Origin of the sequence: Streptomyces sp. NPDC090032, assembly GCF_044748025.1 — a bacterium.
In the GTDB taxonomy this organism is placed as follows: domain Bacteria; phylum Actinomycetota; class Actinomycetes; order Streptomycetales; family Streptomycetaceae; genus Streptomyces.
This window is the reverse complement of the sequence record NZ_JBIVFF010000003.1, coordinates 1-57,671: the sequence shown is the minus strand read 5'-3', so window position 1 is coordinate 57,671 and position 57,671 is coordinate 1. Positions and strand designations below refer to the sequence as shown.

Sequence of the window (57,671 nt, the reverse complement as noted above, 5' to 3'; positions counted from 1 at the left end):
TTCGGTGAGGGTCCTGGCCTGCTGCTGGTAGCGCGTCAGCTCGGCGTGCGCGTCGGTCAGCACACCGGCGATGCTCCGGGCCTCCAGGTGAAGGTCCGTGAACTCCTTGGCCGTCTTGCGTACGAAGTCCTTGGTCACCGTCGCATTGACGCCCTGCCAGTGGGCCGTGTCCGACTTCTTGACCAGGCCGTCGCGGACGTCCGTCATGAGCTTCGACAGTTCGCCGGCCATCGTCGTCCAGTCGGACGCCGCGGTGCCGAGCTTCCCGAGGTCCATGCCCATGAGATCCGAGTAGGAGAGGTGCCCCATGAAGACCGCCCCCTACTTGAAGTAGTCGTTGAGCGCGGACACCGGAAGGGGCCCGGTACGGCCTCGGACATCGGCGGCGATCAGAGCATCGTCATTGGCGTGCATCTTCTTGCTGTAGTCCAGGTGGTTCGAAATGTGCCCGCACGCCTGGAGAACGGACTTCACCTGCGAGGTCCACATCTCCACCGTCGTCTCCAGCTCGGAGCCCAGCGTGAAGTGGTGACTCTTCAGCGCGGCGGCCGCGCGCATCGTGGACCCGGCCCCGTCCTTGTCCGCCCCGACACCCGCGATATCGGCCTTCTTGGCAAGCTCGCCGTGCAGGACGAACGCCTCGTGCCCCACGGCACCGAGGTCGTCCTGCCGGACCACGAGGTCCCCGTCACCGCCCGCGCTGCCCGCCTCGTTCAGCTGCGTCCGAGCGGCCTGCCGCTGAGTAGCGGCGCCCTTGCTCTGCTCCCACTCGTCCCAGGCCATCTGCATCCCCCGTTGCGCCGTCGATCGTTCCGGGCGCACCGGTCACAGCGCACCCCCGACCTGCGCCAACTTACCAAGCCTTTACCAAGTGCCCCGGAGGTCAAGGGAGTTCGTTACGAACCGGGGACGCCCCGGCAGTCCTCACGCCGAAGGTCTCCTGCCGTCGTAGCTCAGGAACTTGCGCCACTTCAGGGCGAGGAGCAGGACCGCCACCACGCACGCCGCGCCACCGCCGGTGATCGCCACCGCGGGGGACGCGAGGTCCGCCGTCGAGCCCGCGACGAAGTCACCGAGGCGGGGGCCGCCCGCGACGACCACGATGAAGACGCCCTGAAGGCGGCCCCGCATCTCGTCGGGGGCCGCGACCTGGAGCATCGTGCCGCGGAACACCATGGAGACCGTGTCCGCGCAGCCGGCGAGCGCGAGGAAGAAGAGGCCTAGCCAGAGATTTCGGGTGAGGCCGAAGACAGCGATCGCGAGGCCCCACCCGCACACGGCGAGGACGATCGCCAGGCCGTGCCGGTGCACGCGGCCGAGCCAGCCCGAGAACACCCCGCCCAGCAGCGCACCCACCGCGGGAGCGGCGACGAGCAGGCCGGTCGTCCGGGCGTCCCCGCCGTACCAGAGCAGCGCGACGGCCGGGTACAGCGCCCTCGGATACGCGAGGACCATCGCGCACATGTCCGTGAAGAAGGTCATCCGGAGGTTGGGGCGCCCGGCCAGGAACCGCAGGCCGTCCACGACGGAAGCCCGCTTGCGCCGCTCCCCCTGAGGCGCGTCCGGCAGCATCGCCGGCAGCCGCCACATCGCGTACAGCGCCGCCGAGAAGGTGACCGTGTCGATCAGGTACGCCGTCTGGTAGCCCCACAGGCCGACCACGACGCCGCCCAGCATGGGGCCGACGAGCGTGCCGGCCGTGGTGGTCATGGAGTTGAGCGCGTTCGCGGCGGGCAGCTGCTCCGGCGGCAGCAGGCGCGGGATCATCGACGTGCGTGCCGGGGAGTTGAGCGCCGCGCACATCGCCTGGAGGGCCACGACCGCGTAGAGCAGCCACACGCGGTGGTAGCCGGCGAGCGCCGCGACAGCCAGGGCCACGGACAGCGCGCACGAGCCGGACGCGCTGTACAAGCCGAGCTTGCGCCGGTCCATCGTGTCCGCGATGGCACCCCCGTAGAGGCCGAAGACGACCAGCGGCACCAGCGAGAACAGGCCGACCAGACCCACGGAGAAGCTGGAGTGCGTGATGTCGTACACCTGGAGGGACACCGCGAGCGCGGTCATCGCCTGGCCCGTCCAGGACACCGTGTTGCCGATCCACAGGCGCCGGTAGTCGACGGAGATACGCAACGGGGTGAGATCGGCGAGAATCCGCCGGCGACCACCCGGCACGGGGTCCGTCACCTGGGCGGGAGCGGATATCGCAGGGGTCTCGGAGGCGTCTGCCTGGTCCGGCGAGGACGGGGTGCTGGTCACACGGGATGCTAACAACGCCCGGCAAGACCACCCGTCCGGCGGAACCCCGCCCGGCTCATTCCAGCGCGCGCCCGGCGCCGCCCCGCCGCAGGATTTGTAGGAGGGCCGTCATTTGCCGCCCGTCACGGTCCGCGCTCTCGGGAGGATCTGCCATGACCGTCAGTCTGGAGCAGTTGCGCCGCTGCCATCTCGCCGTCGACCTGGGGGCCGCGCGGACCCGGGTGTTCGTGAAGGGTGTGGGCCTCGTCGTCGACGAGCCGAGCGCCGCCGCCGTCAACACCCGCACCGGCGCCCTGATCGCGGTCGGCGAGCTCGCCGAGAAGATGACGGGCCGCACCCCCGACTACATCCGCGTCATGCGGCCCGTCTCCGGCGGCACGGTCGTCGACATCGACATGGCCCAGCGCATGCTGCGCCACCTCCTCGGCGAGAAGCTCCGCCGCGCGCTGCGCCGCAAGCCCCGGCTGCGCGCCGCCGCCTGCACTCCGCACGACGCCGACCCGCTCGCGCAGCGCGCCGCCGTCGAGACGATGGTCGGGCTCGGTGCGCGCCGCGTCGAGCTTGTCGACACCCTCATCGCCGCGGCGGTCGGCTGCGGCCTGCCCGTCGAGCGCCCCGAAGCCTCGATGATCATCGTGTGCGGTGCGGCCACGACGCAGATCGCCGTCCTGTCCCTGGGCTCGATCGTGACCGCCGAGCGCATCCCGGTCGGCGGCGACGCCATCGACCACGCGGTGGTCCAGCACCTGCGCCAGCACCACGAACTGATGCTCCCGTCCCAGTCCGTACGTCCCCTGCAGATCGCCCTCAGCGGCAACGGCCTCACCCCGCACGGCCCGGAGTCGACGGAGATCCACGGCCGGGACGTGGCGACGGGCCTGGCCCGCTCGGTGCAGGTCGACACGGCTGCCGTGCGGCATGCGATCCACACCCCGCTGACCGCCGTCCTCGACGGCATCGGCAGGGTCCTGCGGGACTGCCCGCCCGACCTGGTGGCCGACGTCGCCGACCGCGGCATCATGATGGTCGGCGGCAGCGCGCTGCTGCCCGGCTTCGACCAGATGCTGCGCGACGCCACGGGCGTGCCGGTCCACATCGCCGAACGTCCGGACGTGTGCGCGGTCCTCGGTCTCGGAGCGATGCTGGAAGGGAAGATCCAGCCGCTCACCCTCAGCCCGCTGGCCGGCTGAACCGGGCGGCAGGGTTCGACGAGGCGCGGCGACGTCCTTCGGTATCGGGTGTCGCGGCGCCGAGCCACGACGTTCATCGTGCCGCGTGGTGGTGAGCCCGCCCTCCCCGTCACTTCACCCATGTCTCGTCTTCGAGACGAGCGCTGTGCACCGTCACGCCGGCCTGAGAGCGGAGTTCGACGAGGTCGGCATCACTGCGGGCGATCCCGGCGACGTGCCCATGGATTGCCGCTCGCCGACCCCCGGTGGGGGTGGGCGGTGCACGGCTGTCGGCGTGGACTCCATACGGCGAACGGTGCTATGGGCCGGCCCGTCCCGCGCGCGTGGGCTCCGGTGGGAACGTTGCGCTGTTCGCGTGTCCGCACACATCAGCACTGAGGCGAGGCCGCGCCGCGACCGGTGCCGGGGAACGGCCTCGCCGGCCACTCTCAGCTCGGCCGAGGGGCCAGACGGAGCACGTCGAGGGGCCCGGTCCAGGAGCTACGGGCCTTCGCGCTCGACGTGCGGAAGTCAGTGATCGAGCCAGGAAAGGGCAGCCACTCGGTCGCCCCCGTACAACTCGTCGTTCAAGCCCGGACACACCGTCATGTCATGAACGGCTGAATCGTCACAGTCGCCCCGCCAGACCGGACAGCTTCGAGAGAAACGACTGAGACGTTGCCGAGAGGCGGTTTTCGTCACGCCTTCCCGAGTCCGGACCACGTGAGGTCTCGAATGGCAACGCGGGCTGCCAATGCTGTTCGAAGCGCCCCGCCGAACCCTGCTCGCAGAACTCGGGCTGAAACGAGGACGGGCGACGAGCGAACTCTGTCGAAGCGTGACTCGGTGACGCCAGGTGATTCGCCACGAGGTAGATGAGCGTGGCGACCGAGTCCTGATCCACGACCACCGTACGACCACTGCCCACCGGCGCCGCGGGTGCCGCGGGTGCCGATCTCCTTGGATGCGTTCTCGGCGCGATCGGAACGGTCTGCTCACGCCGCCCGAACTCGCCGGCCAGCGGAAGACCGGCTGCGCTCACCCTTGAGGGAATGGGACGAATGCCGAGGGAGTCCCTGTGCTCTTCGATGTAGTCGAACTGTTGGTAGAAGCCAGACAGTTGAGACCTGTTCGTCTCGAACCCCTCGACGATCTGCTCTTTGCCGCGCACGAGTTCGCGATGCATTTCCCCGTAAGCGCTGCCCAGCTTGATGGAGTCCTCGCCGCGATCAGTCAGGCCGCTCGCGTAGGGGGCGGCGATGGCCAGCGCGGCCAGGCCCGACATCCCGGAGATGAGAACCTGCGCCGTGAGCATCGAGGACTCGGCGAGCAAAGGCCAGGCCAGAAGGCCGGTGAGGAGGCTGACGCCCCCAGCGGCGACGCCGTAGAGGCGCTCCTTGCGCACCAGGCGGACGGCTTCGCGCGGCATCCTTCTTGCCCAGTATTCGGAGCTGTCGATGGTCTCTTCAAGCCTCTGCGAGACTGCTGCGGTGGCCGGAGTCTTCGATTCCCTGAGCGAGCGGTGCGGCATGTTCATGCATCCCTCAAATCCAAAGAGGCGGATTCGGTGTCACGGATCGACGGAGCAGAGCGGTCCGCGGCCTGGTGAGCGCTCAGCCCGTGCACGGTCGGCCGTCCCACCCACTGGAATGCGCCATATGGCCGACGACAGCGGATGCGACTTCGACAGCTGATTTTCCGAAGGATTGAACGTAAGCGCGGGCGCGCAGGATCGCCCGCGCTTACGGCCGCCTGAGGAATCCGTTCCTTTCCGTCGAGCGAGTCGACACGGAACGGTGCGAAGCCCTTCAGGCGGCCGGACCCTGTGAGGCATCCCCATTCGGAAGCAACGGTTCGAGGCCCTCCGTCTGACCTCGATCGAGCCCGAAGAACTGGACATACATCGGCGCGCCTTCGACGATGCGCGACATGCCCATGGGAGCGCCCGAGATCACCTTCATACCGGCACGGACGTGAGGTGATCCGTGCAAGCATTAAGCCATCTCGGGCGTGGCGTGCCCGACTGGGATAAGCTTTTGTTGATTGCCCCGGCCCGATTCCGACGGGCCGGGGCCTCAACTATTCCTGCCGCAGTTGTTACCAGCTACCCTTGCCGCCGCCGTAGCCGCCGCCACGGTGGTCCTCGACGACACGGAAGCTGCCGACGACGCCGTTCTTGACGAAGACGCCACCACGGACGCGGTGGGGGTAGACGCTGTTGCTGGTGCTCCACGGGCCGACCGTGGCAATGGGAGACCCATTGTCGCAGGTCGCGCCGCGGAAGACCTCAACAGTCTTGCGGCTGTCGTTGCGGACGTTGAAGCTGTTCGATCCCAGACCGCTGACCACGGTGATGCAGCCGTCAGACTCGGACGAGTAGGACCGCTCGTTGAAGTGGATACGACCCTCGTGCCGGTAGCCGCCGCCGCCGTGGCCGTAGTCGTTGTCTTCCTTCTCCTTGCCCTGGCCAGAGTCGCCACCGAGGGGCGCCGCCGCCTGACGAACAGCCGGAGCAGCCGGGGCGGCCTCCGTGCCAGCAGCAGCGGCGTAGTTGATGCCGGTGGCGGCGAGGGCTGCAGCGCCTGCAATAGCGGCGGTGACAGCAATGGAGCGCTTGCTCATGTCAGTTTCTTCCTTCTCGGAGAGATCGGCCGGACAGCCGCTCTGTGAAGGAAGATACATAAATCAACCCAGACATCGCTTATCGGACATGCTGAAAATGCGAGAAATCGGCCGTCCGGGTGTACGTCCACGGAGGCACCCCGCCGGCCACGGCATCCTCATCGAGGCTCAATTACCCAGTCACACACGGAAGTTGATGCCTCATGAGCTCCGCCCGGGGGCTCGCTGACAACTCCTCAAATTTCTGATGGCGTGTCGCGGATTCGGTGTGGCGCGCCTTCGCTCGTGTCGCTCGCCGGTTGGGTCGGGTCTCGTCGACGCCGCCGTCGCCGCCCGAGATCCTCAGATCGCGTGCGTAGCGCCGACCGCCCCGCCCGGCGGGGCGGTCCAGGAAGGGCAGCCGGTTCAAGCCGTGGCGAACCAGGACGCAGGGGCTGCCGGGCCGGTCGCAGTGGCCGCTTGCGCCCTCGACTCGCCGGCGGGCCCGTTTGCAGGCGGTGGGGCGCGAGACGCCCAAGACATCGCCTACGGGGTACGCGCCACGCCGCAGATCCCCGAGGCAGCCCGGCAGGCCGACGTCGCCCCCCTTCGCCCGCGGCGCACGACAGTCAGACGGCGCACGACAGTCAGGTGGCGTTTGGGCCGTTGGAGCACAGAGGCGGCCGGACTCCGACCCTCTCGGCGTGATCACCCTGACCGGGCGGGGCGAGGGCGGTGGCGCCGACGCGGCGTGAAGTGGGTACGCGCTCACTGCGCCGCGAACGATCTGGAGCCGCTCCGGGTCGAGGGCTTCGCTAGGCGCCGCCGACCGGCCTGCCATCCACGCCGGGCAAGGGCAACACGCCGAGCCTCGAACAGGCGCCTGAAGGCGTCCCAGGGCTCCCTTGCCCCCGGATCCGGCGCAGCGTCCCCCTGCGCGTCCACCCCGCGTCCACCGGATCCTGGTAAACGGGTGACAGAAGGCCCGTCGCCGTTTAGGTGACGGGCCATCAGGTTACGTAACGGCAGGTCGTATCGTTTCCTCACCGACCTGCTTGGGTGGGGCGGGTGGGACTCGAACCCACGGCCGACGGATTATGAGTCCGCTGCTCTAACCGGCTGAGCTACCGCCCCGTTACGGCGTGGCGCGTACAGATGTACGCGCCGTCTGCCGCAGCATAGCCGCTCATACGATCTCCTGCTCCGGATGGTCGGCCTTGCTCGACGTAGAGGACTTCGCGCGCCCTCGGACGGTTCCACCTGGTGCGGAAGACGACACGAAAAGACCCCCGGGGGTTCCCCGGGGGTCTTGTCCGTCAGCTCTCCCGACTGGACTCGAACCAGTAACCTGCCGATTAACAGTCGGCTGCTCTGCCAATTGAGCTACAGGAGATCGAGCTCCCCCGACTGGACTCGAACCAGTAACCTGCCGATTAACAGTCGGCTGCTCTGCCAATTGAGCTACAGGGGAATGTCTCGTTGCACCGAACGCATCTACCTGGGGACTTGCCAGGGGGCGTGCGCTCGCTGCGACACATACATTAGCGCAAGCAGGGGGGTGCTCCGCCAATCGGTTCCCCCGGTGATCACAAGGGAAGGGTGACAGCCATGCGCTACAGGCTCACATTCGTCGCCGGTCTGGCCCTGGGATACGTGCTCGGGACCCGGGCCGGACGGGAGCGGTACGAGCAGCTGAGGAAGTCCGCCCGCACGTTCGCGCAGAACCCTGCCGTCCGGAACACGGCGGAGTCGGCGGCCCAGCAGACCCGCCAGTTCGCGGGCAAGGCCCTGCACTCGGTGAGCGAGAAGGTCGAGAGCCGGGTCCCCGACTCGGTGGCGGGCCGGGTGCGCTCGCTGCGGGAGCGCGGCCAGGGCGGCGACGACCTCGCGGACGACTGGGGCACCAGCAACACCTGAGCGCCACGGCCCTGGCCGGAGCGGCTCTTCGGCCAGGGCCCGGCCCGCGGGACGGGGCCGCCGCGGAGTGCGGCAGAATTCAGTCATGGGGATAGTCGCTGGGCTGGACAGTTCGCCCGATTTCACTCGGATCGTGGTCTGTGACGCGGACTCCGGTGCCGTGCTCAAGCAGGGCTATGCCCCGCACCCGCTCGAATCCGTCGAGGGCGGCGGCCGGCCCGCCGATGTCGATCCACAGGCGTGGCTCCTCTCGCTCGGCGAGGCCGCGGGCGGCGGGCTGCTCGAAGGCGTGCAGGCCATCGGGGTCTCCGCGCAGCAGAACGCGCTGGTGCCGCTGGACGCGCAGGGCAACACCGTGCGGCCCGCGATGCCCGGGGGCGACAAGCGGACGCAGGTCTCGGCCGCGGATCTCGTCGACCGCCTCGGCGGGCGTGAGGCGTGGGCGCAGGCCGTCGGGTTCGTGCCGCAGGCCGCGCATCCGGTGACGAAGCTGCGGTGGCTGGCGAAGCACGAGCCGGAGGCCGCGCAGCGGGTGGCGCTCGTACTGCAGGCCCACGACTGGCTGGTGTGGCAGCTCCTCGGCCGGCCCTCACGGCGGACCACCGACCGGGGCGGGGCCTCGGGCACCGGCTACTGGTCGGCGGCGAGCGGCTCGTACCGTCCCGACCTGGTCGAGCTGGCGCTCGGGCACCAGGCGATGCTGCCGGAGGTGCTCGGCCCCGGGGACGCGGCGGGCACCACTCCGGAGGGGCTGATCATCTCGGCCGGTACGGGCGAGACGATGGCCGCGGCGTTCGGGCTCGGGGTGCGGCAGGGCGACGCCGTGGTGTCGCTCGGCGCCTCGGGGTCGGTCATGACGGTGCATCACGAGGCGCTCGTCGATCCGTCCGGGACGATCACCTCGCTCGCCGACGCGACCGGGATGCATCTGCCCGTCGTCCATACGCTCAATGCGGTGCGGACCCTGCGGGGCACGGCCGACATGCTCGGCCTCTCCGGGATCGAGGAGCTGTCCGACCTGGCGATGAAGTCGACTCCCGGGTCCCACGGCCTGGTCATGCTGCCGTATCTGGAGGGCGAGAAGACGCCGAATCTGCCGCACACCGCCGGCACGCTGAGCGGGCTGCGGCGGGAGTCGATGAAGCCGGAGCATCTCGCGCGGGCCGCGTTCGAGGGCATGCTGTGCGGGCTCGCGGACGCCATGGACGTACTGCGGGCGCGTGGGGTCGAGGTGCGGCGGATCTTCCTGCTGGGGGCGGCGGCCGAGCTTCCGGCGGTGCAGGCCGCGGCGCCGATGCTGTTCGGGACGCAGGTCGTGGTGCCGCAGCCCGCGGACTACGCGGCGCTCGGCGCGGCGCGGCAGGCGGCGTGGGCGCTGAGCGGGCGGCTGCCGCAGTGGCAGGGCGCCGCCGCGCAGGTGCTGGAGCCGGGTGACGAACTGCCCGTCGGGCAGGCGGTGCGGCAGCAGTTCACCGCCGTGCGGGAGCAGACCCACCCCGGAGCCTTCGATTCCGCGGGCGCGTGACCGTTTCGCCCCGTTCCGCATGGGTTACTTGGTGTGCTCTTGGCTAAATCGCTTGAGGTAACGCGGGTGGAGTGTCGGACGATGGGGGTCGTGCACCACTGACCCCCCTCATGACGGCCGACATCGAGAGACCGAGCGTGCTCATACGACTCCTTCGGACCTACCTCAGTCCGTACAAGAAACCCATCGGCGTGTTGGTGCTGCTGCAGTTCCTGCAGACCTGCGCCGCGCTCTATCTGCCCACCCTCAACGCGGACATCATTGACAACGGTGTCGTGAAGGGGGACACGGGCTACATCCTGACTTTCGGCGCCATCATGGTCGCGGTCACCGTGGTCCAGATGGTCTGCAACATCGGCGCGGTGTACTACGGCGCCCGCACCGCGTCCGCGCTCGGGCGGGACGTCCGGGCCTCCGTGTTCGACCGCGTGCAGTCCTTCTCGGCGCGCGAGATGGGCCAGTTCGGGGCGCCGTCCCTGATCACCCGCACGACGAACGACGTGCAGCAGATCCAGATGCTCACGCTCATGACGTTCACGCTGATGGTGTCGGCGCCGATCATGTGCGTCGGCGGCATCGTCATGGCGCTGGGCCAGGACGTGCCGCTGTCGGGCGTGCTGCTCGCCGTGGTCCCGGTCCTCGGGATCAGCGTCAGCCTGATCGTGCGGCGCCTGCGCCCGCTGTTCCGCACCATGCAGGTGCGGCTCGACACGGTGAACCGGGTGCTGCGCGAGCAGATCACCGGCAACCGCGTCATCCGCGCCTTCGTGCGCGACGACTACGAGAAGGCGCGCTTCCGCGAGGCAAACGCCGATCTGACCGAGGTCTCCCTCGGCACCGGCAAGCTCCTCGCGCTGATGTTCCCGATCGTCATGACCGTGGTGAACGTCTCGTCGATCGCCGTCGTCTGGTTCGGCGCGCACCGCATCGACAGCGGCGGCATGCAGATCGGCGCGCTCACCGCGTTCCTCGCCTATCTGATGCAGATCGTGATGAGCGTCATGATGGCCACCTTCATGTTCATGATGGTGCCGCGCGCCGAGGTCTGCGCCGAGCGCATCCAGGAGGTCCTGGCCACCGAGTCCAGCGTCGTGCCGCCGTCCGCGCCGGTGCGGGAGCTGCGCGACCACGGCCACCTCGAGATCCGGGACGCGGGCTTCCGCTATCCGGGGGCCGAGGAGCCCGTGCTCAAGGCCATCCAGGTCACCGCACACCCCGGCGAGACGACCGCCGTCATCGGCTCGACCGGCAGCGGCAAGTCCACCCTCCTCGGCCTGGTGCCGCGGCTGTTCGACGCGACCGACGGCGAGGTCCTGGTGAACGGCGTCGACGTGCGCACCATCGAGCCCGCGCTGCTCGCCAGGACCGTCGGGCTCGTGCCGCAGAAGCCGTACCTCTTCGCGGGGACGGTCGCGACGAATCTGCGGTACGGCAATCCGGACGCGAGCGACGAGGAGCTGTGGCACGCCCTGGAAGTGGCGCAGGCCAAGGACTTCGTGAAGAAGCTGGAGAGCGGGCTCGACTCCCCGATCTCGCAGGGCGGCACCAACGTGTCCGGCGGTCAGCGCCAGCGGCTCGCGATCGCGCGGACCCTGGTGCAGCGGCCCGAGATCTATCTCTTCGACGACTCGTTCTCCGCGCTCGACTACGCGACGGACGCCGCGCTGCGGGCCGCGCTGGGTCACGAGACCGCCGAGGCGACCGTGGTGATCGTGGCCCAGCGGGTCTCCACCATCCGCGACGCGGACCGCATCGTGGTCCTCGACGAGGGCCATGTCGTGGGCACGGGCACCCATCACGAGCTGATGGCCGGCAATGAGACGTACCGGGAGATCGTTCTCTCCCAGCTGACGGAAGCGGAGGCGGCCTGATGGCGGGGCCAGGCGGGCGGATGATGGCCGGGGGTCCCGACCAGCGTTCGATGGACTTCAAGGGCTCGGGCAAGCGGCTCATCAGACAGTTCAAGCCCGAGAAGACGACGATGTACGCGATGATCGCGTGCGCCGTCCTGAGTGTGGGCCTGTCGGTGCTGGGCCCGAAGATCCTGGGCCGGGCGACCGACCTGGTCTTCGCGGGCATCATCGGGCGTCAGATGCCCGCCGGAAGCAGCAAGGCGCAGGCCATCGAGGGGATGCGGGCCAAGGGTGACTCCGGGGTCGCCGACATGCTCTCCGGGATCGACTTCACGCCCGGCCAGGGCATCGACTTCGGGGCCGTGGGCTCCGTGCTCGGGCTCGCCCTCTGTACGTTCCTGGGGGCCGGGCTGCTGATGGCCGTGACGACGCGGCTGTCCAACCGGGCGCTCAACAGGACCGTCTTCCGGATGCGCGAGGACATCCAGGCGAAGCTGTCGCGCCTTCCGCTGTCGTACTTCGACAAGCGGCAGCGCGGTGAGGTCCTCAGCCGCGCCACGAACGACATCGACAACATCGGGCAGACGCTCCAGCAGACGATGGGGCAGCTCATCAACTCGCTGCTCACGATCATCGGCGTGCTGGTGATGATGTTCTGGATCTCGCCGCTGCTCGCGCTGGTGGCGCTGGTGACGGTGCCGCTGTCGTTCCTGATCGCGACGCGCGTCGGCAAGCGCTCGCAGCCTCAGTTCGTGCAGCAGTGGAAGACCACCGGCAAGCTGAACGCGCACATCGAGGAGATGTACACCGGCCACAACCTGGTGAAGGTGTTCGGGCGTCAGAAGGAGTCGGCGCAGGCGTTCGCCGAGCAGAACGACGCGCTGTACGAGGCCGGGTTCAAGGCGCAGTTCAACAGCGGGATGATGCAGCCGCTGATGTTCTTCGTGTCGAACCTGAACTATGTGCTCGTCGCCGTCGTGGGTGGCCTGCGGGTCGCCTCGGGTTCGCTGTCGATCGGTGACGTGCAGGCGTTCATCCAGTACTCGCGCCAGTTCTCCATGCCGCTGACGCAGGTCGCCTCGATGGCGAACCTGGTGCAGTCCGGCGTCGCGTCGGCCGAGCGGATCTTCGAACTGCTCGACGCGGACGAGCAGGAGGCCGACCCGGTGCCGGGCGAGAAGCCGGATCTGCTGCGCGGGCTCGTCGAGTTCGAGAACGTGTCGTTCCGCTACGAGCAGGACAAGCCCCTCATCGAGGACCTGTCGCTCGCGGTGGAACCGGGTCACACCGTCGCCATCGTCGGCCCGACGGGCGCCGGCAAGACGACGCTGGTCAATCTGCTGCTGCGCTTCTACGAGGTCACCGGCGGGCGCATCACCCTCGACGGGGTCGACGTGGCGAAGATGTCGCGCGACGAACTCCGTTCCGGCATCGGCATGGTGCTTCAGGACACGTGGCTGTTCGGCGGCACGATCGCGGACAACATCGCGTACGGCGCGGCGAAGGACATCACCCGGGAGCAGATAGAGGAGGCGGCGCGGGCCGCTCACGCGGACCGGTTCATCCGGACGCTGCCCGAGGGCTACGACACCGTGATCGACGACGAGGGGTCTGGGGTCAGCGCCGGTGAGAAGCAGCTCATCACCATCGCGCGCGCGTTCCTGTCGGACCCGGTGATACTCGTCCTCGACGAGGCGACGAGCTCGGTCGACACCCGTACCGAGGTGCTCATCCAGAAGGCGATGGCGCGGCTCGCGCACGGCCGGACCAGCTTCGTCATCGCTCACCGGCTGTCCACGATCCGCGACGCCGACACCATCCTGGTGATGGAGAACGGGGACATCGTGGAGCAGGGCACCCACGATGCGTTGCGCGCCGCGGGCGGGGCGTACGAGCGGTTGTACGAGGCTCAGTTCGCGCAGGCTGTGGCTGAGGTGGAGTAGGCGCGCCATCGGGGTTCGCGGGGGCTGTGCGTGCGGGTTGTTCGTAGCTTGGCGCGCAGTTCCCCGCGCCCCTTAGGGGGCGCTGCCCCGCGTCAGTCCAGATAGCCCCTCAGTTGGTCCGCGAACGCGTGGTCCCTGAGTTTGTTCAGGGTTTTGGATTCGATCTGGCGGATGCGTTCGCGGGTCACCCCGAAGATGCGGCCGATCTCCTCCAGCGTGCGGGGGCGGCCGTCCGCGAGGCCGTAGCGGAGCTGGACCACCTTGCGTTCGCGTTCGCCGAGGGTGGAGAGGACCGCCTCCAGGTGTTCGCGCAGGAGGAGGAACGCCGCCGATTCGACGGGGGACGTCGCGTCGCCGTCCTCGATGAGGTCGCCGAGCGCGACGTCGTCCTCCTCACCGACGGGCGCGTGCAGCGACACCGGTTCCTGGGCCAGGCGCAGCACTTCGCTGACCCGCTCGGGCGGCAGTTCCAGGTGGGCGGCGACCTCTTCGGGGGTGGGTTCGTAGCCGCGTTCCTGGAGCATGCGGCGCTGGACGCGCACGACCCGGTTGATCAGCTCGACGACGTGCACCGGGACCCGGATCGTGCGGGCCTGGTCGGCCAGGGCCCGTGACATGGCCTGCCGGATCCACCAGGTCGCGTACGTCGAGAACTTGTAGCCGCGGGCGTAGTCGAACTTCTCGACCGCCCTGATGAGGCCGAGGTTGCCCTCCTGGACGAGGTCCAGCATGGTCAGGCCACGGCCCACGTAGCGCTTGGCGACCGAGACGACCAGGCGGAGGTTGGCCTCGATGAGGCGGCGCTTGGCCATCCGGCCCATGACGACGAGTTTGTCGAGGTCGATGGCGAGCTGGGAGTCCGGGTCGGTGGTGCCCGTCAGTTTCTCCTCGGCGAAGAGTCCGGCCTCGACCTTGCGGGCCAGGTCGACCTCCTCCGCGGCCGTGAGCAGCGGGATCCGGCCGATCTCGCGCAGGTACTGGCGGAAGAGGTCCGACGAGGGCCCGCCGGTGTCGGTGCGGCCGCGCGCGGGCGGGGGCTCGGGAGTCTCGGCGTCCACGGTGTCGAGGAGGAGGGCGACGGGCGGACGGGGTCCGGCTTCCCGCGGGTCCGACTCCCCCTCCGCCTCCGCCTCTTGCTCCCGCTCCCGCTCCTGCTCCCGCAGTTCGGCGGGATCCTCGGGTGGGTCGGAGTCCGGGTGGTTCTCCGGCCCCCTCTGCTGGGGGACGGCCGGGAGAGCCTCCGCGTCCGCGTCCGGCGCGGGGGCGCCCTGGGCGCTCTGACGCGCGGCACCGGTCTGGCTGAGGGTCTGGGTCTGCACGGGGGCGACCTCCAAGGTGATCGCTGCTGAGGCGTGCGGCAGGGGTACACCGGGATCGGCGACGGCGGCCACACCGCTGTCCGTCCCGTACGCGATAGGCGGAACCGCGGGGGTGTCGGACCCGTTGTCGGGGTTCCGGCCGCGCTCCGAGGACTCAGGCACCGGACCCAGTGTGCTGTACGACACAACGCCGCCACGAGGGGCGTGCGGTGACTTTCTGAGTCCGGTGCGTGACCGCCCGGTTACCGTGCACGACGCCTGCCCCTTGGCGGACGGCACGAAACCGGCCGCGGGCGAACCTCGTAGCGGGACCGCGGGCAGGCGGGAGCTCGGGTGTTCGGGTGTTCGGGAGCTCGACGAAGGCCCTGAGGGTCAGAGCGCCTGCGCGCCGAGGTCCTGCAGTGCCCTGTCGTAGCGCTGGAGCACCATCAGCTCCTCCTGGACGGCGGACAGACGCGCCGGGTCGCCGTGCGTGCCCAGGCGGGTCAGGGAGCCCTGGACGTCGCGGATGCGCCGGTCGACGGCGCGGCGGCGCACGGCGACGAGCTGCTGGCCCGCGTACACCTCGTCGACGGATCTGCGCAGGATCGCCTCGACGGCGAGCTCGGTGACCATGGCGCGCACAGCGTCGTCGGGGGCCACCTCCCGGACCCGGACGAGATACGCCTGCGGGTCCTGGGTGCCGAGGTCGGCGCCGCCCGCCTCGATGATCGCCTCGCGCACGGCGGCGTACGGGGCGGCGGTGAACTCGTCCACGCCGTACGCGTCGAAGGCCGGGGAGACCAACTCGGGCCGCTGCAGGGCGAGTTTGAGCAGCTCGCGCTCGGTGGCGTACACGGGGTTGCGCAGGGTGAGGGCGGGGCCCGCGGCGGACGCGCGCGTCGCCACGGCCTCGTAGGACTGCTGCGGGCGGGCCGGGGCGGGGCCGCGGCCGCCGCGGTCGCGGGCCCAGCGGGCGAGCTGGGAGACGCGCTTGACGACGAACTGGGTGTCGAGGATGCCGAGCATGCCGGCGAGCTGGACGGCCACCTCGTGCTGCGCTCCGCTGTTCTTGATGCGGGCGACGACCGGGGCGGCCTCGTCCAGGGCGGCGGCGCGGCCGGCGGGAGTCTCCAGGTCGTAGCGGGAGACGATGTGGCGCAGGGCGAACTCGAAGAGCGGGGTGCGGGGTTCGACGAGGTCGGCGACCGCCCCGTCGCCCTTGGCGAGGCGCAGGTCGCAGGGGTCCATGCCGTCGGGGGCGACGGCGATGTACGTCTCGGCGGCGAACTTCTGGTCGTCCTCGAAGGCGCGCAGGGCGGCCTTCTGGCCCGCCGAGTCGCCGTCGAAGGTGAAGATCACGCGGGCGCTGCCGTTGTCCATGAGGAGGCGGCGCAGGATCTTGATGTGGTCGCCGCCGAAGGCGGTGCCGCAGGTCGCGATGGCGGTGGTGATGCCGGCGAGATGGCAGGCCATCACGTCCGTGTACCCCTCGACGACGACCGCGCGGCTCGACTTGGCGATCTCCTTCTTCGCGAGGTCGATGCCGTAGAGGACCTGGGACTTCTTGTAGATCGGCGTCTCTGGCGTGTTCAGGTACTTCGGGCCGTTGTCGTCGTCGCGCAGGCGGCGGGCGCCGAAGCCGACGACCTCGCCGCCGATGTCGCGGATCGGCCACATGAGGCGGCCGCGGAAGCGGTCGATGGGGCCGCGGCGGCCCTCCTGGGAGATCCCGGAGGTGATGAGCTCCTTGTCGGTGAAGCCCTTGCCGCGCAGGAAGCGCGTGAGGTGGTCCCAGCCGGCCGGGCTGTAGCCGACACCGAAGTGCGCGGCGGCGGCCTGGTCGAAGCCGCGCTCGGCGAGGAACTTGCGGCCGATCTCCGCCTCGGCGCTCTCCAGCTGGTCCACGTAGAACTGGGCGGCCACCTTGTGCGCCTCGACCAGGCGGATGCGCTCACCGCGCTGGTGCGAGGGGTTGTAGCCGCCCTCCTCGTACCGCAGGGTGATGCCCGCCTGGCCGGCGAGGCGCTCGACGACCTCGGAGAAGGAGAGGTGGTCGACCTTCATCACGAACGTGATGGTGTCGCCGCCCTCCTGGCAGCCGAAGCAGTGGAAGAGGCCCTTGCTCGGGCTGACCTGGAAGGACGGCGACTTCTCGTCGTGGAAGGGGCACAGGCCCTTCAGGTTCCCGCCGCCCGCGTTGCGCAGTTGCAGGTACTCGGACACCACGGCGTCGATCGGGACCGCGTCCCGGACCGCCTTCACGTCCTCGTCATTGATCCTGCCTGCCACGCAAGAATTCTACGGTGACCCGCCGACACTCACGTCACCCGTCCTCCCCCTCGAGCAGCGCCGTCAGCGGGACGGACGGATCCGACAGGCGGTCCGCCCCGGGCCTGACACCGGAGCGGATGAGGGCCTGGATGGTCTCCGTGACGTCCCACACGTTCACGTTCATCCCGGCGAGCACCCGCCCGCCCTTGAGCCAGAACGCGATGAACTGCCGTTTGCCCGCGTCCCCGCGGATGACCACTTGGTCGTACGAGCCGGGGGGCGCCCAGCCCGAGTATTCGAGGCCGACGTCGTACTGGTCGGAGAAGAAGTACGGCACGCGGTCGTACGTCACCTCCTGCCCCAGCATGGCGCGGGCGGCAGCCGGGCCGCCGTTGAGCGCGTTGGCCCAGTGCTCGACGCGCAGCCGGGTCCCGAACAGGGGGTGCTGCACGGCGGCCACGTCACCGGCCGCGTAGATGTCCGGGTCGGAGGTGCGCAGCGAGGCGTCGACGGCGATGCCGCCGCCGTGTGCCCGGTCGGCGAGTGCGATCCCGGCGGACTCGGCCAGCGAGGTGCGGGGGGCGGCGCCGATGGCGGCGAGCACGTCGTGGGCCGGGTGCTCCTCGCCGTCGTCGGTCAGGGCGGCGAGGACCATGCCGTCCTGGCCCGTGATGCCGGTGAGACGGGTCCCGAAGTGGAAGCGGACGCCGTGTTCGGCGTGCAGGTCGGCGAAGATCTGGCCGATTTCGGGGCCGAGGACCGCGTGCAGCGGGGTCGCCTCGGGCTCGACGACGGTGACCTCGGCGCCGTACTCGCGGGCCGCCGCGGCGACCTCCAGACCGATCCAGCCCGCGCCGGCGATCACGAGGTGGCCGTTGTCCCGGCCCAGGGAGGCGAGGACGCCCTTGAGGCGCTCCGCGTGGGCGAGGCGGCGCAGGTGGTGCACGCCGGCCAGCTCGGTGCCCGGGATGTCCATGCGGCGCGGCTCGGCGCCGGTGACCAGGAGCAGCTTGTCGTAGTGGACGACCGTGCCGTCGCCGAGCCGGACGTTCTTCACCTCCGGGTCGACCGCGACGACGGTCTGGCCGAGGTGCAGCTCGATGTCGTTCTGTGCGTACCAGGCCGGTTCGTGGACGAAGACGCTGTCCCGTTCCTCCTTGCCCTGGAGATAGCCCTTGGACAGGGGTGGGCGTTCGTACGGATGATCCCTCTCGTCCCCGATGAGGATCACTCTGCCGTTGAAGCCCTCGGAGCGCAGCGTCTCGGCCGCTTTCGCTCCGGCGAGCCCGCCTCCGACAATGACGAACGTCTGATCCGCGTCGACCACGTGATGCCTCCTCTTTGCCATGGCGCCATATGCGAGCGTCCCGCACGGAGCGTGATGCGGGAAGGGGGCATGGTCCGAACAGGGCATCTTTTCGTCACGCCCAGTGGTCGACGGCCGGTTTCGCGACCAGGACGGCGACCGTGCGCAGGAGCGCGACGCGCACGAACCCCGCTCCGCGGCGCCGCGCGGTGCGCGCCCCGAGGGCCCCGCCGGCCGAAGAGGAGAGCCCTCATGGACGGGGCCCTGTGAGCCGCGCGTGCAGCTCGCGGGCCGAGGCGTCGGTGAGGGAGGAGATCTGGTCGACGATCACGCGCTTGCGGGCGCGGTCGTCGCCCGCCGTGTCGAACAGGGCGCGGAACTGCGGGTCGAGACCGTCGGGCGCGCGCCGGGTGAGTGCCTCGGCGAGCTCCGCCACGACGATGCGCTGGTCGGCGCGGAGCCGCTCCTGCTGCGGGCGCTGCATCACGTACCGGTCGGCGACCGCCTTGAGGACCGCGCACTCGTGGCGGGCCGCGCGCGGCACCACCAGCTCGGCCTCGTAGCGGGTGAGGCGGCCCGAGCCGTACCGGGCGCGGGTGGCGCCCTCCGCGGCGAGGCAGAAGCGGCCGATGAGCTGGCTCGTCGCGTCCTTGAGGCGGGCCTGAGCGACGGCCGTGCCGTCGTAGCCGTGCGGCCACCACTCCTGGTCGAGGAGGCGGTCGAGCGCCGCCGCGAGCTCTTCGGGGTCCGTGTCCGCCGGGACGTACCGGCCGATCGCGACCTCGTAGATGTCACGGCGCTCGGGCTCGGCGTGCAGCATGTTCGGGTCGAGGTGGCCGGCGTGCAGGCCGTCCTCCAGGTCGTGCACCGAGTACGCGACGTCGTCCGCCCAGTCCATGACCTGCGCCTCGAAGCAGGTGCGTCGCTCGGGTGACTCCTTGCGGATCCAGTCGAAGACCGGGCGGTCGTCCTCGTACACGCCGAACTTGGGCGAGGCGGGGTCGGTGGGGTGGCCGCCGCGGGGCCACGGATACTTCGTCGCGGCGTCGAGCGCGGCGCGCGTGAGGTTCAGGCCTACGCTGACCAGCTCGCCCGCATCGGCGCTGTCGGTGCTGTCGGTGCTGTGGACGAAGCGCTTGGGTTCGATGCGGGTGAGCAGGCGCAGCGACTGCGCGTTCCCCTCGAAGCCGCCGCAGTCCTGCGCCACCTCGTTCAGCGCCTGTTCGCCGTTGTGCCCGAAGGGCGGGTGGCCCATGTCGTGCGAGAGGCAGGCCGTCTCGACGAGGTCCGGGTCGCAGCCGAGCGCCGCGCCGAGCTCCCGGCCCACCTGCGCGCATTCCAGGGAGTGCGTCAGGCGGGTGCGGGGGCTGGCGTCCCAGGCGCGATTCATGGTGCCGGGCGTGACCACCTGGGTCTTGCCCGCGAGGCGGCGCAGCGCCGAGGAGTGCAGGACACGGGCGCGGTCGCGCTGGAAGGCGGTGCGGCCGGGGCGTTTGTCCGGCTCGGGGGCCCAGCGCTCCACCGCCGCGGCGTCGTAGCCGGACAGGTCGACGGTGTGGGACGGGGTGGTGGGGGTGGACGGGGCCGAATTCGCTGCGGGTGTCTCGTGCGTGCCTTCCATGGACTGACAGTAAAGGCACGCGGTGACAAACGGTCAGGCCGGCGTGAGCTGCCGCTGTACGGGGGCGGGTCGCGCCGGGGACGCGAGCGTCGTGTCGTAGCGGTGGAGCAAAAGGCGCACCATCGCCGTGTGCGCGCCGAGCGGGGCCGCTGCTATCCAAGGGGCGGCCTGCGCGCACTGGGTGGCGAAGCGGCCCGGCGCCGTGAAGTAGGCGGCGACGGCGGCTCGGTGCCGTCCTCTGGCGGCGAGCGCACGCAGCGCGGCCGGGACGGCGGGCGTGGCGGCACTCGCGTAGGCGGGCACGACCGGGACGCCGAGACGGTCGGCGAGGAGCGCGGCGGTGCGGGCCGTGTCGACGGCCGAGTCGGGGTCGCGGGAGCCGGCCGCCGCGAGGACTATGCCGCTGGTCCTGCGCGTACGGGCGTCTGGCCGCGGGTCCCAGCCGGCCTCTACCAGGCGGGCGTACAGCGTTTCCACGAGGAGGGGGTGGGGGCCCAGCGGCGGGGCGACGCGGGCTGTTAGGTGCGGAGCCGTGGCCAGGGCTGCCGGGATGTCCTGCTTCACGTGGAAGCCGCGGGACAGGAGCAGCGGGGCGAGGACGGCGCGGCCGGGGGCGAGGCCCGCGAGGGTGTCGGTCAGCAGCGGTTCGTTCAGCTCGATGTGGCCGAGGTGGACCGGAAGCCCCGGGCGTTCCTCGCGCACCTTGTCGAGCAGGGCGTGGACCGTGGCGAGCGCCCTCGGGTCGCGGCTGCCGTGTGCCACGACGACCAGGGCGGGCGGGGCGGGTGGGGTCTGCCGGGGTGTGCGGCGGCTGCCGTCGAGCCGTACGTGGCTGAGCTGCGTGCCGAGTTGGCTGGTGATCCTGGTCAGGAGTTGCGCCGTGCTGTCGAGGTGGGCGGTGCCGGTGGGCTCGTCGCGCTGATGTTTCGACGCCGTCATGAACTGATCCTGTCCGGGGGAGGTTGCGGCGCCGTTGCGGGGCGGTGACGGGTCGCTTCCCCGGGGCTCACCAGGTGTTCGGGTGGGTGTGAGGTTGGCCGTTGGCCGTGGGTGGTGGCCATGGGTGTGGCCAGGGTGGTGGGTGAGGGGCTTGTTGGGCGGACCCGCCGGTTGCTGCGCGAACCGGTCGGCCGGAAACGTGCGTCCAGTCGTGCGACGACGTTTTCCAGCAGGGGTGGTCAGTGGTGCGGATCCGGTTGCCGCGTACGCGGCGGGGGTGGCGGCAGTTCGTACAGGGCGCTGTGGCCGTGTGTGTGCTGGCGCTGTTGCCCGCGACCTGGATGTTCGTCGTGACCGGGGACCGGCTGCGTACGGTCGGCGATGCGCCGCGCACCGATGTCGCCGTGGTGTTCGGGGCCGGGCTCTGGGCGGGCGAGCCGTCGCCGTATCTCGCTCACCGGCTCGACGCGGCGGCCCAGCTCTACCGTGACGGGCGGATCCGGGTGGTCCTCGTGACCGGCGACAACAGCCGCCAGGACTATGACGAGCCCGACGCGATGCGGGCCTATCTGACCCGGCACGGGGTGCCGGACAAGGCGGTCGTCAGCGACTACGCCGGGTTCGACACCTGGGACTCGTGTGTGCGGGCCAAGAAGATCTTCGGGGTCGACCGGGCCGTGCTGATCAGCCAGGGGTTCCACATCCGGCGCGCGGTCGCCCTGTGCGAGGCGGCGGGCGTCTCGTCGTACGGCGTCGGCGTCGACGACCGGCACGACGTGACCTGGTACTACGGCGGGGCCCGTGAGGTGTTCGCGGCGGGGAAGGCGCTGGCCGATTCCGTGTTCCGGCCCGATCCCCGGTTTCTCGGGGAACGGGAGTCCGGGGTTCGGGAGGCTCTGAAGGCTCGCGCTCTGGAGGCTCGGGGGGCTCGGGAGGTCGGGCGTCGCTGATGCGGCGGGTGGGCTGATGCGCCGGGTGTGCCGTGGGCCGGGGCCGCGGGGGTGTGTCCGTCCTCGCCATCGCGGCGCCTCCGCCCCTGTGTCCCTTGACCGGCGCTTGCACCTCCGTGCGGCGGGCGGACACCCCCCCCCCGTCCCCTCGCGACCTCTCGCGGCTGATGCGCCGTTGTACTCACCGTCCCGCCGGTGCCGCTGAGAGGGCGTCGTGCCCGTCGTGTAATCGGGCGCGGGCCGGCGTGTAACAGCGTGCGCGCAGTGTGGGCCCATGCGCACTGTTACGCCCACTCACTGCCCCTACTGCTCCCTTCAGTGCGGGATGAATCTCGTCCCGACCGCCTCTGGCGCTGTCGAGGTCTCGGAGCGTGCCGGGTTTCCTGTCAATCGTGGTGCCCTGTGCGGGAAGGGGCGTACGGCCGCTGCCGTTCTGGAGCCGGGGGTGCGGTTGAGTGGACCGCTGGTGCGCAAAGGGGGCGCGCTCGAGGCCGCTTCTTGGGATGAGGCGCTTGATCGTGTCGCCGAGGGGCTCTCCCGTACGCGTACTGCTCATGGCCCCGACGCCTGCGGGGTCTTCGGCGGGGGCGGGCTCACCAACGAGAAGGCGTACGGGCTCGGGAAGTTCGCCCGGGTCGTGCTCGGGACCTCGCAGATCGACTACAACGGGCGGTTCTGCATGTCCTCCGCCGCGGCGGGGCAGCTCGCCGCGTTCGGGCTCGACCGGGGGCTGCCGTTCCCCCTGGAGGACATTCCGCGTACGGGATGTGTGGTTCTGGTGGGATCGAACATGGCCGAGACCATGCCGCCCGCTGTCCGCTATCTGAACGAACTGCGCGAGAACGGCGGCACGTTGGTCGTCATCGACCCCCGCCGCACGCGCACCGCCGAGCTCGCCGACCTCCATCTCGCGCCCCGGCCCGGGACCGATCTCGCCCTGGCTCTCGGGATGCTGCATCTCGTGGTGACCGAGGGGCGGGTCGACGAGGAGTTCGTGCGGGCGCGGACGAGCGGCTGGCAGGACGCGCGGGCCGCCGTGATGGCGCACTGGCCCGAGTACGTGGAGCGGGTGAGCGGGGTCTCCGTGCCTCAACTGCGCGAGGCCGTGCGGATGTTCTGCGAGCCCGAGGCCGCCATGGTGCTCACCGCGCGGGGTCCCGAGCAGCAGTCCAAGGGCACCGACACCGTGGGCGCCTGGATCAACCTGTGCCTCGCGACCGGGCGCGCCGGGCGGCCTCTTTCCGGGTACGGGTGCCTGACCGGGCAGGGCAACGGGCAGGGCGGGCGCGAGCACGGGCAGAAGGCCGACCAGCTGCCCGGGTACCGGAAGCTGACCGACCCGGCGGCGCGTGCGCATGTGGCCGGCGTGTGGGGCGTCGACCCCGACTCCCTTCCGGGGCCGGGCCGTTCCGCGTACGAGCTGCTCGACGCCCTGGGGCGTGACGTACGGGCGCTGCTGGTCATGGGGTCGAATCCGGTGGTGTCCGCACCTCGTGCCGCTCATGTGGAGGGGCGGTTGCGGTCGCTCGACTTTCTGGCCGTGGCCGATGTGGTGCTTTCCGAGACCGCCGCTCTGGCCGATGTGGTCCTTCCCGTTACCCAGTGGGCCGAGGAGACGGGGACCGTGACCAGTCTGGAGGGACGTGTGCTGCTGCGGCGTCGGGCGCTCTCGCCTCCGGACGGGGTGCGCAGCGATCTGGAGGTGCTCCGTGAGCTGGCCGGGCGGCTGGGGGTGGAGAAGGGGTTCCCGGCCGATCCGGAGGAGGTTTTCGAGGAGTTGCGGCTGGCTTCGGAAGGCGGGTCCGCCGACTATGCGGGGATCTCCTATCGGCGGCTCGTCGAGGAGGACGGGGTGTTCTGGCCCTGTCCCGGAGAGGAGCATCCGGGGACGCCCCGGCTCTTTCTGGAACGGTTCGCCACCGAGGACGGGCGGGCCCGGTTCGTCGCCGTCGCGCACCGGGCCGCCGCCGAGGAGCCGGACGCCGAGTTCTCGGTCCATCTGACGACGGGCCGCGTCGTGTCGCAGTACCAGTCGGGTGCGCAGACCCGGCGCGTGGCCGAGCTGAACGCCGCCGCGCCCGGCCCCTTCGTGGAGCTGCACCCGCGGCTCGCCGCGCTGATCGGGGTGTCGGAGGGCGAGCCGGTCGCCGTCGTCTCCCGGCGCGGGCGGGCCGAGGCACCCGCCCGGATCACCTCGGGCATCCGGCCCGACACGGTATTCATGCCGTTCCACTGGCCCGGCGCCGGGCGCGCCAATAACCTGACCAACCCCGCGCTCGATCCGACGTCCCGAATGCCGGAGTTCAAGGTGTGCGCGGTACGCGTCGAGGCCGCCGGCACCGGTGCCGGTGCCGGTGCCGGTGACCGCCGGGGCGGCGCGCTCCACGTTTGAAACATGGCGGGCGGGCGGTTAGCTTGGGTCATAGCTTGAAAGTTCAAGCGTATCGATTCCGAGTCAGGAGAAACCCCACGTGACCTCCCTCGCGAACCAGCTCAGCCCGCTCCGCGCGCCCGGCTCCCCCACCCCCGCCGCGCCCACCCACGCCTATGACCTCGGCCTTCTCGTACTGCGCCTCGGCCTTGGCCTGACCATGGCCGCGCACGGCGCGCAGAAGCTCTTCGGCTGGTTCGGCGGAGGCGGGATCGACGGCACCGGCCAGTTCTTCGCCGCGTCCGGCTACCCGTCGCCGAAGGCGTTCGCCGTGGTCGCCGGGCTCAGCGAGACCCTCGGCGGGCTCGGCCTCGTGCTCGGCCTGCTCACCCCGCTGGCCGCCGCGGCCGTGGCCGGCACGCTGGTGAACGCCATCGCCGTGAAGTGGGGCGGCGGCTTCTTCGCACCGCAGGGCATCGAGTACGAGCTCCTGATCGCACTCGGCGCGGTGGCTCTCGCACTGACCGGCCCCGGCCGGATCGCCGTCGACCGCCTCCTGCCGGGCCTGCGGTCCCACCGCCTCGGCTACGGCGTCGGCGCCGTCGCACTCGGCGTGGTCGTGGCCGGGATCACGCTGCTGTTGCGCAAGTGAGTTGCGCAGGCGAGTTCCGTACGTGAGTACGTGAGTTGGGTACGTGAGTCGGGTTGAGTTCAGTTGAGTTGATCGGCTGGTGAGTTCGTCAGTCGGTGGCGGCCCGGGCGCTCAGGCGCTCGGGCCGTTCTCGCGTTTCCGGCATCCGCGATCTGCACGTGAACACCTATTCACAGCTCTACCACAGAGGCGCTATGGACATGACATGTCATGGACCCTTAAACCTGAGGCGACATCAGTGTGACCCCGCTCAGCGCGCCCGCGCGCCGTCACTAGGAGCCCGATGAGACCTGCCCGGACCACATCGCGACTCACCACCGCCGGCATAGCCACGGCGGCCGCCACCCTGCTGGCCGCCGCCCTCGCCCCCACCGCGGGCGCCGACTCCGGCGACCGCACCCCGCCGACCCGGGCCGACGCCGTCCGTCACGCGACGGCCGCGCTCACCGCCGAGGCCGCCCGCCTCGGGATCACCGGCGCGCAGGGCGCCTCCGTGCGGGACGTCGTCGTCGACTCCGACGGCACCCAGCACGTGCGCTACAACCGCACCTACCGTCAACTGCCTGTTCTCGGCGGTGACTTCGTCGTCCATCTGAACCGCGACGGCGGCTACCGCTCCGCGAACCGCGCGGTCCGCGGCGACCTCGCCGTGCCGAGCGTGACGCCGGATCTCCCCGCCCCGAAGGCCGCCGACATCGCCGCCACAGCCCTGCGCGCCGCCAACCCGGGCGAGCTGCTGCGCAAGGTCGTCGCCAAGCCCGCGCTCGTCGTGGACGCGCTGCACGGCGCGCCGAAGCTGGCGTGGCGCACGGACACCGCGGGCAAGGACTCGCTCGGCAACCCGGTCGCCCGCGTGGTCCTCACCGACGCCACCACCGGCAAGCAGATCGACGCCTGGGACAGCATCGAGACCGCGACCGGCGACGGGAAGTCCCTGTACTCGGGCACGGTACCGCTGGAGACGACCCAGTCCGGGTCGGCGTACCAGCTCAAGGACGCGACGCGGGGCGGCACCTACTCGGGTGACGCGCAGAACAAGACCGACGGCTGCATCCTGACCATCTGCTGGAGCCGGGCTCCCGCGGTGGTGTTCACCGACGCCGACAACCACTGGGGCACCGGCGCGAACGCCGACCGCTCGTCGGCCGCCGTGGACGCCCAGTACGGGACCGACACGACGTGGGACTACTACAAGAACGTCCACGGCCGTAACGGCATCGGCGGCGACGGCAAGGGCTCGTACAACCGCGTCCACTACGGCAGCAACTACAACAACGCCTTCTGGGACGACACCTGCTTCTGCATGACGTACGGCGACGGTGACGGGGCGACGTTCGGGCCGCTCGTGGCGCTCGACGTCGCCGGGCACGAGATGTCGCACGGTGTGACGTCGAAGACGGCCGGGCTCACGTACTCCGGCGAGTCCGGTGGCCTGAACGAGGCCACCTCCGACATCTTCGGCACGCTGGTCGAGTTCTACGCGAACAACGCTTCCGACCCGGGCGACTGGCTCATCGGCGAGAAGATCGTGAAGCCCGGCTTCGGCCAGGCGGCGCTGCGCTTCATGGACCAGCCCAGCAAGGACGGGAACTCCGCCGACTGCTGGAGCTCGTCGGTCGGCAACCTCGACGTGCACTACTCGTCCGGGGTCGCCAACCACTTCGCGTACCTGCTCGCCGAGGGCAGCGGGCCGAAGGTCATCGGCGGCGTCCAGCACAACGGCAAGACGTGCAACGGGTCGACGCTGAGCGGCATCGGCAAGGACAAGCTCGGCAAGATCTGGTACCGGGCCCTGACCGTCTACATGACGTCCTCGACGAACTACGCGGGCGCCCGCACGGCGACGCTGAGCGCGGCGAAGGACCTGTACGGGGCCGGCAGCGCGGAGTACGCCGCCGTGGCCGCGACCTGGTCGGCCGTGTCCGTGGGCTGACATCGCGCATGGACGAGGACCCCCGCAGTCGTCGGCTGCGGGGGTCTTCGGCTGTCCGGCCTCAACTGCCGTACGGGCGCACCTCCTTCGCGTCCCGCAGGGCCTTCGACCACCACGCCAGCTGGTCGAGCATCGACTTCACCGCGGCGGCCGGGGCCTCGGGGTCGCGGTGGGCGCCGGATTCGTCGAAGTGGCTGCCCGCGTTGGTGAAGGAGACGGTGTCCCTGACCGTGACGGCGTGCAGCTCGGCGAAGACGGTGCGCAGGTGCTCGACCGCGCGCAGGCCGCCGGAGATGCCGCCGTACGAGACGAAACCGACGGGCTTGGCCTGCCATTCGGCGTGGTGCCAGTCGATGACGTTCTTGAGGGACGCCGGGTAGGAGTGGTTGTACTCGGGCGTGAGGACGATGAAGGCGTCGGCCGCGGCCAGCTTCGGGGTGACCTTGGCCAGCTCGGCCCGCACCTCGGCGGACGGGTCGTAGGAGAGGGCGGTGGGCAGGTCGGTGGCGGCGACGTCGATCACGTCGACGGCGAAGTCCGGCCGCTCCCCGAGCAGGGACATGAGCCAGTCGGCGACGACGGGGCCGAAGCGGCCCTCGCGGTTGCTGCCGATGACGACGGCGGCCCGGACGGGGGCCTCGGTGGGGACGGAAACGGGGGCTGCGGCCTGTACGGCTGTGGCGTTCATGACGCCACTGTGATACCTGAAGCTTGGTTGAGGTCAAGCGGGCGCCGCGCGGGCCCGGTCACCCGTTCACCGGCGCCCGCCGCCTCTTCGGGCACTTTTCTTCGACACGTCGATGACCTGCTGGAATGCATCTGCCGGGGCGTCAGGTGACGCCCTTTCACCGGTTTTCTGGTGGTGCATCAGGAGGCGTGCCGGGGCGATTGCCCTTTACCTCGGTAGGGCAGGGGCGTGACCGACGCAGCGGCACTTGAGGGTGCCGCGGGCCGTGCCCCCTCGGAGGAGCACGACACGATGCGCACACCCCGCCTGCTGACCGCTGCCGCGCTCACCGCGGCCGCCGTGGCACTGACCGCCGCGCCCGTGTACGCCGGTAAGGGCGGCTCGGGCGGCCTTCAGATGTACCCGTCGAACGCGGCGCCGGGCGCCGCCGTCACCGTCAACACCACCGCGTGCGGCACGGCCCGCGCCGCCGCCGGAGACGCGAGCGCGGTCGGCGCGGGCGTCTTCACGCTCGCCCCGGGCACGGAGGCGAAGGACGCCGTGGGGCGGTTCCAGGTGCCGCCGTCGGCGCAGCCCGGCACGTACGAGATCGTCGCGAAGTGCTCCGGGGGCGGGCAGGTGACGGGCGATCTGATGGTCACGCTCGCCACCTCCCAGCAAGAGGTCCAGCCCAAGGGCCATGTGAAGACGGGGGTCGGCGGCGCACTCGGCACCGACCCGACGATGACCGCGGCGGGTGTGGCAGCGCTTGCCGTCGCCGCCGCGGGCGGTACCTGGCTCCTGCATCGCCGGGCGAGAGGCGAAGGGTTCTGACGGGCGCCGGACGGACGACCTCCGCTGTCCCTCCGGCCCCCTGGTACCGCCTGTCCCCTCCTCCCCCGGCCGCACACCCCCCTCGCGCGGCCGGGGGAGGAAGGCGACCCCCACCCACTTCGATCTGGAGAAGCCGATGCCTCAGGCGCGCCGCCGCACAGTCTCCAACGGGCTCATAGCCGCGCTCACCGCTCTCGCCCTGTGTCTGGGCACCTGGCTGCTGCTCCAGGGCGCCGAGATACACGGACCGCCGCAGCCGTCCACGGCGCAGGCCGGGTCCGAGCTCCCCGGCACCGGCCGCGAGCCGCCCGGCGCGGCCCCCCTCTCCCCCTCGCCCCCCGACCGCATCCGCATCCCCGAGATCCGGGTGAACGCACCACTGACGGGGCTCGGCCTGACCCCGCAGGGCAGCCTGGACGTGCCGCCGCCGAAGGAGAAGAACCTGGCCGGCTGGTACGAGGCCGGGACCGCGCCCGGCGTACGCGGCACGGCGATCGTGGCCGGACACGTCGACAACGCCGAGGGACCCGCCGTCTTCTACGACCTGGGCGCGCTGGCCAAGGGCCACACCATCGAGGTCGACCGCCGCGACGGCTCCGTCGCCGTGTTCACCGTCGACGCCGTCGAGGTCTACGACGCCAACGCCTTTCCCGACAAGAAGGTGTACGGCGCGGCGGACCGCCCCGAGCTGCGTGTCATAACGTGCGGTGGCGGCTACTCGAAGAAGACCGGTTACCGGGGCAACGTCGTGGTGTTCGCCCATCTGACGGGCAGCCGCTGAGCCCTCACACTCCCCCCTCGCGCTCGCTGAGCGCAGCGTTCCCCGCGGGAAACGGGAGGGATGCGGCCGGGTAACACCGGCCCCGCAGGCTGCCGTGCATGACCTTTGTGACGGACCCCGGACGCGTGGTGGTGATCGGCACCGGCCTCGCCGGCACCCGGCTCGCCCGGCACCTGGGCGCTGCCGCCGTACTCATCGGCGAGGAGGCGCACGCCCCGTACAACAGGGTGCTGCTCGCCGAGGTCCTCGCGGGCAGCTACGGCGCCGATGTCATCGCGCTGCCCCGCCACACCGGAACCCACCTGCGGACCCGCGCCGTCCGCATCGACCGCGACGAGCGGGTGGTGCGCTGCGAGGACGGCTCCCGCGTCCCGTACGACACCCTCGTGCTCGCCACCGGATCGAACCCGGTCCTCCCTCCTCTGCGCGGACTGTTCGCGCCGGGCGCGGCGGAGCTGCCGGGCGGCGTGCACGCCTTCCGCACCATGGACGACTGCCTGGCCCTGTCGCGGGCGGTGGCTCCCGGGGTGCGCGCGGTCGTCGTCGGCGGCGGGCTCCTCGGGGTGTCCGCGGCCCGTGCGCTCGCCCGGCGCGGCGCCCAGGTGGTGCTCACGCAGCAGTCCGAGCGCCTGATGGAGCGCCAGCTCGACCCGCGGTCCTCGCGCCTCGTGCACGAGCACCTCACCGCGCTCGGCGTCGAGGTGCACACGCGGTGCCGGGTGCGGGGCGTGGGCGTCGTCGACGGGGCCGTGCGCCGCGTCGAGCTCGCCGACGGCTATGTCCTCGGCACGGATCTGACGGTCCTCGCGTGCGGGGTGCGTCCCCGTACGGGGCTCGCGGCGGCGGCCGGGCTCGATGTGCGCGAGGGGATCGTCGTAGACGACGAGCTGCGCACCTCGGACCCCCGCGTGCGCGCGGTCGGGGACTGCGCCCAGCACGCGGGCCGCGTCTACGGGCTCGCGACCCCGGCCGTCGAACAGGCCGACGCGCTCGCCGAGAACCTGCTCTCCGGGCGCCTGCGCCCGTACACGGGCACCCGCACCCTGACCCGGCTGACCCTGCCGCACGAGGCGGGACCGCTCGACCTCGCGGCGTTCGGGGAACCCGAGGCGCTGCCCGGCGACGACGTCGTGCAGCTCGCCGACGCCACCCGAGGCACGTACCGCAAGGTCGTCGTCCGCGGTGACCGGCTCGTCGGCGGGGTCCTGGTCGGCGAGCTCGGCACGGTCGGGGCGCTCGCCCGCGCCTGGGAGGCCGACGACCCGCTGCCCACCGACGACGCGCCCCTGCTCCACCTGCTCACTCACGACGGAGGCCTCTGAGATGCCCACCATGCCCACACTCGTCCTCGTCGGCCACGGCATGGTCGGCCAGCGCTTCCTGGAGGCCCTGGCCGAGCGCGGGCTCACGGACACGCACCGCGTCGTCGTGCTGTGCGAGGAGCCGCGCCCCGCCTACGACCGGGTCCGGCTCACCTCGTACTTCTCGGGCCGCACCCCGGACGAACTCTCGCTCACGGACGCCGGGTTCATCGCCCGGCACGGTATCGAGCTGCACCTCGGGGACCCGGCCGAGCACATCGACCGTGCGACGCGGACGGTCACGGCGCGCTCCGGTCTCCAGGTCACGTACGACACGCTCGTCCTCGCGACCGGCTCCTACCCGTTCGTGCCGCCCGTGCCCGGCAAGGACGCGACGGGCTGCTTCGTGTACCGCACGATCGAGGACCTCCTCGCGATCGAGGAGTACGCGAAGGAGCACGCCGCGACCGGGGCCGTGGTGGGCGGCGGGCTGCTCGGCCTGGAGGCGGCCGGCGCCCTGCGCGGCCTCGGCCTCGACACGCACGTCGTCGAGTTCGCGCCGCGCCTGATGCCGGTGCAGGTCGACGAGGGAGGCGGCGCGGCCCTGCTGCGCACCATCACGGGCCTGGGCCTGAGCGTCCACACCGGCGTCGGCACACAGGAGATCGTGGCGGACGGCGAGGGTGGCGCGGTGCGCGCCATGAAGCTGTCCGACGGCTCGGAGCTGGCGACGGACCTGGTGGTGTTCTCGGCGGGCGTACGGCCGCGCGACCAGCTCGCCCGCGACATGGGGCTCACGGTCGGCGAGCGCGGCGGCATCACCGTCGACGGGCGCTGCCGCACCAGCGACCCGGCGGTGTACGCGATCGGCGAGTGCGCGCAGGCCGTGGACGGCCGCGTGTACGGCCTGGTCGCGCCGGGCTACGAGATGGCGCAGACGGTGGCCGCCGCGCTCGCGTCGGAGGACGGCCAGTTCACCGGTGCCGACCTGTCGACGAAGCTGAAGCTGCTCGGCGTGGACGTGGCGTCGTTCGGCGACGCGCACGGCGCGGCCGACGGCTGCCTCGATGTCGTCTACTCGGACTCGCGCTCGGGCACGTACAAGAAGCTCGTCGTGGGCCCGGAGGGGGAGCTGCTCGGCGGGATCCTGGTCGGGGACGCGGACGCGTACGCGACGCTGCGCGCGCTGACCGGTTCGGTGCCGCCCGTGGCGCCCGAACAGCTGGTGCTGCCCGCGGGTGCGGGGGCACCGGTGGCGCTGGGCCCGGAGGCGCTGCCCGGCGACGCGGTGATCTGCTCCTGTCACAACGTCACCAAGGACGCGGTCCAGGCGCACGCCACGCTGCCCGAGGTGAAGAAGTGCACCAAGGCCGGTACGGGCTGCGGCAGCTGCGTGAAGCTGATCGGCCGGCTCTTGCCACAGAGCGGCGAGACGGGCCTGTGCGGCTGCTTCCCGCACAGCCGCGCCGAGCTGTACGAGATCGTCCGGGTCAGGCGGATCGCGTCGTACGCGGATCTGCTCGACGCGCACGGCCGTGACGGCGCGCGCGGCGGCGAGGGCTGCGAGGTGTGCAAGCCGGCCGTCGGCTCGATCATCGCCTCGCTCGCGCCGACGATCGGCGCCGACGGCCATGTCCTCGACGGCGAGCAGGCGGCGCTCCAGGACACGAACGACCACTTCCTCGCCAACCTCCAGAAGAACGGCTCCTACTCGGTCGTGCCCCGCATCCCGGGCGGCGAGGTCACCCCGGAGAAGCTGATCGTGATCGGTGAGGTGGCGCGCGACTTCGGCCTCTACACGAAGATCACCGGAGGGCAGCGGATCGACCTGTTCGGCGCTCGGGTCGAGCAACTTCCGTTGATCTGGGCGCGGTTGGTGGACGCCGGTTTCGAGTCGGGCCACGCGTACGGCAAGGCGCTGCGGACGGTGAAGTCGTGCGTGGGGCAGACGTGGTGCCGTTACGGCGTGCAGGACTCGGTGCGCATGGCGATCGGCCTGGAGCTGCGCTACCGGGGGCTGCGCGCGCCGCACAAGCTGAAGTCGGCCGTGTCGGGCTGCGGGCGCGAGTGCGCGGAGGCCCAGTCGAAGGACTTCGGGGTGATCGCCACGGCCAACGGCTGGAACCTGTACGTGGGCGGCAACGGGGGCGCGACCCCGCGCCACGCGGACCTCCTCGCGCAGGACCTCTCCGACGCGGAACTGGTCCGGCTGATCGACCGGTTCCTGATGTTCTACATCCGCACGGCCGACCGCCTGGAGCGTACGGCGAGCTGGCTGGAGCGGATCGAGGGCGGCCTGGGCCACGTACGGGACGTCGTCGTGCACGACTCCCTCGGCCTCTGCGACGAGCTGGAGGCCCTGATGGCCGACCACGTCGCGCACTACCGCGACGAGTGGGCCGACACCCTCGACGACCCGGAGCGCCTGGAGCGCTTCGTGTCCTTCGTGAACGCGCCCGACGCGCCGGACCCGCTGGTGCGGTTCGTCCCGGAGCGCGACCAGATCAAGCCCGACCTGCCGCTGCTGTCCATCGGCTCCCGCCCCCTGGAAGGATCGCTGACGTCATGACCGTCACCATGCCCGCCGCTCCCGAGAAGACCGCCGTGCTGGTGCAACTCCGCCTGGCGGACGCCTGGTTCACGGTGTGCGAACTGGCCCGGCTGACCCCGGGACGCGGGGTCGCGGCACTGCTCCCCGACGGTCGGCAGGCCGCCGTGTTCCTGGACCGCACGGGCCGCCTGTACGCGGTGGGCAACCGTGACCCGTTCACGGGCGCCGCGGTCCTCTCGCGCGGCCTGACCGGTTCGGCCGGGGGCCGTCCGTTCGTCGCGTCGCCGCTGCTCAAGCAGCGCTTCGACCTGGAGAGCGGCGCGTGCCTCGACGACGAGGCGTACGCGGTCGACACGTACGCCGTGCGGACCACGTCCCATATTTCTTGACCGATCATTCTGCTCACATCTAGTCTCCCTTTCGTGGCCAGGACCAAGGAATTCGATCCGGACGCCGCGCTCCAGTCGGCCCTAGAGCTGTTCTGGCGGCGCGGCTACGAGGCGACGTCGATGGCGGATCTCGTCGACCGTCTCGGCATCGGCCGCGCCAGCATCTACGCGACCTTCGGCAACAAGCACGAGCTGTACCTGAAGGCGATGGACCGGTACACCGAGTACGCCGACGCGGCCATCCTCGCGGACCTGTCGGCCGGCGGCCCCGCACTGCCGGCCGTCCGTGCCCTCGTCCGCCGCTTCGCCGGCGAGGCGACGACCGAGGAGCGGCGCCTGACCGGCTGTTTCGTCACCAATACGGCGACAGAGCTGGCCCCGCACGACACGGCGGCGGCCCGCCGCGTGGAGCGCAGCTGGGACCACATCGAGACGCTGCTGCACGCCTCGCTCGCGCGGGCCCGCGCCCAGGGCGAGCTGCCCGCCGGCCGCGACCCGCGGGCACTCGCCCGCCTGCTGCTCGTCCTGATGCAGGGCATGCGCGTCGCCGGGAAGGCGTCGTCGGACCCGGCGCGCATACGCGACGCGGCCGAGCAGGCACTCGGCCTTCTGGACTGAGGGGCCGAACTCACGGGACCGAGGGGCCACTCCCCTGCCCCACTCCCCTGACCCACCCACCCGTCGAGCCCTTTCCGCACGCCCGAATACTGAACCGATCGTTCTGGAAACACTCGATCGTTCCGGAAACACCCGATTCGCCAGCTGAGCCACCACCCAAGGAGCCATCCATGTCCCGCAGTCGCTTCGCCGGCCGGAACGTCCTCGTCACCGGTGCCGGAACCGGCCTCGGGCGGGCCATCGCGCTCGCCTTCGCCGCCGAGGGCGCGCGCGTCGTCGTCGCCGGACGGACCCGCGCCACCCTCGACGGGACCGTGGACCTCATCGAGGCGGCGGGCGGCACCGCCGTCGCGCGCACCGCCGACGTGCGCCGGGCCGGGGATCTTCAGGAGTTGGTGCGCGCCACCGTCGAGCGGTTCGGGTCACTCGATGTCGCCGTGAACAACGCGGGCGTCTTCCGCGGCGCGGGCCCCGTCGCCGAACTCGCCGCCGACGACTGGCAGGCGCTGCTCGACATCAACGTCACCGGCGTACTCCTCGCCCTCCAGGCCGAGGTCGCGCAGATGCGGACGCAAGCGCGCGGCGGCGCCATCGTCAACATCTCCTCCAACCTCGGCCCCCACAAGACCCGGGCGGGCGTGACCGGTTACGCCGTGTCGAAGGCGGCCGTCTCCGCCCTGACCAGGGGCGCGGCCCTCGACCACATCGGTGACGGGGTCCGGATCAACGCGGTGAGCCCCGGCCCCTCCGCGACCGCCATGTCCCTGCTCCCCGGCGAGACCGAGGCCGAGCGGGCCATCCGTATGAAGGAGCAGTCTCCGCTCGGCCGGGTCGCGGCCCCGGACGAGGTAGCCGCCGCCGTGCTGTACCTGGCATCCGAGGACGCCGCCTCCGTGGTCGGCGCCGACCTGGTGATCGACGGCGGCGCGGCGGCATAGCCCGTGGAGAGAGGGGTGGAGTCAGTCGTCGATGCCCGAGCGCTCCACCCCCGCCACGATCCACCGCTGGAAGAACAGGAACACCACGAGCAGCGGCACGATCGACACGGCCGCCGCGACGAACAGCTCGTGGAGCCGGACCACTTGGGACGTGGTGAAGGACGACAGAGCCACCTGGACGGTCCACGCGCTGCGGTCCTGGCCGATGACCAGGGGCCACAGGAAGGAGTTCCACGCGCCGATGAAGACGATCGTGCCGACGGCCGCGAAGACGGGCCGGGAGTTGGGCACGACCACCCGCCAGTACGTACGCCAGTACCCGAGCCCGTCGACGCGCGCCGCGTCCTCCAGCTCCCCCGGGAACCCGAGGAAGGACTGGCGGAAGACGAAGCACGCGAACGCGGAGAACAGGGTCGGGACGATCAGGCCGCGCAGCGTCGAGATCCAGCCCAGCGACGAGACGAGCACGAAGCTCGGCACGAACGTGACCGCGGCCGGGACCATCAGGGTGCCCAGGATCGCGTAGAAGACCTTGTTCGCGTGCCGGTAGGGGATGCGGGCCAGGCCATAGCCGGCGAGCGAGGCCAGGAGCAGGGTGCCGAGCGTCGTCGCGACGGCGATGAGCGCGGAGTTGAGCAGGGAGCGTGCGTAGGGGACGGACGTGTCGTCGAAGAGTTCCGTCACGTTGCCCCAGTGCAGCGAGGACGGGAAGAACGTCCACTCGGGCGAGGTGATGTCGCTCTCGGCCGCGAGCCCGTTGCGTACCAGGAGGTAGAACGGGATCAGGAACACGAGCGCGAGCGCGATCAGCAGGGCGAGGCGCAGGGCGCGGCCCGCCCTGACGCGGGAGTCGTCCCTCACTTTGTCTCCTTCACTGTGCCGCCTTCACTGCGCCTCCTTGCGGCCGAGGCCGAACCACTTGGCCTGCCCCACCGTCACGACCGCGATGATCAGGGCGAGCAGCACCGCGCCCGCGCTGCCGAGCCCGAGGTTCTGCCCCTGGCCGAGGGCCGTGTAGTAGAGGTAGACGAGCGGTGGCCTGGCGTAGGGCGGATAGCCCCGGGCGTCCGAGAGCAGGTTGTAGAACTCGTCGAAGGCCTGGAAGGCGTTGATGACGAGGAGCAGGACGACAGCCACGGAGGTGGCCCGCAGCTGCGGGAACGTGATGTGCCGGAAGACCTGCCAGCCGGGCCGCGCCCCGTCGACGGCCGCCGCCTCGTAGAGGGTGGGGCTGATGCGCTGGAGCCCCGCGAGGAACAGCACCATGTAGAAGCCGGCCTGCAGCCACAGCCGTACGGTGACGATGACGGCCCAGTACCAGGGCGGGTCGGTCGTCGACAGCCAGGCGATCTGGTCGCCGCCGAACCAGCCGAGGACGGTGTTGGCGAGCCCGAACCGCACCCCGTTGAAGATCGACATCTTCCAGATCAGCGCGGCCACCACGTAGGAGCAGGCGGCGGGCAGGAAGAAGACGGAGCGGAAGAACGCCTGGGCGCGGCGCTGCCGGTTCACCATGAGGGCGAGGGCGAGCGAGAGGGCGTAGGTCGCGGGGACGATGAAGAGCGAGAACACGAGGAACGTCCACAGGCTGTCGGTGAATGCCTCGTTCTTCAGCATCGCCGTGTAGTTGCCGAGGCCGACGAAGTCGCTCGGGGTGACGGTGTTGTGCGCGTCGAAGAAGCTGAGGTAGACGCTCCAGCCGAGCGGGATGTACGTGAAGACGCCGAGACCGAGGAGAAAGGGCCCGACGAAGATCCAGAACCACAGGGTGCGGTTCTGGACGCCGGCCCACTTGCGTGCCGTGCCGCCCTGCCCGCGGCTTCTCTGCCGAGGGATCGCCCGGCGGCGCCCCTCCTGCCGCAGGCTCACTTCTTCTTCACGCGGTCGAGCTCGGCCGACACCGTCCGTACGACCTTCTTCAGCTCGCCCTCCGGGCTCGCGCCGTCCTTGATGATGCGGCTCAGGGCGTCCTGGTACGCGGTCTGGCCGGCGGGCGTCCAGCGAAGGGGCTGGGCGTAGCCGTGGTCGGTCGTGAAACGGACCGCGTCGGCCGCCGCGCCCTTCCTGAGCTTCGCGGCCTTCTTCGCCAGCGAGATACGGGCCGGGATGTGGAAGCCGTACGAGAGGGCGAAGTCCTCCTGGTGGTCGGTGCGGTCGATCCACAGCCACTTGAGGTAGTCCTTCGCGGCCTGCTGGTGCCTGGAGCGGGTGGAGACCGCCGCGCCGTACGCGCCGACCGGCACCGACGGCTCGCCCGCGCCGTCCTTCGGGAAGGGCAGGACACCGAAGTCGTCGCCGAGTTCCTTCTGTACGGTGGGCAGCGCCCACAGGCCCGACCACTGCATGGCGGTCAGACCCTGGACGAACGCCGACGGGTCGGACCAGTCGGAGGGCGCGCCCAGGAGCAGTGACTTGTCGGCGTACAGCTGGTGGATCTTGCCGAGGGCGCGGGCGGCGGCCGGGTCGTCGAAGCCGACCTTGCCGTCCTCGGTGACGAGTTCGAGGCCCGCCGCGTACAGAGGCGTGCCGCCGAGGACGCCCGCGCCGCCGTCGTTGCCGAGGAAGAGACCCTTCGTCTTCTTCGAGGTGAGCTTCTTCGCGGCGTCCACGAGCTCGTCGAGCGTCTTCGGCGGCTCGACGCCCGCGTCGGCGAGCAGGCTCTTGCGGTAGTAGAGCATCTGCATGTCGATGACCTGCGGGATCGCCCAGATCCTGCCGTCGTACGTCTTCGGGGCGAGGACCGCCGGGTTGAAGTCGTCCTTGACCCCCTCGAACAGGGCGGTGAGGTCGGCGACCTGCTTGCCCTGGATCTGATCGAGGCTGGGCCCGTTGACCTCGAAGACGTCGGGCCCCGAGTCGGTGAGGAGCGCGGCGGCGGTCTGCTCGTCGTAGTTGCCGGGCCGCCACTGCACGGTGACGCGCGCCTTCCCGTACCCCTCGGCGTACTTCTTCACGGCCTGCTCGGTGCCCTGCTCGCCGTACTGGTGGTACCACTGCGCCAGCTCCGGCCCACCGCCCGAGCCGCCGTCGTCCCGGCCGGTGTTGGAGCCGCACGCGGTGAGCAGCCCCAGCGCGGCACCGGTCCCGAGCAGTCCTCTGCGGCTGATGGTCATTGATCGTCCCCCTGCTTCTCGCTGCTCTTGAACACCGGCTTCCTTCGGCGTCCACGGATTCCGACGGCCCAACGATCAACCATGCGGCCGGATTACGACAGAGGGACTACGGCCGTATGTCGGCTCTCCCGTCAGCACGGCGTCAACGTGCGCGGCCGCCGGATCAGCGACGCGTCAAGAGTGCTGACCTGGGGCGCCGTACGGGCTTACGGTGCGCTGCATGGGACGAGACACGAGGGCGGGATCCCGCGGGCGGGCTGCGGCGGCGCCGGCTTCGCAGGACGCGGTGGTGCGGGACCGCCGGTGGGCCGCCGATCTGCGGGCGGCGGTGTTCTGCGCGCTCACGCTGTTCGGCCTGATCCTGGTGATCGACACGGCCAACGGCACACTGAGCCCGGCGCGCGTCGGACTGTGGGCGGGGCTCTCGGTCCTGCTGCACGCCGTGCTGCACCCGCCGCTGGTCAGCGCGGGTCCCGGCTGGCTCGCCGTGCGCGGCATCCGGGGGACGCAGCGGGTCTGCACGGATCTGCTCACGTCGGTGCGCCACAGCGACGGAGTGACGCCGCGGCTCGTACTGCGGGACGCGCTCGGCGGACGCGTGGAGCTGGACCCGAAGGTGTTCACCGACAACCCGGTGCTGTGGCACCGTCTGGAGACGGGCGCGCGCCGGGCCCGCACGAGCGGTCTGCTCCGCTGCGGCACCCCGGTCATCGACCGCCTCGCGGCCCGCATCGACGGCGAGGCGGCCCGCGCGGTGTTCGAGGCGTCGGAGCTGGACTAGGGCCTCTCGGCCTAGAACGTCACGCCCGTCAGCTGTTCCGACGCCGCCCACAGCCGCTCCCCCGACACGTCGTCGAGGGTCCGCCCGGCCCGCCACGACTTCGCGGGCGCCCCGCGCCACATCATCAGGGACGGCCCGGTGAACGAGTCCGGGCGCACTCCGGGAGCCGTCGCCGCGTACAGCGTGGGCAGCGCGCCGGCCTCGGCGGACTGGGCCATGGCCCGGTTGCCGAGCTCGACGACGCGCTCGACCGCCTTGCGGCCCTCCATGCGCACGCCCTGCGTCGCGAGGTTCGTGGACGCGTACCCGGGGTGCGCGGACGCCGCGACGACGTCGGACCCGCGCGCCGCGAGCTTGCGCGCCAGCTCGTGGATGAACAGCAGATTCGCCGTCTTGGAACGGCCGTACGCGACCCAGCGCCGGTAGCGGCGCTCGCTGTTGAGGTCGGCGATGTCGATGTCGGCAAGGGCGTGGAGCATGCTGGAGACGCTGACGACGCGGGCGCCGGGTGTGCCGAGGAGCCGGGGCAGGAGCAGGCCGGTCAGTGCGAAGTGGCCCAGGTGGTTGACGCCGAACTGCGTCTCGAAGCCGTCGGCGGTCCGCCCGAGGGGCAGCGCCATCACGCCCGCGTTGTTGATCAGCAGATCGAGTCGCTCGCCGCTGCCGTACGATCCGGCGAACTTCCGCACGGACGACAGATCACCCAGGTCGAGCTGCTCGAACTCGGCCTGTGCGCCCTGCACTTCGGAACGCAGCCGCTCCAGAGCGGCAGTGCCCCGTGTCTCGCTGCGGCAGGCGAGGACGACGCGGGCGCCCTTGCGGGCCAGCTCGCGGGCCGTGATGTAGCCGATGCCGCTGTTGGCGCCGGTGACCACGGCGGTGCGGCCGCTCTGGTCGGGGATGTCGCTAGCGTTCCAGCCGGTCATGGCTGTGCTCCCTGGGCGAGGGGATACGGGGGTGCCCGACTGTACTTACCGGCCAGTAGATGCGGAACCCCGCACCCCAGTTTCCCCTCGCCTCCCCTCGCCCCCTTGGCTCAGCCCCGCACTTCGAACCGGTAGAGCGAGTACCCGTACGTCGTCTGCCGCTTCACCCCGAGCATCCGCACCCGCCGCGCCTGCACGGCGTCGAGGTCGACCGTGTCCACCCCGGCCGTGGTCCGGTCGCGGCGTGCGGCGACGGTGCGCCAGGACGAGCCGGTGGCGTCCGCGGACACCTGGAGGTCGTAGTCCCGCCCCGCGGCCGTCTCCCAGTCGAGGACGATCCGCCGCACGGTCCGGGTCTGCTCCAGGTCGACCTCGATCCACTCGCCGTCCGTGTACTTGGACGCCCAGCGGGTGCCCGGGTCACCGTCGGTGGCGTTGGGTGCGGTGAGCGTGGCCGTCTCGGCGGAGGACGCGGTGGTGGGGCGGCCGAGCGCCAGGTCGGGGATGTCGTACACCTGGAGACTCCACACCGAATAGCGCGTGCTCACGCGTTCCTGGCCGCGCAGGCGTACATGGCGCGCGGAGGCCGCCGGGAAGGCGAGCTCGTCCCAGCCCGCGCGATCGCGGCCGGTGCGCTCGGCGACGGTGCGCCACGCGACGCCGTCGTCGGACACCTCGACGGCGTACGCGGTGCCGTGGTCCTGCCCCCATTCGACGCGTACCCGCTGCACGGGCCGGCTGTCCCCGAGGCCGACGGCCAGCCAGGGAGCGCGCTCGCGGCCGCTGGTCCAACGGGTGACCGGGCTGCCGTCGGTGGCGTACGCGGGGCGGGATCCCGCGGCCGTGGACGAGGCGGTGGCGGCCGCGTCCAGAGAGATCTGGTCGGGTTCGGAGAGGGTGGGCGTGAGGGTGGTGAGCCCGGGTCCGGCGATACCGCGCCGCAGCTCGGCCGTGAAGTCGCGGTAGCTCAGGCCCGCTCCGGACCCGCTCCACATCTTCTGAGCGAGCGTCCCGAAGGTCTTCTCGACCAGACCGTGAACGGCCTGCTGGGTGTACGTGGCGTGCACGAGGTCGTTCCACACGGCGGACATGGCGCCGCGCAGCTTCGGGTCGTGCGGCTGGAGGCTCTCGTTGCCGGGGAAGACGTGCGGGGCCCAGCTCTCGTACAGATAGGGGCCGTCGAGGCCGAGCGGGTGGTAGTAGGTGGCGAACGGGACGATGTAGAGGAGCCCGTCGTTCGTGTTGACGATCTCGTACCCGTCGGCGGTGGCGGCCTTGGGCCCGTACCAGCCGTTGTTCCAGCTGTGGATGGTGACGTCGCGGTCGTAGCCGGTGGTGCCGGAGGGCGCCATCTCGGTGAGGCTGCCCCAGGCGCGCGGGTGTTTGCCGAGGGTGCGGATGTGGGCGGCCATGGCGTTGAAGTAGCCGCGGTACTGCTCCTCGGGGCCGGTGTACTCGTCGGCGCCGTAGTGGATCTCGGGGCTGCGGAACCAGGGCGCGAACTCGTCGAAGACCTTCTTCATGAAGGCCGTCGTCTCCGGCTCGGCGAGGTCGAGGTGGTCGGAGTTGCCGCCCTTCAGGCCGAGTTCGGGGCGGAAGCGCACGAAGGAGCGGGCATGCGCGGGCGCGTCGATCTCGGGGGTGAGCTGGACGGCGTGGGCTGCCGCGGTGTCCTCGAAGGAGTCCCAGTCCGCACGCGAGTACGAGCCGTCGGGTGCGGCGAGCCCGGCCCATTCGGGCTTTTCGCTGCGCAGCCGGAACGCGTCGTAGGCCTTGGACCAGTCGCCGCCGGCCGGGCTGATCTCGTTGTCGTTCAGATGCAGTTGCAGGTCGTTGAGCTTGAACCAGCCCATCAGGCGCAGCTGGTCGCGGATGAAGCCCGGGGTGAAGTAGCGGCGGCCCGCGTCCAGCATGAAGCCGCGCAGCCGGTAGTCGGGCCAGTCGTGCGCGGTGCCGGTGGGCAGTTCGCGGCGCCCGTCGGAGCGCAGGAGGATCTGCAGGACCGAACGCGTGCCGTAGTAGAGGCCGGTGCGGGTGGGTGCGGTGACGGTGACGGCTGCCGCGGTGACGGTGAGGGTGTAGCCCTCCTCGGCGTACCGGTCACCGCCGGGCGCGTGCCGGTCGGCCGGGTCGAGGACGAGCCGCAGGCCGCCCCGTACTCCGCGGCCGGCGCGGGGAGCGCCGGGCCTGATGCCGGTGACCTCTTCGACCTCGTCGGCGAACTGCCGGGCGAGCGGCAGGAGTTCACTCGCTTTCGCGGCCTGTACGACGACCGGGGCGCCCGCTTCGAGGCGGTACCGGCCCGTGGATCCGGCCCAGTCCTGGAGGGCGGGGATGACGACGGGGCGTTCGTTGACCGCGTTCTTGCCCGCGGCCCGGGCGGCGGCGGACCCGGGCCCGATCGGCAGGGCGGTGGCTGCCGAGGTCACCGCGAGCGCGGTGACGAACGAGCGGCGTGACAGACGCGGTGAAGTCGTTCCGTTACTCGGAGGCATGAAGTGGACTACACCACTTGCCTCCCGGGCCTCACAAGGGAGCGGACATCACAGAACCCCCAAGACCGCCCACCCCCGCGCGCTTTCACACGCACCCGCACACGAAAGGGCGGCACCCCCCGCACAAGGGGTACCGCCCTCTCCTTCGGTGCACCGGAGCCGCTGCCTTTCGTGAGGGTCGGGCACCCAGACAACGGCTCCGGAGTTTCGCGGACCGGTTCCTACCGGTGGTCGCTACCGGTGGTCCCTACCGGTGGTCGCTGCCAGTCGACGTCGACGCGGCACGGCCGGCCTCCAGGCGGGCGACCGGGATACGGAACGGGGAGCAGGAGACGTAGTCCAGGCCGACCTCGTGGAAGAAGTGGACCGACTCCGGGTCGCCGCCGTGCTCGCCGCAGACGCCGAGCTTGAGGTCGGGCCGGGTGGCGCGGCCGGCCTCCACGGCGTTGCGTACGAGGCTGCCGACACCGTCCTTGTCGATGGTCTCGAACGGCGAGACCCCGAAGATGCCCTTCTCCAGGTACGCCGTGAAGAACGAGGCCTCCACGTCGTCGCGGGAGAAGCCCCAGACGGTCTGCGTCAGGTCGTTCGTGCCGAAGGAGAAGAACTCCGCGGCCTCGGCGATCTGCCCGGCCGTCAGCGCGGCACGCGGCAGCTCGATCATCGTGCCGAGCGCCAGCTTCAGCTCGACGCCGGTCTGCTCCTGCACCTCGGCGATGACCTGCTCGGCCTCCTCGCGGACGATCTCCAGCTCCTGGACCGTGCCGACGAGCGGAATCATGATCTCGGCGCGCGGGTCACCCTTGGCGTTCTTGCGCTCGGCCGCGGCCTCGGCGATGGCCCGTACCTGCATGGCGAACAGGCCCGGGATCACGAGCCCGAGGCGGACACCGCGCAGGCCCAGCATCGGGTTCTGCTCGTGCAGGCGGTGCACGGCCTGGAGGAGGCGCAGGTCGTTCTCGTTCGCGTCCTGGCGGGACTCGGCGAGCGCGACGCGCACCGACAGCTCGGTGATGTCGGGCAGGAACTCGTGCAGCGGCGGGTCGAGCAGGCGCACCGTCACCGGGAGCCCGTCCATCGCCTCGAACAGCTCGACGAAGTCCTTCTTCTGGAGCGGCAGGAGCTCCTTGAGGGCCTCCTCGCGCTCCGCGTCCGTGTCGGCGAGGATCAGGTGCTCGACCATCTCGCGGCGCTCACCGAGGAACATGTGCTCGGTGCGGCACAGGCCGATGCCCTGCGCGCCGAAGCGGCGGGCGCGCAGCGCGTCCTCGGCGTTGTCGGCGTTGGCGCGCACCCGCAGCCGGCGGACACGGTCCGCGTACGCCATGATCCGGTGCACGGCGCCGACGAGTTCGTCGGCGTCGTCGGCGCCGGCGTGCATGCGGCCCTCGAAGTACTCGACGACCGGGGACGGGACGACCGGCACCTCACCGAGGTAGACCTTGCCGGTGGAGCCGTCGATGGAGACGACGTCGCCCTCCTCGATGACCTGCCCGCCGACCGTCATCCGGCGGCGCTTGGTGTCGACCTCGAGGTCCTCGGCGCCGCAGACACAGGTCTTGCCCATGCCGCGGGCGACGACGGCGGCGTGCGAGGTCTTGCCGCCGCGCGAGGTGAGGATGCCCTCGGCGGCGATCATGCCGTCGAGGTCGTCGGGGTTGGTCTCGCGGCGGATCAGGATGACCTTCTCGCCCGAGCGCGACCACTTGACGGCTGTGTACGAGTCGAAGACGGCCTTGCCGACCGCGGCGCCCGGCGAGGCGGCGATACCGCGGCCGATCTTCTCGACCTTCGCGCTCTCGTCGAAGCGCGGGAACATCAGCTGCGCGAGCTGGGCGCCCGTGACGCGCTGGAGCGCCTCGGCCTCGTCGATGAGGCCCTGGTCGACGAGCTGCGTCGCGATGCGGAAGGCGGCACCGGCGGTGCGCTTGCCGACGCGGGTCTGCAGCATCCACAGCTGGCCGCGCTCGATCGTGAACTCGATGTCGCAGAGGTCCCTGTAGTGGGTCTCGAGCGTCTCCATGATCTGCATGAGCTGGTCGTACGACTTCTTGTCGATCGACTCGAGCTCGGCGAGCGGCACGGTGTTGCGGATACCCGCTACGACGTCCTCGCCCTGCGCGTTCTGGAGGTAGTCGCCGTACACGCCCTGGTGGCCGGAGGCGGGGTCGCGGGTGAAGGCGACGCCGGTGCCGGAGTCGGGGCCGAGGTTGCCGAAGACCATGGAACAGATGTTGACCGCGGTGCCGAGGTTGCCGGGGATGCGCTCCTGGCGGCGGTAGAGCTTGGCGCGGTCGGTGTTCCAGGAGTCGAAGACCGCGTGGATGGCGAGGTCCATCTGCTCGCGCGGGTCCTGCGGGAAGTCCCGGCCGGCCTCGGTCTTCACGATCTTCTTGAAGCGGGTGACCAGCTTCTTGAGGTCGGAGGCGTCGAGGTCGGTGTCGACCGTGACCTTCTTGGCCGCCTTGGCCTTGTCGAGGGCGTCCTCGAAGAGCTCTCCGTCGACGTCCAGGACGGTCTTGCCGAACATCTGGATGAGGCGGCGGTAGGAGTCCCACGCGAACCGCTCGTCGCCGGACTGCTTGACCAGGCCGAGGACGGACTTGTCGGAGAGTCCGATGTTGAGGACGGTGTCCATCATGCCGGGCATGGAGAACTTCGCGCCCGAACGGACCGACACCAGAAGGGGGTTGTCGGCCTGGCCGAGCTTCTTGCCCATCTTCTGCTCGAGGGCGTCGAGGTGCGCACTCACCTCGTCACGCAGTGCCACCGGCTCGTCGCCACTGTCGAGGTAGACCTTGCAGGCCTCGGTGGTGATGACGAAACCGGGGGGAACCGGCAGACCGAGGTTGGTCATCTCCGCGAGGTTCGCCCCCTTCCCGCCGAGGAGGTCCTTGAGGTCCTTGTTCCCCTCGGTGAAGTCGTAAACGAACTTCACTACGTGGGGATCTTTGTTTTCCGACACGGGTCTCGACTCCTCGATGACTCGGTGGCTGCCCTGACGGCGAGGAACATACCCAGATCGAAGGCATCTGGGTACGTCCACTTGCGCGTCATGCGGCCGTAACCACCCGTCCGCCGCTAGATCGAAAGTAACTAATGGGTAGCGGCGCCCTCGACTTCGCCTTCATTTCTTGAACGCACAACCCCCGTAGACCCCGGATTTCGCTCGGATGAGCGCGATCCTTACTCATGTGAGTTCAAGTCGTAAATGATCGAACGGTGGCACTCAGTGCCATGCCTTAGAAACGTACAGCCGCATCCAAAGTGCTCATCTGAGCGCCACCCCTATCAGGGGTGGCGAGAATCACGCCGTTTCCGGACCCCGCGATGTCAGCATCCGGACGGAATGCGGGCCTTCACAGGCCGAGCGCCACGAGCCGTTCCTCCGCCCGGTCCGGCGCGTACAGGTGCTCCACGACCAGCGCACCCGCCCCCACCAGCGCGGACCTCTCGCCAAGCTGCGCGGTGACCACGTCCAGATGAGCGGTGGAGCGCGGCAGGGCCCGCTGATAGAGCAGTTCGCGTACGCCCGTGAGGAAGGGGGTTCCGGCCAGATCCCCCGCGATCATCAGGACCCCCGGGTTCAGCAGGGTCACCACCGTCGCCAGGACCTCGCCCACGCTGCGCCCGGCCTCCCGTGCCAGGCGCACCGCCTCCGGGTGCCCCTCGGCGAGCAGCTCGCGCACATCTGAGCCCGACTCCGCAGGCACCCCGGCCTCGGTGAGCCGCCGAGCGAGCGCGCGCCCGCTGGCGACGGCGGCCAGGCACCCGTACGAGCCGCACCGGCACAGCGTGCCCGCGCCCTCGGGCACCCGTATATGCCCTATGTCGCCCGCTCCCCCGTCGATGCCCCGGTAGATCCGGCCGCCGATGACGACGCCCGCGCCGATGCCGGTGGACACCTTGACGAGGGCGAAGGCCGTGCAGTCCGGGTGGCCGGTGCGCTGCTCGCCGTAGGCCATCAGATTGGCGTCGTTCTCGACGAGAACAGGGACGTCAGCCGCGCCGGCCGCGCCGGCCGCGCCGCCCGTCCCCTCGGCGAAGGCGCGGCCCAGGCGGCCCCTGATGTCGTAGCCGTCCCAGCCCGGCATGATCGGCGGCTGCACGGCGCGGCCCGTGGCGGTGTCGACGGGCCCTGGCACGCCGACACCGATGCCGCACACCGCGTCCGCGGGCCGCGCCGCCTCCTTCAGCAGTCCGGCGAACCAGCCGCCGAGCGCGCCGAGCACCCGCTCCGGACCCTCGTCCACGGAGAGGGCGCCGGAGCGTTCGGCGAGCAGCTCGCCGGTGAGCGTGAGCACGGCGGCGCGCGCGTGCCGGGTGTCCAGGGAGACGGCGAGCACGACCGCGTGGCCGTCGTCGAACTCCAGGCGCAGGGAGGGCCGCCCGCCCGCGGGCGACGCGCCCGTGACCCCCGCGCCCTCGCGCAGCCAGCCCGCCCGGAAGAGCCGGTCGAGGCGCTGGCCGACCGTTGCCCTGGAGAGCCCGGTGGCCTCCTGGAGCGCGCCGCGCGTGGTCGCCCGGCCGCTGCGCACGAGGTGCAGCAGATCCCCGGCGCGCGCCTGGCCCCTCGGCCGCTCTCTCGTCCGGTCCCCGGCCATTCGCACCCCTTGCGTTCATCAACTGCGCGTTACATATTGGGTTTTGCTGGTTAAGTAGACGTAACTCTATGCTGGATACGGCTCAACTGACAGACCGTGGGAGTTCGCGTGGACCGCACAACCCGGCGGACCGGTGCGGCCGGGCGCCGCGCTTCCGAAGCCGCCGCCACGCCCTCGGGCGCGCGGGCCGCGCTGCGCGAGCGGGCGGTGCGGGTCCTGGAGACGAACTGGACGGGCACGTCCACGGTCCCCTCCCGCACCCTCTATCCGCACCAGTGGTCATGGGACTCCGCGTTCGTCGCCATCGGATCGCGTCATGTGTCGCCGCTGCGCGCCCAGTTGGAGCTGGAGACGCTGTTCGCCGCGCAGTGGGGCGACGGCCGCGTTCCGCACATCGTGTTCAACCCCACCGTCCCCCTCGACGCCTACTTTCCCAGCCCCGACTTCTGGCGCTCCTCCACCCGGGGCCGGGCGGCCGGCGCGCCGCGCTCCGTGCAGACCTCCGGCATCGTGCAGCCGCCGGTGCACGCGCTGGCCGCGTGGCTCGTGCACCGCGCCGACCCCGGCCTGTCCCGCTCCCGCTCGTTCCTGGCCCGCATCTACCCGAAGCTCGCCGCCTGGCACCGCTACCTCCTGCACCGCAGGGACCTGGGCGGCGGCGGTCTCGCCTCGGTGGTGCACCCCTGGGAACAGGGCATGGACAACAGCCCCTGCTGGGACGCCCCGCTGAGCCGGATCGCCCCGGCCCCCGCGCGCGCGTTCCACCGCGCCGACCTGGATCACGGCGCGGCCGACGACCGGCCCACCGACCTCGACTACGGCCGGTACGTGCGCCTGGCGACGGACTACCGGGACGGACAGTACGCCGACCGCGCCGCCGGGCAGGGCGGCTTCGCCGTCGAGGACCCCTCCTTCAACGCCCTCCTGATCGCCTCCGAACACGCCCTCGCCCGCATCGCCTGCGAACTCGGCGCCGCGGGCACGGCCCGCCACGCCCGCGCCGAACGCCTCACGGCAGCGCTGGTCGAGCGCCTGTGGGACCCGGCCACCGGCATGTTCTTCTGCCGCGACCTGCGCGGCGAGACCGACGGGCACCCCACCTCCCGCGCACCGGGACACGGCACACCCCGCGCCACCGGCCGGCTCTCGCCCCCCGCCCTGATCCCCGAGTACGGCGTCGGCGGCCTGATCCCCCTCATCCTGCCGACGCTCCCCCGGCACGTGAGCGCCCAACTGCTGCGCACCGCCCGCGGCCCCCGCTTCGGCCTCGGCACCACCGTGCGGCTCGTGCCGAGTTACGACCTGACGGGACCGGCCTTCGACCCGCAGCGCTACTGGCGCGGACCGGCCTGGTTCAACACGAACTGGCTGATCGAGCGCGGCCTGCGGCTGCACGGCGAGCAGGCGGAGGCGGAGCGCCTGCGCGCCGCGCTGCTCCGCACGGCGCTCGACACGGCCTTCGCCGAATACGTGGATCCGTACACGGGGCGCGGCTGCGGCGCGCGCGGCTTCGCCTGGAGCGCCGCGCTCGCCCTCGATCTGCTGCAGGAGCCGCGGGAGCGGCACGAGGAAGGAACCTGGGGATGACGGACCGACAGCATCAACTGCTCGTGCGGGGCGCCACGTTCGCGGCGATCGGCCCGGGCGGTGACATCAGCGGCGTACGCGGGTCCGGCTCGCCCGACGGCCTCTTCGTGCGCGACGGCCGGCACCTCAGCCGCTGGCAGCTCACGGCGGACGGCGCCGCCCCCGAGGTGCTCACGCCCGCCGGGCCACCGGGCGGGGACGCGGCCGGGCGGACCAGCGCCGGTGAGGGTGTGGCGCGCTGCGTACTGGTGCCGCGTGGCGGACGCCTGGAGCCGCCCGCGTACACGCTCTTCCGTGAACAGGCCGTGGCGGACGGCGCGTTCGTCGAGGCTCTGCGCGTCGTCTCCAACCGTGCGGCGCCGACGACGGTACGGCTCGCGCTGACCGTCGACGCGGACTTCACCGACCAGTTCGAGCTGCGCGCCGACCACCGCACGTACGCGAAGACCGGCGCGGTCCGCTCCCGGTCACCTCTGGAGGACGGCGTCCGGTTCGGCTACCGGCGCGGCGAGTGGCTCTCGTCGACGACGGTGACCGCGGAGCCCGCGCCCGACGCCGTCGAGGAGACCGGCACCGGCGCCCGCCGTCTCGTCTGGTCCCTCGAACTGGCCGGTCACGGCACCGCCGACCTGAACCTGCGCGTCGCGGCCCGCCCGCACGGCGCCCCCGGCACCCCGGTGCCCGCGTCCCCCGCCGACGCGACGGCCGAACTCGCCGCGCGCACCGAGGAGTTCACCCGGGACATCAAACTGCCCGCCGCCTGGCCCGGACTCGCGGCAGCATGCACGAAGGGCCTGGCCGACCTGGCCGTGCTCCAGATCCCGGCCACCGGCCCGGACGGCGAGCGGCTGAGCGTGCCGGGCGCGGGCGTCCCCTGGTTCCTCACGCTCCTCGGCCGTGATGCGCTCCTGACCTCCCTGTTCGCCCTCCCGTACCGGCCGGGGCTGGCCGCCGCGACGCTCCCGGTGCTCGCCGCGACGCAGGCCACGGAGTCCACCGAGGGCGCCGTGGCCCAGCCCGGCAAGATCGTCCACGAGGTGCGGCACGGCGAGCTGGCGCACTTCGGACAGGTCCCGTTCGCCCGCTACTACGGCTCGGTCGACGCGACGCCCCTGTTCCTCGTCCTGCTCGGCGCGTACACGGACCGGACCGGCGACCTGGCCACGGCCCGCCGCCTCGAACCGCACGCGCGGGCCGCCGTCACCTGGATGCTCGACCACGGCGGCCTCACCTCACGCGGCTATCTCGTCTACCGCGCCGACCGGGGCGGCCTCGCCAACCAGAACTGGAAGGACTCGCCGGGCGCCATCTGCTCGGCCGACGGCAGCCGCCCCACGGGACCCGTGACGGCGGCGGGCGCCCAGGGCTACGCGTACGACGCGCTGCGCCGCACCGCCTCCCTCGCGCGCACGGCCTGGGACGACCCGGTGTACGCGGACCTCCTGGAGCAGGCGGCGAGCGATCTGCGGGACCGTTTCCAGCGGGACTTCTGGATGGCGGACCGCGCGTTCCCCGCGCTCGCCCTGGACGGCGACGGGCGGCACGTCGACGCGCTGGCGTCCGACGCGGGCCACCTCCTGTGGTCGGGCCTGCTCGACAAGGAGTACGGGGAGGTGGTCGGCCGGCGTCTCCTGGAGCCGGACTTCTTCTCCGGCTGGGGGGTGCGCACGCTCGCGGCGGGGCAGGCCGCGTACCACCCGCTCTCCTACCACCGGGGCTCGGTGTGGCCGCACGACAACGCGCTGATCGCCCTCGGGCTCGCCCGCTACGGGCTGCACGACGAGGCGCGGACGGTGGCGCACGCGCTGGTGGAGGCCGCCACGGCGTCCGGCCACCGGCTGCCCGAGGTGCTCGCCGGGTACGCGCGGGAGTCGCACCCGGCGCCCGTGCCGTATCCGCACGCGTGCGAGCGCGAGTCACGCTCGGCGGCGGCTCCGCTCGCGCTGCTCACGGCCGTCTTTTAGGACTCTCGGCCGGTCGCGGCGTTCGAGCGACCGGGGTCCTAGGGGCAGGGCCCCCGGTTTCGGGAAGGGGCGGGGTGTGGGAAGACAGCTCCCGCAACCCGTCACCCGCCGGACGTGTCCAGCTCGGCGTCCTCGCTGACACCGGCGCAGTCCCACGGGTCCTTGAGCCAGCCGTCCGGCAGCACCACCCGGTTGTTGCCGGACGTACGGCCGCGGGGTCCGTCCGCGCCCACGGGCCAGGACTGGTCGAGGTCCAGCTCGTCGAGCCCGGCGCGCAGCTCGGCGAGCGAGGACGTGACGGCGAGGCGCTTGCGCATCTCGGAGCCGACCGAGAAGCCCTTCAGGTACCAGGCCACGTGCTTACGGAAGTCGATGACACCGCGCGCCTCGTCGCCGATCCACTCACCGAGCAGCCCGGCGTGCCGCACCATCGTCTCGGCGACCTTGCGCAGGTCGGGCGCGGCGGGCGAGCCCGTGCCCTCGAACGCGGCGACGAGATCCCCGAACAGCCACGGCCGCCCCAGGCAGCCGCGCCCCACCACGACACCGTCGCAGCCGGTCTCGCGCATCATGCGCACCGCGTCGTCGGCGCACCAGATGTCGCCGTTGCCGAGGACGGGGATCTCCGGGACGTGCTCCTTCAGGCGGGCGATGGCGTCCCAGTCGGCCGTGCCGCCGTAGTGCTGTGCCGCGGTGCGCCCGTGCAGGGCGATCGCCGTGACGCCCTCCTCCACGGCGATCCGGCCCGCGTCGAGGAACGTGATGTGGTCGTCGTCGATGCCCTTGCGCATCTTCATCGTGACCGGCAGGTCCCCGGCCCCGCTGACGGCCTCCTTCAGGATGGCCCGCAGCAGATTCCGCTTGTACGGCAGCGCGGAGCCGCCGCCCTTGCGCGTCACCTTCGGGACCGGGCAGCCGAAGTTCAGGTCGATGTGATCCGCGAGATCCTCTTCGGCGATCATCCGGACGGCCTTGCCGACCGTCGCGGGGTCGACGCCGTACAACTGGATCGACCGGGGCTGCTCGCTCGCGTCGAAGCGGATGAGCTGCATGGTCTTCTCGTTGCGCTCGACCAGCGCCCGCGTCGTGATCATCTCGCTCACGAAGAGACCCTTGCCGCCGGAGTGCTCCCGGCACAGGGTGCGGAAGGGCGCGTTCGTGATCCCGGCCATGGGCGCGAGGACCACGGGTGGCTGCACGAGGTGCGGACCGATGGTGAGCTGCTGGGACATCGGGCGGGCTCTCCGAAAAGTGGGCGGGCGGGCAGGGGCAGTTCTCCATTGTCCCCCACCTGGCGGACACCCCCGTCCCCCACCTGCCGGGCGCCCCCTCCCGCGGTCGGGCTACCGTCGGATACATGCCCCCTCCACTGACGCAGCGCCGGCGAATGCTCGTCCTCGCGATCTGCTGCATGAGCCTGCTGATCGTCAGCCTCGACAACACCGTCCTGAACGTCGCCCTGCCGAGCATGCAGAAGGAATTCGGCGCGAGCGTCTCCGGCATGCAGTGGACCATCGACGCGTACACGCTGGTCCTCGCCTCACTCCTGATGCTCGCGGGCTCGACGGCCGACCGGATCGGGCGCCGGAGGATCTTCAAGGCAGGCCTGGTGATCTTCACCGTGGGCTCGCTGCTGTGCTCCGTGGCGCCGAACCTGGAGTCCCTCGTCGTGTTCCGCATGATCCAGGCGGTCGGCGGCTCGATGCTCAACCCCGTCGCCATGTCGATCATCACCAACACGTTCACCGAGCCCCGCGAACGCGCCCGGGCCATCGGAGTCTGGGGCGGCGTCGTCGGCATCTCCATGGCCGCGGGCCCCATCGTGGGCGGCGTCCTCGTCGACTCGGTCGGCTGGCGCTCCATCTTCTGGATCAACCTGCCGGTGGGCCTCGCCGCCCTCCTGCTGACCATGCGCTACGTCCCCGAGTCCCGCGCCCCCAAGCCGCGCCGGCCCGACCCGGTCGGCCAGCTCCTCGTCATGGCACTCCTCGGCTCACTCACCTACGCGATCATCGAGGTCCCCGAAGCGGGCTGGACGTCCCCCGTCATCGTGACGTTCGCCCTGCTCGCCCTCGCGGCCCTCATCGGCCTGATCGCCTACGAGCCGCGCCGCACCGAACCCCTCATCGACCTGCGCTTCTTCCGTTCTGCGCCCTTCAGCGGCGCCACCGTCATAGCGATCAGCGCCTTCGCCTCGCTCGGCGGCTTCCTGTTCCTGTCGACGCTCTACCTGCAGAACGTACGCGGCCTAGACGCCCTGGACGCCGGCCTGTGGATGCTGCCGATGGCGGCCATGACCCTCGTGTGCGCCCCGCTCTCCGGACGCCTCGTCGGCAGCCGCGGACCCAGGATCCCGCTGCTCGTCGCGGGCATCTCGATGACCGCGAGCGGCATCCTGTTCGCCGCGTTCGAGGCGGAGACGTCGAACGTGACCCGGTTCATCGGCTACGTCCTGTTCGGCCTCGGCTTCGGCTTCGTCAACTCCCCCATCACCAACACCGCCGTCTCCGGCATGCCCCGCGCCCAGGCCGGCGTCGCCGCCGCGGTCGCCTCCACGAGCCGGCAGATCGGCCAGACCCTCGGCGTCGCCGTCATCGGCGCGGTCCTCGCGTCGGGCGTCGCGTCGGCCGTCGGCACACCCTCGTACGCGACCGCGTTCGTCGACGCGAGCCGCGGCGGCTGGTGGGTCATCGTGGGCTGCGGCGTCGCCGTCCTCCTGGTCGGCCTCCTCACCAGCGGCCGCTGGGCGCGCGGCACCGCACAGCGCACCGCCCGCTGCCTGCAGGAGCCGGAGATTCAGGAGGCCACGGCGGGCGCCAGCTCCTGAAGCCGGTCGAGCCGCTCCCGGGACTCCTCGTCGGCGGGCGTGTACGTCACCAGCCGGGCCCCCTGGTCCGGGCCGAGCCACAGATCGGTGTGGACCAGGGACAGCGGCCCGACGTACGCGTTGCGGAAGTGCTTCGTCTTGCTGCGCGTGCCCACCACCTCGTGCAGCTGCCACGCCTCACGGAACTCCGGTGACTCGTCCTCCAGCCGCTTGAGCAGCAACTCCCAGGCGGGCTCGCCGAGATGACCGGCCATCGACCCACGGAACTTGGCCGCCATCAGCCGGATCGTGTCCTCCAGGAACACGAACGACTTCCGCCACTGCTCGTTCGTGCAGATCAGCACCATGCAGTTGCGGTCCTCGGGCGCGACCGTGTCCAGGTCGCACAGCAGCCGACCGTACGTGCGGTTGTACGCGAGGATGTCGTAGCGGCTGTTCTGGATGCACGCGGGCAGCGGCTCCAGTTTCTCCAGCATCAGACGCAGCGCGGGCGTGACCGTCTGGCAGCTCGCCGCGGGGGACGGGTCGACGGCCCCGGCGAGCTGGAAGAGATGCGCGCGCTCACTCGCGTCGAGGAGCAGCGTGCGGGCCAGCGCGTCCAGGACCTGCACCGACACCTGGATGTCCCGCGCCTGTTCGAGCCACGTGTACCAGGTGACACCGACCGCGGACAGCTGCGCGATCTCCTCACGCCGCAGCCCGGGGGTACGCCGGCGCCGGCCGCGCGGCAGTCCGACCTGCTCGGGGGTGATGCGGGCGCGACGGCTGCGCAGAAAGTCGGCGAGCTCATGCCGCCGGATCTCGGACTCCCGCTTGGGCGACGCCTGAGCAGGCGGTTCCTGTGCGGGCGACGCCTTTGTGGGCTCCGAGGCCTGCCCTTGCACATGTGTCTGCGCCTGCGTCTGTGTCTGCGCCACTGTCGTCGTAGTCCGCACCATCGTGGTCATGCCTCCAGCGTGCCGCGCCACGGAGCCTGTTGCCAGGTAGCCCTTCTACCAGGATAAGAACACTCTGGTACCAGTCTGAGAGCCCGACGACGCTGGTACCCATGACCGGCACCGGGACCCGTTCCCTCTCCGTCCCCACCACAGCCCGCTCCGCCACCGCCCCACCGGCACTCGGCGGACTGGGGCTCTTCACCGTCCTCGTCGGCGCGGCGCTCCCCCTCATCGACTTCTTCATCGTGAACGTCGCCCTGCCCACCATCGGCCACGACCTGGCCGCGGGCGAGGCACTCCTCGAACTCGTCGTCGCCGGCTACGGACTCGCGTACGCCGTCCTGCTCGTACTCGGCGGCCGGCTCGGCGACCTCTTCGGCCGCCGCAGGCTCTTCCTCGGCGGCATGATCGCCTTCGGCCTCACCTCGCTGGCCTGCGGCCTCGCCCCCGACGCCTGGTCACTCGTGGCCGCGCGCGTCGCCCAGGGCGCCGCGTCAGCCGCGATGCTCCCGCAGGTCCTCGCCACCATCCAGGCCACGACGACGGGCGGGCGCCGGGCGAAGGCCATGGGCCTGTACGGGGCCACGGCGGGCCTGTCCATGGTCGTCGGCCAGATCCTGGGCGGCGTCCTCGTCGCCGCGGACGTCTTCGGGACCGGCTGGCGGTCGGTGTTCCTGGTGAACGTGCCCGTCGTCCTCGTCGGTCTCTTCCTGGCGGCCCGCGCCGTCCCCGAAACCCGCTCCCCGCACCCCGAGCCCGTCGACGGCCCCGGCACGGTGCTCCTCGCCGCGTCCCTGCTCACCCTTCTCGCGCCCCTGACCGAGGGCAGGGCTGCCGGCTGGCCTCTGTGGACCTGGCTCTCACTCACCGCCTTCCCCTTCCTCGCGTACGCCTTCTACCAGGTGGAACGCCGAGCGGACCGGCACGGCCGCACCCCGCTGGTCCCGCCCAGCCTGTTCGCGCTCGTCTCGCTGCGCCGCGGCCTGATCATGATCGTGCCGTTCTCCATCGGGTTCAGCGGCTTCATGTTCGTGATCGCGGTGGCACTCCAGCAGGGCGAACACCTCGGCCCCGTACCGGCGGGCCTGGCCCTCGCGCCGATGGCTGCCGTCTTCTTCGCGGTGTCCCTCGCGGGCCCGCGCCTCATCGCCCGGTACGGCACCCGGATCGTCACGGCGGGCGGCATCATCCAGGGCGCCGGCGTCGCCCTCATCGCCCTCGCGGCCTGGCGGACCTGGCCCGACCTGGGCGTCCTCGAACTGATGCCGGGCGCCGCACTCGCGGGCGCGGGCCAGGCGCTCCAACTCCCGATCCTCTTCCGGATCATCCTGTCCGAGGTCCCGACGGCGCGGGCGGGCGTGGGCAGCGGCGTCATGATCACCGCCCAGCAGTCGGCACTGGCCCTGGGCGTCGCCACACTCGGCTCCCTCTTCCTCGCCCTGACCCCGAACCTCGGCATGCGAGACGCACTGGTGACGACCCTGCTGGCGCAACTGGCGGGCATCGCCCTGACGACAGCACTGAGCGTGCGACTGCCACGGGTGGTGGGGTGAGGCCGGGTGAAGCCCCGCGACACCAGACAACGGGCGACACACGACAGCTGACAGATGACAAATATTGAAATCTGTCAGCTGTCATGCCATCGTGGATAGGGAGGCACCGAATCCTCGAACCGGCGACCCCCATCCAAGGAGCCCCTGATGTCCCCCACCACTCCCACCTCCCCCACTCTCCACCCCCGCTCCCTAGGCTCCACCGGCCCCGAGGTCTCCGCCATCGGGCTCGGCTGCATGGGGATGTCCGCGCTCTACGGCGAGGCCGACCGGGGCGAGTCCATCGCCACCATCCACGCGGCACTCGACGCCGGCGTCACCCTGCTCGACACCGGCGATTTCTACGCGATGGGGCACAACGAGATGCTCATCGGGGAGGCCCTGCGGACCGCCCCCGCCGCATCCCGCGAGAAGGCGTTGACCAGCGTGAAGTTCGGCGCCCTGCGGGACCCGGACGGCGGATGGTCCGGCTACGACGGGCGCCCGGCCGCCGTGAAGACCTTCGCGGCGTACTCGCTCCAGCGTCTCGGCGTCGACCACATCGACGTCTACCGGATCGCCCGTATCGACCCCGACGTACCGGTCGAAGAGACCATCGGTGCCATCGCCGAGCTCGTCGAGAAGGGACACGTCAGGCACATCGGCCTGAGCGAGGTCGGCGCCGACACGATCCGGCGGGCCGCGGCCACCGCCCCCATCTCCGATCTGCAGATCGAGTACTCCCTGATCTCCCGCGGTATCGAGGACGCGATCCTGCCGGTCACCCGCGAGCTCGGCATCGGCATCACGGCGTACGGGGTGCTGTCGCGCGGCCTCATCTCCGGGCACTTCGGCCGCGACCGCAAGCTCGCCGCGAACGACTTCCGCGGGATGAGCCCACGCTTCCAGGGCGAGAACCTCCAGCACAATCTCGACCTCGTCGAGTCGCTGCGCAAGATCGCCGAGCAGAAGGGCGCCAGTGTCGCGCAGGTCGCCATCGCCTGGGTGCTCAGCCGCGGCGAGGACATCGTGCCGCTGGTCGGGGCCCGTCGCAGGGACCGGCTGACGGAGGCGCTCGGCGCCCTCGACGTCAGCCTGGACGCCGCGGACCTCGCCGCGATCGAGGAGGCCGTTCCTGCCGGCGCCGCCGCCGGCGACCGCTACCCGGAGGCACAGATGGCACACCTCGACAGCGAGCACTGATCACCGCCCGGTACGGTCGGCATCATGGCAACCGAGACCCTGACCACCGAGCGCATCCTCGAGGTGACCGAGGAAGTCCTGCGCCGCCACGGTCCCGCGAAGGCGACCGTCGTCGACGTGGCACGCGCGCTCGGCGTCAGCCATGGCAGTGTCTACCGGCACTTCGGCACCAAGGCGCAGTTGCGTGAGGCGGTCACGAAGCGCTGGCTCGACCGCACCACGGACGAACTGCAACTGCTGATGGCAGATGACTCACTGTCGTCGCCCGCCCTGTTGCGGCAATGGTTCTCGACACTGTTCGCGGCCAAGCGCCGCAAGGCGGGCGACGATCCGCAGCTCTTCGCCACCTACCAAGTTCTGATCAGCGAGAACAGCCGGGTGGTCGAACTCCACGTCGGTGAGCTGATCACGCAGCTGCACCACATCATTCAAGACGGCGTCACCAAGGGACAATTCAGCCTTCCGCACGCCGACCCCGCTCTGACCGCCCGCGCGGTATTCGACGCGACCAACCGCTTCCACGATCCGGCGTACGCGGGTGAGTGGCAGAAGGCCGGCATCGACGCGGAGTTCAAGGCCCTCACGGATCTCGTCCTCCGCGGCCTGGACGCCTGACAGTTACCCCGCACAGTATTCGGCCGGTCCCTTTTCAGGGACCGGCCGGGAATTCGCGCACAACGCAGAAAACCCCCGTAACAGGATTCTCATCCGTTACGGGGGTTTTCTTCAAAATTAGTTCGGCGGCGTCCTACTCTCCCACAGGGTCCCCCCTGCAGTACCATCGGCGCTGTGAGGCTTAGCTTCCGGGTTCGGAATGTAACCGGGCGTTTCCCTCACGCTATGACCACCGAAACACTATGAAACTGTCAACCGCACCACGCTCTGTGACAAACGTGGGGTTGTTCGTGGTTTCAGAACCAACACAGTGGACGCGAGCAACTGAGGACAAGCCCTCGGCCTATTAGTACCAGTCACCTCCACCCGTTACCGGGCTTCCAGATCTGGCCTATCAAC

Annotated in this window: 43 protein-coding genes, 3 tRNA genes and 1 rRNA gene (1 of these 47 running past the window's edge); 23 read left to right on the top strand and 24 right to left on the bottom strand. The window is 71.1% G+C overall.

Features of this window, described 5'->3' with window-relative positions; genetic code table 11:
- From ACIPWY_RS07280 to ACIPWY_RS07270, 3 genes are all read right to left on the bottom strand, one after another.
- Positions 1–309 carry the 5' end (the start) of a hypothetical protein gene (locus tag ACIPWY_RS07280; RefSeq protein WP_401532433.1) on the bottom strand. The gene continues 1,209 nt to the left of window position 1, outside the view, so only the first 309 of its 1,518 coding nucleotides appear in the window; it begins with the start codon at positions 307–309; its stop codon lies off the left edge, out of view.
- 12 nt (positions 310–321) lie between these two features.
- Positions 322–783, bottom strand: coding sequence for a hypothetical protein (locus tag ACIPWY_RS07275; RefSeq protein ID WP_401532432.1), 462 nt, complete (start codon positions 781–783; stop codon positions 322–324).
- 141 nt (positions 784–924) lie between these two features.
- Entirely contained in the window at positions 925–2,202 is a 1,278-nt protein-coding gene (locus ACIPWY_RS07270) for an MFS transporter (protein ID WP_362900057.1), read from the bottom strand.
- 206 nt (positions 2,203–2,408) lie between these two features.
- Here ACIPWY_RS07270 and ACIPWY_RS07265 point away from each other — a divergent pair, with 206 nt between their 5' ends.
- Positions 2,409–3,446 carry a rod shape-determining protein gene (locus tag ACIPWY_RS07265; protein ID WP_362899374.1) on the top strand — a complete coding sequence of 346 codons (1,038 nt, stop codon included), beginning with the start codon at positions 2,409–2,411 and terminating at the stop codon, positions 3,444–3,446.
- A 607-nt stretch (positions 3,447–4,053) separates the two neighbouring features.
- Here ACIPWY_RS07265 and ACIPWY_RS07260 read toward each other — a convergent pair.
- From ACIPWY_RS07260 to ACIPWY_RS07240, 5 genes are all read right to left on the bottom strand, one after another.
- A complete protein-coding gene (locus ACIPWY_RS07260; protein ID WP_362899372.1) occupies positions 4,054–4,962 on the bottom strand; it encodes a hypothetical protein in 909 nt (302 codons plus the stop codon).
- 560 nt (positions 4,963–5,522) lie between these two features.
- On the bottom strand, positions 5,523–6,047 hold the full coding sequence (locus ACIPWY_RS07255; RefSeq protein ID WP_362899370.1) for a hypothetical protein: 525 nt from the start codon (positions 6,045–6,047) through the stop codon (positions 5,523–5,525).
- A gap of 1,039 nt (positions 6,048–7,086) precedes the next feature.
- Positions 7,087–7,160 (bottom strand) — tRNA-Ile (locus tag ACIPWY_RS07250).
- Between the two features lie 186 nt (positions 7,161–7,346).
- Positions 7,347–7,419 (bottom strand) — tRNA-Asn (locus ACIPWY_RS07245).
- A 5-nt stretch (positions 7,420–7,424) separates the two neighbouring features.
- Positions 7,425–7,497 (bottom strand) — tRNA-Asn (locus ACIPWY_RS07240).
- A 137-nt stretch (positions 7,498–7,634) separates the two neighbouring features.
- Between ACIPWY_RS07240 and ACIPWY_RS07235 the strand changes: the two genes are divergently transcribed.
- The 4 genes from ACIPWY_RS07235 to ACIPWY_RS07220 all read left to right on the top strand — a co-directional run bounded on the left by ACIPWY_RS07235 (position 7,635) and on the right by ACIPWY_RS07220 (position 13,264).
- Positions 7,635–7,943 carry a YtxH domain-containing protein gene (locus ACIPWY_RS07235; RefSeq protein ID WP_362899369.1) on the top strand — a complete coding sequence of 103 codons (309 nt, stop codon included), beginning with the start codon at positions 7,635–7,637 and terminating at the stop codon, positions 7,941–7,943.
- Positions 7,944–8,028: 85 nt separating this feature from the next.
- Entirely contained in the window at positions 8,029–9,468 is a 1,440-nt protein-coding gene (locus ACIPWY_RS07230; RefSeq protein WP_362899367.1) for an FGGY family carbohydrate kinase, read from the top strand.
- A 137-nt stretch (positions 9,469–9,605) separates the two neighbouring features.
- The gene (locus ACIPWY_RS07225) at positions 9,606–11,339 is read left to right on the top strand and encodes an ABC transporter ATP-binding protein (RefSeq protein WP_362899365.1); all 1,734 of its coding nucleotides are present in this window, start codon (positions 9,606–9,608) and stop codon (positions 11,337–11,339) included.
- Positions 11,339–13,264, top strand: a complete 1,926-nt coding sequence (locus tag ACIPWY_RS07220) for an ABC transporter ATP-binding protein (RefSeq protein WP_393705386.1) — start codon at positions 11,339–11,341, stop codon at positions 13,262–13,264. Before ACIPWY_RS07225 ends, ACIPWY_RS07220 begins: the two co-directional genes overlap by 1 nt.
- 92 nt (positions 13,265–13,356) lie before the next feature.
- Here the strand turns inward: ACIPWY_RS07220 and ACIPWY_RS07215 are convergent, their stop codons facing one another.
- The 5 genes from ACIPWY_RS07215 to ACIPWY_RS07195 form a co-directional block, all read right to left on the bottom strand.
- Positions 13,357–14,745: an RNA polymerase sigma factor gene (locus tag ACIPWY_RS07215; RefSeq protein ID WP_401532431.1), complete on the bottom strand. Its 1,389-nt coding sequence runs from the start codon at positions 14,743–14,745 to the stop codon at positions 13,357–13,359.
- A 210-nt stretch (positions 14,746–14,955) separates the two neighbouring features.
- Positions 14,956–16,854, bottom strand: coding sequence for a DNA primase (dnaG, locus tag ACIPWY_RS07210; protein ID WP_362899359.1), 1,899 nt, complete (start codon positions 16,852–16,854; stop codon positions 14,956–14,958).
- A gap of 34 nt (positions 16,855–16,888) precedes the next feature.
- Complete coding sequence (locus ACIPWY_RS07205) at positions 16,889–18,163, bottom strand: FAD-dependent oxidoreductase (RefSeq protein ID WP_362899357.1); 1,275 nt, start codon at positions 18,161–18,163, stop codon at positions 16,889–16,891.
- 229 nt (positions 18,164–18,392) lie between these two features.
- The gene (locus tag ACIPWY_RS07200; RefSeq protein ID WP_393705384.1) at positions 18,393–19,763 is read right to left on the bottom strand and encodes a deoxyguanosinetriphosphate triphosphohydrolase; all 1,371 of its coding nucleotides are present in this window, start codon (positions 19,761–19,763) and stop codon (positions 18,393–18,395) included.
- A gap of 33 nt (positions 19,764–19,796) precedes the next feature.
- Entirely contained in the window at positions 19,797–20,702 is a 906-nt protein-coding gene (locus ACIPWY_RS07195; protein ID WP_393705383.1) for a sirohydrochlorin chelatase, read from the bottom strand.
- 326 nt (positions 20,703–21,028) lie between these two features.
- Between ACIPWY_RS07195 and ACIPWY_RS07190 the strand changes: the two genes are divergently transcribed.
- From ACIPWY_RS07190 to ACIPWY_RS07175, 4 genes are all read left to right on the top strand, one after another.
- Positions 21,029–21,652, top strand: coding sequence for a vancomycin high temperature exclusion protein (locus tag ACIPWY_RS07190; RefSeq protein ID WP_401532430.1), 624 nt, complete (start codon positions 21,029–21,031; stop codon positions 21,650–21,652).
- A 274-nt stretch (positions 21,653–21,926) separates the two neighbouring features.
- Positions 21,927–24,044, top strand: coding sequence for a molybdopterin oxidoreductase family protein (locus ACIPWY_RS07185; RefSeq protein ID WP_401532429.1), 2,118 nt, complete (start codon positions 21,927–21,929; stop codon positions 24,042–24,044).
- A 79-nt stretch (positions 24,045–24,123) separates the two neighbouring features.
- Positions 24,124–24,675: a DoxX family protein gene (locus ACIPWY_RS07180; RefSeq protein WP_362899347.1), complete on the top strand. Its 552-nt coding sequence runs from the start codon at positions 24,124–24,126 to the stop codon at positions 24,673–24,675.
- Positions 24,676–24,958: 283 nt separating this feature from the next.
- Complete coding sequence (locus tag ACIPWY_RS07175; protein WP_393705381.1) at positions 24,959–26,608, top strand: M4 family metallopeptidase; 1,650 nt, start codon at positions 24,959–24,961, stop codon at positions 26,606–26,608.
- Between the two features lie 61 nt (positions 26,609–26,669).
- On the opposite strand, the gene ACIPWY_RS07170 is transcribed toward ACIPWY_RS07175, so the two are convergent.
- Complete coding sequence (locus ACIPWY_RS07170; RefSeq protein ID WP_393705380.1) at positions 26,670–27,296, bottom strand: NADPH-dependent FMN reductase; 627 nt, start codon at positions 27,294–27,296, stop codon at positions 26,670–26,672.
- A 291-nt stretch (positions 27,297–27,587) separates the two neighbouring features.
- On the opposite strand from ACIPWY_RS07170, the gene ACIPWY_RS07165 reads away from it, so the two are divergent.
- From ACIPWY_RS07165 to ACIPWY_RS07135, 7 genes are all read left to right on the top strand, one after another.
- Positions 27,588–28,109 (top strand): hypothetical protein, encoded by a 522-nt coding sequence (locus ACIPWY_RS07165; protein WP_362900055.1) that lies wholly within the window; start codon positions 27,588–27,590, stop codon positions 28,107–28,109.
- A 136-nt stretch (positions 28,110–28,245) separates the two neighbouring features.
- The gene (locus tag ACIPWY_RS07160) at positions 28,246–28,890 is read left to right on the top strand and encodes a class F sortase (RefSeq protein WP_362899341.1); all 645 of its coding nucleotides are present in this window, start codon (positions 28,246–28,248) and stop codon (positions 28,888–28,890) included.
- Between the two features lie 107 nt (positions 28,891–28,997).
- Entirely contained in the window at positions 28,998–30,212 is a 1,215-nt protein-coding gene (locus ACIPWY_RS07155) for an FAD-dependent oxidoreductase (protein WP_362900053.1), read from the top strand.
- Between the two features lies 1 nt (position 30,213).
- On the top strand, positions 30,214–32,760 hold the full coding sequence (gene nirB, locus ACIPWY_RS07150) for a nitrite reductase large subunit NirB (RefSeq protein WP_393705379.1): 2,547 nt from the start codon (positions 30,214–30,216) through the stop codon (positions 32,758–32,760).
- 8 nt (positions 32,761–32,768) lie between these two features.
- Positions 32,769–33,131 (top strand): nitrite reductase small subunit NirD, encoded by a 363-nt coding sequence (gene nirD / locus ACIPWY_RS07145; protein ID WP_393705423.1) that lies wholly within the window; start codon positions 32,769–32,771, stop codon positions 33,129–33,131.
- Between the two features lie 33 nt (positions 33,132–33,164).
- The gene (locus ACIPWY_RS07140) at positions 33,165–33,749 is read left to right on the top strand and encodes a TetR/AcrR family transcriptional regulator (protein ID WP_393705378.1); all 585 of its coding nucleotides are present in this window, start codon (positions 33,165–33,167) and stop codon (positions 33,747–33,749) included.
- A gap of 170 nt (positions 33,750–33,919) precedes the next feature.
- Positions 33,920–34,687: an SDR family oxidoreductase gene (locus ACIPWY_RS07135; protein ID WP_362899335.1), complete on the top strand. Its 768-nt coding sequence runs from the start codon at positions 33,920–33,922 to the stop codon at positions 34,685–34,687.
- A 21-nt stretch (positions 34,688–34,708) separates the two neighbouring features.
- Here ACIPWY_RS07135 and ACIPWY_RS07130 read toward each other — a convergent pair whose 3' ends face one another.
- The 3 genes from ACIPWY_RS07130 to ACIPWY_RS07120 form a co-directional block, all read right to left on the bottom strand.
- A complete protein-coding gene (locus ACIPWY_RS07130) occupies positions 34,709–35,548 on the bottom strand; it encodes a carbohydrate ABC transporter permease (RefSeq protein ID WP_362899333.1) in 840 nt (279 codons plus the stop codon).
- A gap of 24 nt (positions 35,549–35,572) precedes the next feature.
- A complete protein-coding gene (locus ACIPWY_RS07125; RefSeq protein ID WP_362900049.1) occupies positions 35,573–36,454 on the bottom strand; it encodes a sugar ABC transporter permease in 882 nt (293 codons plus the stop codon).
- A 98-nt stretch (positions 36,455–36,552) separates the two neighbouring features.
- The gene (locus ACIPWY_RS07120) at positions 36,553–37,800 is read right to left on the bottom strand and encodes a sugar ABC transporter substrate-binding protein (protein ID WP_362899331.1); all 1,248 of its coding nucleotides are present in this window, start codon (positions 37,798–37,800) and stop codon (positions 36,553–36,555) included.
- Positions 37,801–38,020: 220 nt separating this feature from the next.
- On the opposite strand from ACIPWY_RS07120, the gene ACIPWY_RS07115 reads away from it, so the two are divergent.
- Positions 38,021–38,581, top strand: a complete 561-nt coding sequence (locus ACIPWY_RS07115; protein ID WP_362899329.1) for a hypothetical protein — start codon at positions 38,021–38,023, stop codon at positions 38,579–38,581.
- Positions 38,582–38,592: 11 nt separating this feature from the next.
- Here ACIPWY_RS07115 and ACIPWY_RS07110 read toward each other — a convergent pair whose 3' ends face one another.
- The 4 genes from ACIPWY_RS07110 to ACIPWY_RS07095 all read right to left on the bottom strand — a co-directional run bounded on the left by ACIPWY_RS07110 (position 38,593) and on the right by ACIPWY_RS07095 (position 46,606).
- Entirely contained in the window at positions 38,593–39,507 is a 915-nt protein-coding gene (locus ACIPWY_RS07110) for an oxidoreductase (protein WP_393705377.1), read from the bottom strand.
- 110 nt (positions 39,508–39,617) lie between these two features.
- Entirely contained in the window at positions 39,618–42,002 is a 2,385-nt protein-coding gene (locus tag ACIPWY_RS07105) for a discoidin domain-containing protein (RefSeq protein WP_393705376.1), read from the bottom strand.
- 247 nt (positions 42,003–42,249) lie between these two features.
- Positions 42,250–44,967, bottom strand: a complete 2,718-nt coding sequence (ppdK, locus tag ACIPWY_RS07100) for a pyruvate, phosphate dikinase (RefSeq protein ID WP_362899323.1) — start codon at positions 44,965–44,967, stop codon at positions 42,250–42,252.
- A 394-nt stretch (positions 44,968–45,361) separates the two neighbouring features.
- Entirely contained in the window at positions 45,362–46,606 is a 1,245-nt protein-coding gene (locus tag ACIPWY_RS07095) for an ROK family protein (protein WP_362899321.1), read from the bottom strand.
- 108 nt (positions 46,607–46,714) lie between these two features.
- Here ACIPWY_RS07095 and ACIPWY_RS07090 point away from each other — a divergent pair, with 108 nt between their 5' ends.
- Positions 46,715–48,193 carry an MGH1-like glycoside hydrolase domain-containing protein gene (locus ACIPWY_RS07090; protein WP_362899319.1) on the top strand — a complete coding sequence of 493 codons (1,479 nt, stop codon included), beginning with the start codon at positions 46,715–46,717 and terminating at the stop codon, positions 48,191–48,193.
- On the top strand, positions 48,190–50,157 hold the full coding sequence (locus tag ACIPWY_RS07085; protein WP_401532428.1) for a glycogen debranching N-terminal domain-containing protein: 1,968 nt from the start codon (positions 48,190–48,192) through the stop codon (positions 50,155–50,157). Before ACIPWY_RS07090 ends, ACIPWY_RS07085 begins: the two co-directional genes overlap by 4 nt.
- Before the next feature lie 101 nt (positions 50,158–50,258).
- Here ACIPWY_RS07085 and dusB read toward each other — a convergent pair whose 3' ends face one another.
- The gene (gene dusB / locus ACIPWY_RS07080; RefSeq protein ID WP_362899316.1) at positions 50,259–51,389 is read right to left on the bottom strand and encodes a tRNA dihydrouridine synthase DusB; all 1,131 of its coding nucleotides are present in this window, start codon (positions 51,387–51,389) and stop codon (positions 50,259–50,261) included.
- A 125-nt stretch (positions 51,390–51,514) separates the two neighbouring features.
- On the opposite strand from dusB, the gene ACIPWY_RS07075 reads away from it, so the two are divergent.
- Positions 51,515–52,984, top strand: coding sequence for an MFS transporter (locus tag ACIPWY_RS07075; RefSeq protein ID WP_362899314.1), 1,470 nt, complete (start codon positions 51,515–51,517; stop codon positions 52,982–52,984).
- Here ACIPWY_RS07075 and ACIPWY_RS07070 read toward each other — a convergent pair.
- Positions 52,954–53,931, bottom strand: a complete 978-nt coding sequence (locus ACIPWY_RS07070) for a helix-turn-helix transcriptional regulator (RefSeq protein WP_362899312.1) — start codon at positions 53,929–53,931, stop codon at positions 52,954–52,956. The two genes, ACIPWY_RS07075 and ACIPWY_RS07070, sit on opposite strands and share 31 nt — an antisense overlap.
- A gap of 101 nt (positions 53,932–54,032) precedes the next feature.
- Between ACIPWY_RS07070 and ACIPWY_RS07065 the strand changes: the two genes are divergently transcribed.
- The 3 genes from ACIPWY_RS07065 to ACIPWY_RS07055 all read left to right on the top strand — a co-directional run bounded on the left by ACIPWY_RS07065 (position 54,033) and on the right by ACIPWY_RS07055 (position 57,272).
- Entirely contained in the window at positions 54,033–55,475 is a 1,443-nt protein-coding gene (locus tag ACIPWY_RS07065) for an MFS transporter (RefSeq protein WP_401532427.1), read from the top strand.
- 147 nt (positions 55,476–55,622) lie between these two features.
- Positions 55,623–56,657 (top strand): aldo/keto reductase, encoded by a 1,035-nt coding sequence (locus ACIPWY_RS07060; RefSeq protein ID WP_362899308.1) that lies wholly within the window; start codon positions 55,623–55,625, stop codon positions 56,655–56,657.
- Between the two features lie 24 nt (positions 56,658–56,681).
- A complete protein-coding gene (locus ACIPWY_RS07055; RefSeq protein ID WP_401532426.1) occupies positions 56,682–57,272 on the top strand; it encodes a TetR family transcriptional regulator in 591 nt (196 codons plus the stop codon).
- A 120-nt stretch (positions 57,273–57,392) separates the two neighbouring features.
- Here ACIPWY_RS07055 and rrf read toward each other — a convergent pair.
- Positions 57,393–57,509, bottom strand: a 5S ribosomal RNA gene (rrf, locus tag ACIPWY_RS07050).
- Between the last annotated feature and the right edge of the window lie 162 nt (positions 57,510–57,671).

Bases quoted from the DNA above. Each gene is read 5' to 3' on its own strand.
- ACIPWY_RS07275 (WP_401532432.1), bottom strand. From the start codon at position 783: ATGGCCTGGGACGAGTGGGAGCAGAGCAAGGGCGCCGCTACTCAGCGG.
- ACIPWY_RS07265 (WP_362899374.1), top strand. From the start codon at position 2,409: ATGACCGTCAGTCTGGAGCAGTTGCGCCGCTGCCATCTCGCCGTCGAC.
- ACIPWY_RS07260 (WP_362899372.1), bottom strand. From the start codon at position 4,962: ATGAACATGCCGCACCGCTCGCTCAGGGAATCGAAGACTCCGGCCACC.
- ACIPWY_RS07255 (WP_362899370.1), bottom strand. From the start codon at position 6,047: ATGAGCAAGCGCTCCATTGCTGTCACCGCCGCTATTGCAGGCGCTGCA.
- ACIPWY_RS07235 (WP_362899369.1), top strand. From the start codon at position 7,635: ATGCGCTACAGGCTCACATTCGTCGCCGGTCTGGCCCTGGGATACGTG.
- ACIPWY_RS07230 (WP_362899367.1), top strand. From the start codon at position 8,029: ATGGGGATAGTCGCTGGGCTGGACAGTTCGCCCGATTTCACTCGGATC.
- ACIPWY_RS07220 (WP_393705386.1), top strand. From the start codon at position 11,339: ATGGCGGGGCCAGGCGGGCGGATGATGGCCGGGGGTCCCGACCAGCGT.
- ACIPWY_RS07200 (WP_393705384.1), bottom strand. From the start codon at position 19,763: ATGGAAGGCACGCACGAGACACCCGCAGCGAATTCGGCCCCGTCCACC.
- ACIPWY_RS07195 (WP_393705383.1), bottom strand. From the start codon at position 20,702: ATGACGGCGTCGAAACATCAGCGCGACGAGCCCACCGGCACCGCCCAC.
- ACIPWY_RS07185 (WP_401532429.1), top strand. From the start codon at position 21,927: ATGCGCACTGTTACGCCCACTCACTGCCCCTACTGCTCCCTTCAGTGC.
- ACIPWY_RS07175 (WP_393705381.1), top strand. From the start codon at position 24,959: ATGAGACCTGCCCGGACCACATCGCGACTCACCACCGCCGGCATAGCC.
- ACIPWY_RS07170 (WP_393705380.1), bottom strand. From the start codon at position 27,296: ATGAACGCCACAGCCGTACAGGCCGCAGCCCCCGTTTCCGTCCCCACC.
- ACIPWY_RS07165 (WP_362900055.1), top strand. From the start codon at position 27,588: ATGCGCACACCCCGCCTGCTGACCGCTGCCGCGCTCACCGCGGCCGCC.
- ACIPWY_RS07160 (WP_362899341.1), top strand. From the start codon at position 28,246: ATGCCTCAGGCGCGCCGCCGCACAGTCTCCAACGGGCTCATAGCCGCG.
- nirB (WP_393705379.1), top strand. From the start codon at position 30,214: ATGCCCACCATGCCCACACTCGTCCTCGTCGGCCACGGCATGGTCGGC.
- nirD (WP_393705423.1), top strand. From the start codon at position 32,769: ATGCCCGCCGCTCCCGAGAAGACCGCCGTGCTGGTGCAACTCCGCCTG.
- ACIPWY_RS07135 (WP_362899335.1), top strand. From the start codon at position 33,920: ATGTCCCGCAGTCGCTTCGCCGGCCGGAACGTCCTCGTCACCGGTGCC.
- ACIPWY_RS07120 (WP_362899331.1), bottom strand. From the start codon at position 37,800: ATGACCATCAGCCGCAGAGGACTGCTCGGGACCGGTGCCGCGCTGGGG.
- ACIPWY_RS07115 (WP_362899329.1), top strand. From the start codon at position 38,021: ATGGGACGAGACACGAGGGCGGGATCCCGCGGGCGGGCTGCGGCGGCG.
- ACIPWY_RS07110 (WP_393705377.1), bottom strand. From the start codon at position 39,507: ATGACCGGCTGGAACGCTAGCGACATCCCCGACCAGAGCGGCCGCACC.
- ACIPWY_RS07105 (WP_393705376.1), bottom strand. From the start codon at position 42,002: ATGCCTCCGAGTAACGGAACGACTTCACCGCGTCTGTCACGCCGCTCG.
- ACIPWY_RS07095 (WP_362899321.1), bottom strand. From the start codon at position 46,606: ATGGCCGGGGACCGGACGAGAGAGCGGCCGAGGGGCCAGGCGCGCGCC.
- ACIPWY_RS07085 (WP_401532428.1), top strand. From the start codon at position 48,190: ATGACGGACCGACAGCATCAACTGCTCGTGCGGGGCGCCACGTTCGCG.
- dusB (WP_362899316.1), bottom strand. From the start codon at position 51,389: ATGTCCCAGCAGCTCACCATCGGTCCGCACCTCGTGCAGCCACCCGTG.
- ACIPWY_RS07075 (WP_362899314.1), top strand. From the start codon at position 51,515: ATGCCCCCTCCACTGACGCAGCGCCGGCGAATGCTCGTCCTCGCGATC.
- ACIPWY_RS07070 (WP_362899312.1), bottom strand. From the start codon at position 53,931: ATGACCACGATGGTGCGGACTACGACGACAGTGGCGCAGACACAGACG.
- ACIPWY_RS07065 (WP_401532427.1), top strand. From the start codon at position 54,033: ATGACCGGCACCGGGACCCGTTCCCTCTCCGTCCCCACCACAGCCCGC.
- ACIPWY_RS07060 (WP_362899308.1), top strand. From the start codon at position 55,623: ATGTCCCCCACCACTCCCACCTCCCCCACTCTCCACCCCCGCTCCCTA.
- ACIPWY_RS07055 (WP_401532426.1), top strand. From the start codon at position 56,682: ATGGCAACCGAGACCCTGACCACCGAGCGCATCCTCGAGGTGACCGAG.